This window comes from Methylocella sp., from assembly GCA_037200525.1.
Classification (GTDB): domain Bacteria; phylum Pseudomonadota; class Alphaproteobacteria; order Rhizobiales; family Beijerinckiaceae; genus Methylocapsa.
In genome coordinates this window covers 1,030,172-1,084,756 of record JBBCGG010000001.1, presented here as the reverse complement: position 1 = coordinate 1,084,756, position 54,585 = coordinate 1,030,172, and the positions used below count along the sequence as shown (strand labels likewise).

Genomic DNA, 54,585 nt, shown 5'->3' with positions numbered 1-54,585 from the left:
ACCCGCGCATAGGCCATCGCGGTTTCTAGCTCCTCCTGGGGCGCTTGACGCCCGGCGCGGAACAGCTTGAAAAACTCGATCATCGCCTTGGTGATCTCGCGTTCAGCGTTCCAAGAGGCCTGCGATTGAGGGTTGTCCATATTCGGCTTCCCGCCTGTCGAAAATTTCGTCTATGAGCTGTTTCTGCTTGTCCACGCCGAGGTAGACGTTCCGATTATTCTGCGGCGGGATCTTCGGTCCGGCGCGCGGAACCGCAGCCGGTCTATCTTTCCACCGCTCCTGATTGAGCCAGGTAGCTGGGTTGCACCACGGCCGATCATCGGTCTTGGCGAGGTAGGCGCCCAGGCCACCCAAGATCGTTTCGAGATCAGCGATCCGCCGAGCCTTAACCCACGACTTCAGGGCAACCGGCTTGCCGACCTTGTTCGGATAGACCAGCCAAAACTCGTGTTCGAACTCGAGCGACAATTCGCGCTCCGCGCTCGCGCTGGACGGAATTGGAGATGGGGTTTGGGGAGGTAAGGAGGGGGTTTGATTATTATCTTTGGGGGAACCATCGGAGGGGACAGGGGAAGAACCTTGTCCCGTGACATCCGCACCGTCACGCTCTGTCACGTGACTTCCTGTGACGTCACGTGACTTTCTTTTCCTAACCGCGTCCTTTTCCCTGCGATCCGCTATCGCAGCCTTAGCTTCTGCGGCACGGCCTTCCGCTTCACCTACACGGCGCTCAGCGTCAGCCAATGCAATTGCCACCTTCGCAATGAGATTGGGGTCAACGCCGGCAGTAGCAAGATCGGCGATCACACTCATTCCGCCGCCTCGAGCAACGGTGCCGAACGTAGTGGGCGCATCTTCGAAATCGGCAAGGTCGCGAAGTCCTGATAGTTCGCGGCGACCAGGGCGCGCGCAACATCAGGGCACACGCTATTGCCACACATGCGAACCTGCGCCGTTTTGGTCAAAGTGACAGGTTCGCCGGCGACGACGCCGCAATCAATGATATAGGAATCGGGAAACCCCTGCGCGCGAAATAGCTCGCGCGGCGCCAGCATCCGCGTGCCAATGTCGACGATCACATAGGGCTCGCCATTGATCGTAACGGTCACCAAGCCAAAGCGCGCCTTCGTGGTTGCTGTGTGCAACGGCTCGTCGAGGCGCGGATCCTGATCGCTGCCATAGTATTTGACCATGAAAGCGCGCACTTCAGCCGCGTGGGTGCCGCCGGCACAAATCGTGGCCGCGGGTTCCTCGACAGGCCGGTCGCGCCGGTCAGATCCCTTGAGGCTGATCATTCCGGCAGAAACGACGGCTTGCTGCGACCCCGCGGCGGTAATCGTCGATATCGGCTCGTGAGCATCCCGCCCAGGCGCACCCGGGCGCGGCCCCGCATTATGCTGAGCCAGGAAGGCGGCGACGAGCGCGGTTTTGCCGCCCCCGCCAGCCGTAATTGTTCCGACTGGCGCATTTGCCTCAGATCCGACCGACGCGCTAAACTGGCGGGACAGATGAACAGCCGCCAATCCTATCGGCGCGGCACCGCCAGGGCGCTTAATGAAGCTATTCGCTGTCACGGTCGCGAGAGGATCTTCAATCGCGTCGCCGACGGTGCCTTGTCTGAATTTGGTGACAAACGGCGTGACAAGCGCGTGCGAGTTGGAAGCGGCCTGCGTCCCGAGCGGATCCCCGAGAGGATAAGACCTGCGACCGCCGCTTTCGCCATGGCTATAGACGTCACAAATGGCGTCACGAGGGCATGCTCTCCTCGAGGAGACGTGGTAACCGTCCGAAGCGGCTCGTCTATTCCGTGAACCCTGGAATCGCCCGCGTGCGTCACCGGCACGATAAAGGGCGACGCGGCGTCTATGACATATCGACGGACGCCTTTGGCGATTCTCTCCATGGTATTCGGCGCGAGAGGGCGGTTGACGCCGACGGCGCGTCCTTGCTCACGGCTTAAGAAGATGGAGTGGCATGGCAGCGACCAATCAATAATGTCGGCCGCGGCACGCCACGGCAAAAGTTCACCGGACTTAACGGCGGGGTTATCCTTCACGCCGTGCGTCGGCTTTGGCCAAACTATTGGCAAACCGTCGCGCCTGGCGATGATGAACAGGCGCTTCCGGATGGTCGGCGCGCCGTAGTCGCAGGCGCGCAGCTCTCGGTGCTCGACCTTGTAGCCGAGGCGCCGCAGCTCAGCGAGCCAAGCGTCAAAGGTCTTTCCCTTACGATCAGGACACGGGCGGTCGTCGGCGCCGAGCGGGCCCCAATCGCGAAACTCCTCGACGTTCTCGACGAAGATGACGCGCGGCCGCACCTGTTTTGCCCAGCGGACCACGACCCACGCCAAGTCGCGTATCGAGCGTTTGACAGGCTTGCCGCCCTTGGCTTTGGAATGGTGCTTGCAGTCCGGCGACGCCCAAAGCAGACCGACCGGGCGGCGTTGGCAAACTTCGGAAGGATCGACCTTCCAGACATTATGCGGCAGGTGCAGGGTCGCCGGATGGTTGATGGCGTGCATCGCCAGCGCTTCCGCGTCGTGGTTTATGGCGATGTCCGGCGATCGGCCGCAGGCCATTTCGATACCCAGGCTCGCCCCGCCGCCGCCGCCAGCGAATGAATCTATGATCAACTCGCACCGCAATTCGATAAAGGGAGCATTCATGCCTCTGAACTCCCGCCCTTCCCCGCCGCAGCCACGCGAGCGTCCTGCCGCCGGCGAATTTCCGTCAGGAATTCCCGCATCTCGGCAAAGCGCTCGATCAGCAGTGTGTACTCGCTCTCGCGCATGCCGCAGCCTTTTGCGCCGGCATGCTTCAAGGCTCCCTCGCCGAGAACCAGCGTGCTTAGATGATAGCGGGCCTCTGTACGGGCGGGATCGGTCATGGCTTCTTCCTCAGCCAATCGACCGTTGGCGCGCTCGTGTGCCCGCGATCCCAAATGAACCAGGCAAAGTCGCTTTTGCCGAGCCGAGCGCGATCCCGGCCTCGATCACCGGGCCAGGCGGCATGCTGGGGCGTGGCGTCAGGATCAGCACCTTCGCTAGCGGCGTGCTCGCCAGCCAGCGAGAACGCTCATCTCCGTGCAGCCAAAGCGTGGGAAGGAGTAGCGCGACCTTGTTCGTCGCGACCTTCAGAGCCTTTTCAGCAAACTCTCTCGTGATCCCGAAAGGCGGGTTTGAGGCAACCGTCGATATGGGACCGGCCGGTTGCCAAGTGAGGAAATCGTGGACCTCGAGGCAGAAGTCGGAACGCTTGACCTTGTCGTGGCCGAAGGCCCCATAACCAGCGTCGATCGCCGATGACACGATGCGGCCTAGGCCGCAGGCTGGGTCAAGAATGAAGTCTTCGAACTCCTCAACCTGAAATAGGCGTTCAGAGCACCATCTAGGTTCGACGTAAAAATCATCAGGGTGACGATCCCAAATATGCGCCTTCAGCTCGCGCTGATTTGTTTCGATGTTCATTCGGCGCTCCGTAGATATTTAAGCGGCCATGTGCGGGGCTCGTCGCAGCCATCGAAAATGACCCAAGCGAAATCTTCAATGCTTGACAGAACGCGGCCGCGAGCTGGCAGGCACATGCCAATCGTGCGCACGAATGAGCCGTCATAAATCTCCTTAGTCGAATGGAGATTGGCCTCTAAGCTCCGATGCGCTTCAGCAAGCTGCTCCCGCAAAGATCTAATTTCGCCTGATAGAAGATCCCGATCCGAGCGGATTTTCTGCAACGACAGATCAAAACTATCGATTGGCCCGTTTAGAATGCCCAGCGCAGCCGAAGTTGGGACGAACGGACTCATGTTCGCTCCAGAAATTTAATCCTTGGTAGGCCGGGGACTCTGTAGGCGATGATCTCGTCCTGACACGGAGGGATCGCGCAGAGCGCCGATCTGTGCGGAAGCGGGTCGCCAAGCAATTCAGCGGTGAGATTTTGGCGCGCTCTCGGGCCGCGATTATGGAAATAGCGGTCGGCGATTTCATCCATCGTGGGGAGCGGCGGCTCGGACGCAAGCACCGTCGGCGCCAAGGCGACGCCGATCGAGGCGCCCACCATGAGGCCAATGCTTTCGACAAAAGAGGCGGATCGGCGAAACTCGCGCGCGCGTCCCGCAATGGTGCGCGGCGTTCCAAATTGAAGGAACGCACCCATATAAGAGTGCCCGATAAGGGGATATTTCTGCAAAAGGACAACCGCCGCATAGAGCTGCGCCCTATGTCTGATCGGCTCCAATTATCCGGCAATTCGCCATGAGGTTAGCGCGTCCTCTTCGAATTGAATGACCAATTCGTCGTTGACGATGGTCCCTGCCTTCCCTTTGTTCCCAGAAGCACTCACTTCAACACCTCCGTCACGCGTATGCCGAAATAGAGCTCAGCGGCGCGCTTGCGCAGCCGATACGCCGTATCCTTCGCCGTGCCCGTAGATTTGATGTCCTCTATGACCCGATCGACGACGCCGCGGCGGAAATAGCCAAAGTCTGCGGTTGCTCGGCAACCGGCGAGACGCCGAAGCGACCTCTCTTCGCCGGCGCGGCGAGCGCGCGATATTGCGCTGGCGAAATGGAGACGCTCACTCCGCGTCCCCGCGAACCGGCGGCCACGGGATAGAAGCCAAATGCGATATTGACTTGGGATCGGCCCAAAGCGCCGGGGGCGTGTAATCGGGGTGTGGCATGTTCTGCGCGATCACCGCGCGGAAGGTGTCAATCGGCGAGTCTGTCGGGACGCCGATCTTCGCACCGACGATCAAAAGACGTTTAACGCCTTCCATGATCTGCCGAAGCAGCGACGGGGCCGCGCCGTCGGTAAGGTCGGTCAGGATTTCAAAAGCGTCATCGCCGAAATCGAAAGGTGCGGCATATCGACGAAGGATTGCATAGCGCTCGTCGCCGCCAGGGAGCGCCACGTCGATTTGCATTCCGAACCGGCGCCACAGCGCGGGATCGAGACCGTCAGCGAAATTGGTCGCGCCAATCATCACGCCGCGGTATTCCTCGATCCGTCTCAAAAGCACGTTCAAGGTAGAGTTCATCGCAGTGCGGGCGCCGCCGCCCCCAGATCCTTCGGGGCTCCGCTTCGACCCAATGGCATCGATCTCATCAAGGAAGACAACGCATGGCGTGTCCGCCGCGGCCAAAGCATCGAATATGCGAGCGACAGCTTGCTCGGAGCCGCCCAACGAACTCTGAAAGACGTTTTCGCTGCCAATCAGGATCAGCGGAATGCCGAGCCGGGCGGAAAGATGATGCGCGAGCGTGGTTTTCCCGCAGCCGGGAGGCCCGAAGAGCAAAGCGGTCGAACGCGGCTTGATCCCGACCGACGCCAGCTCTTCAGCGTTATTCAGCTCGACGAGCCAACCGGCGATCGCCTTTCGGACCGGATAGGCGAGAATTGGCTCCTCGGCATCGGAAGGATCGCGCACTTCGCCAACCCCGCCAAGAGCCTGCCGGAGCTTGACGACCGCCGCATTTCCTTTAGACGCAGCCCGGCTCATTGCGCAGGCACTTTCTTATTGTCTGCCTTCTCCGCCTTGGGCTTGCGCCGAAGATGCGCCGGAATCTCCATTCCGTCAGAGCCCTTGCGCTCACACCAGCCTTCGTCCCATTTCGGACGTCGCGGATCGGTTGACAGGTAAGGGTTGCCAAGAATAGTTTTGCCGGCGTCGGCGTCATCACGGCCGCGTTGCTTCGCCTGCTCCAAATCCTCCGCGGGGAACTCGGGCTCCTTTTCCGACTCCTCGTCGGCGGCAACGCTTTCCGCAGGCGCCTCTTTTTTCTCATCCTCGGCGCCGGCAGGCTCCGCTGGCTTCGGCGGTTTCGCGATGCGCTTCCGCGCGGAGTCGCCTAGCGGGGTCCCGTCCAGCATTCCGAGGGACGCGCGATAGACCTCGCAGAGCTCCTCAAACTCGCGCTGCGTGGCCCGGGCGCTTTCATCCATCAAAGCTTCCCGCACCATTTGCGTGATAACCTTGACGTCGAAGCCTTCCGACTTGGCTTGCGCCTTCACCTCTTTGATGTCGGCGGCGATTTCCTTCTTCTCTTCTTCGAGACGGACGATCCGATCGACCAGCGAGCGCAATAATCCAGAGCTATTGCGACCTTCACTCATGGCAGAATTCCTCGATCAGCCACGGAGCAACAGCTCCGAGCAGAGTCATGAGAAAAACGACGCAGCAGGAGATCACCGCGCCGGAGACATTCCGGGCGTAATGAAATGGGGCGCTCGCGCGCAGACGCTCAGCATTCGGCATCACTGGCCTCCGTCTGGATAATCGTCTCGATCATCTCGGCTTGGTCGGCTCGCTGGCTGCCCTTCCTGATATGTGCCAGGGCCGACCGCTTCAGGCGTCGCATGATCAATCCGAGCGCCGATCGTCTCCACGCGCGCGGTAAGGGCGGTGAGCGCAGCACGTAATTCCAAAACTGTAGGTTCAAGGGTCGCTTCCTTAATCTGCTGAATGCGCGCGGCCTCCCGCGCATCTTCGTCATGTTTCAGTTTGGCGACCACGGCGCGAACTTTATCGACAGACTTGCTGTTCGGATTTTCGCTCTCCTTGTAGAAGAACGTTTTGGCCGTCCGATAGCTGACGCCTGCGATCCGACCCGCATTGGCGATCCATGATTCCTTCGTGTCGAACGCTGAGCGCTCGCCCGCAAGGAGCACGATGCCATCCTGCATCTCGGTACAAATATCGTTCACGACTCTTACTCCGTCGCCGGAAGAACTTTCCGTTTCGTTGGAAGACTTTTCCGCCACGTTGGAAACTCCTTGTGCTTCACTCCATGAAGCGAAAGGAGTTTCCTTTGGTTTACGTACGCACACAGGTGAACTCGGATCTGGCCGGCAAACCAGATTTCACGACCTTAGGCGCTGAAACGCTTACGGTCGTATCGAAGCTTCGCTCTCTCCTTTTTCCGAGGAGAGAAAACAATGAACTGGGCGCCTCTATTCAAAATCTCTCAGAGGCGCTGAAGGAAGCGAACCTCTCATTCGAAAGGGTGTCAGCCTCACTCGGAATGGACGTCGTCGTTGACGGAGCCGATGGGCGGAGACTGACGGGGCGGCCAGAGCACGATGGCGCAGAGCCCGACAAGCAGGAGAAATCCAATCAAACTGGAGATCATGTTCTGCAGCCTTTGCTTCGCGAGGGCGTTTGAAAGAAAGGGCCGGCGGCGTCGAAGCGCCAAGCCAGCGGGTGATCGGGGGAAAGACGCGGCTTCATGCGCGGAGCCTCGCTGCCCGCTTCGACCAGCGGTAGGCCGCGCGCAGCGGACACGCCGCAAGGATGATCCCGATGAAAAGCACGTTGAGCAGGATCTCGACGCTATCCTCGACCGGCATAAGGACGTGTCGCGGTAGGACGGATGCCCTATTGCGGATGTCGGCTATGGGTTGACGGAGATCGAGCGCGAGGGTCATGGCGCGCTCGCCAATTCAGACGGAGGGACAGTAGCGACTGGATGCGGTCGCAAGACGTCGCACGGCCATTCGGCCTTAGCCGGCCAGTTGGCAGAAAACCAGCGAACCACCGCGTCGTAGGTTTTGACAGTGAACCCCTTGCCATTCGCAAGACGGTCAAAGAACCGAGCGTCGCGCGCTACGCGCATCCCGATCGTCGATCTCGCGAGGCCGGTTTCCATGCAATATACTCGAACAAGTCCGAGCAGATTTTCGGTGAGTTCAGTTTCCATACGCTAAAATATTTGGAAATATCCCACGCTGTCAATGGGAAACTTCCAAATCGCGCGAAAGTCTTTTTTGTTGGATTATTCCAATATGACGATGGAAGCGCTTAGAACGGTTGTTGCCGCAAGGCTCAAGGAATTGAATCGTAATCCTTTCGAGGCAGCGAGGGCGGCAGAGCCGAAACCGTTGGAACGAGGCTTTATCAACGATCTTTTAATTCAAAAGAAAAAGTCGGTCGGGCTCGATAAATTGCCTCAATTGGCATCGGCCCTCGATTGGACAGCGGCTGATCTCCTAGATGCACTCGCCGCTGGCGAAAGGGGCGGAAAGGCAACCAACGGACGGTCGCCGGCTAGCACTAATGCAGGGCTGGATCGAGAAGCGATGGTTGCGGCGTTAGAGATATCGCTTCAATTTCTAATACCCCGAGAGGCGCGGCCGAATCTTTACTTGCTTTCAGAAACCGTTGCCGAAATCGCAATAAACCCGCCTTTTCGCACTGTAGAAACTGACATGAAACGCATAGATCGCAACACAATTGAGGATGCAGTTCGTTCAGTTTTGTCGTCATTACATTAATAAAATAATCGATGGAAAGATCTTTCATCGTAAACTCTCTCACGAACAGCGTATTCATAGATGTAGCCTGCTCGAAATGCAGACGAAAATTCAGGATGCACGACGTATACGTGATAATTGATATTCGATCTCATAAGATCTCCTATGGGTTGATTAACGAAGTGACTTTTAGGCCAAAATGTGACTAGGTCCGAAAACTAAACAATTGCGCCTACAAACTATTCATTACTGCGCATCAGGGTTACACACCAGTGCCTGTCGTTGCCTACGTGCACGGGCAGCAAACTAAAGGGTGCGCCATGCTAGGGCTCGAGACCAACGTGCGCAGGATCATCGCGCGCCTGGAACGGGAGGGCTGGATCAATATTGCGGTCGCCGGCCACTATCGATTCGTGAACGGGGATTTCCCCGGCGTGATGATCGTTGTCCCGCGGAGGAAAGAACTTACAATTGGCGCGGCGCAATCCATTGCCGAAGCAGCGGAGTGGATTTAGGAGACTTCCATGGCTCATTATGTTGGGATTCTGGACGGAAGCGGCAATAATTGGGGTGTCCGCATCCCAGACGTCCCCGGCTGCGTCGGCGCCGGCAATACCCCCGACGAAGCCATCGCCAGCGTCACCAGCGCGCTTCGCGACGTCATGGCGCATAAGGCGAACGGATCTTTCGAGATCCCTACGGCTAGGTCCGTTGGCGACGTCCTTACGTCAATCGGGCTCACGCAGGGCGGAATGCCCGTTCTAATTCCACTGCTTCTCGAGAGCGGACGCCTCGTGAAGGTCAATCTGATGATCGACGCGGGTTTGCTTGAGACGATCGACCAGGAAGCGGCGAGGCGGAAGCTCAGCCGGTCCAAATTTATGGCGAGCGCCGCCAGGGACAAGATTGAAGCGCAGCGGTAGCGATCGCGGCGTTGGCGAGATACCGACAAATTAAAGGAACGGGGATTGGGTAATTGACTAAGCCTGCTATCGGCAATTGCATCAAATTGGAACCAGTGGGTACGGAATTTGTGGCCGCTCCAGACGGCCAGGTCGCGATACGGTTTTTTTTCGCCGCCGAAGAATTTGGGCTCAAAGAAGGGCTGGCCATCGCCATCCACGTCGCGCCGGACGAAGCTCGGCGCATTGCTCGCGTCCTACTTGAACAGGCCGATTCCGCTGAAATAAACTCATCCCGCAAACATTGACCGCGGCTACACGAGCTGTCGGGGCCAGCGCGGCGGTGAGCGCGCCAGGCCACTCGCCCGTTAGGCGATCCCGTCCCTGGCTTTTGAAAAGGAACCCCCGCTCGCTGAGCCAACAGCGGCGGGGGCAGTTATCACTACCGGGACACGATCGTTGGGCCTTCTGCGGGTAGCAAGAAGGGGGTGGCGAAACGGCCCGGCTCCCGGGCGGGTGCAACCCCGCACTTTTTGACCCAGGTTAGAGCCCGATATTCCCTAACCCAGGCGTGAGTAGTATCGGAGCAGCAATGTTACCGTATGATCAAGCCGCGCATAAAGTGCGCTACAAATGCCAAGATGTCGGCACACGGTCCGAAAGCTGGACCCATCCCACATGGCCTGCACCGCGCGATAAGATGAGGCGCAGCGGTAGCACTGCAGCCAGCTCGAAAAAATGATTCCCGCCAAAGGCTTAGTAAGTGTTTGATTCGGCAAGAAAAGTACTTGATTCTGTTGTGACGATATCGTAGAAAGGAGATGGCGAGCAACGCCGGAGCGCCCTTGTCGCGGCAACGTGGCAGCTAGATGGATGTCTATCCAGGGGATGGACTATGCACCGCTAGCGCAAGGAGGGTCCGGGGGCTCGCCGCACTATTTGGACCGGTAGAAATCGATCAGGGATCTTTGCTCAGGGGGCAATTGGTCAAGCCATACCGACCAGACTTTTACACCAAATCCAAACACGCGACGTTGGTGGTTCCGACAAACTCTCGGGAGCAACTGTTTTGCGAATTCCGATCTTGTGGTTCCGTCCGGCGCGCGCTCAAGGCCAGCGAAGAAAGCACTCGCTGCAATATCTGCCAATTGAAGACCTGCACGCATTTTATTGGGATATGAATACAACTCGTCATGTTCGAAGACTGACCAATCGAGGTCGAACGCGCTATGGAAGAGGCTTCCAATCCGACTCTGTGAATGTAGATAGCGATAATAATCGCGGATGTCCTCAATTTTGACCCCGCCCCTGTCTGAAAATTCGAATTTCACGAACCTCGGCTGTCCGTAGTCTTTTTTTGATCTATTCCCGCAGTATACGGTAATACGCTCCAGCAATATTCTAGATAGCCAGCAGTAAAACCAGGTCGTCTTGTTGATTTTTGCCTGTTCTGCTCGAGCGTTCCTGTACCCGATCATATTTTGTTTGTGCGATATTACAGAAAAAATGCGAACATTAAGCTTTGCAAGCTCTTCACTTGCAATCATGCGCTTGTCGTCTTTGAGCTTCTGAAAATGAATATTTGTTATCTGGTGTTGATTGATTTTGGTAATTATATCCTTCACCCAACGGACCGTGTCCGTTTCGCGTTCTGCCTTGATTAGAACGGCAGAGAGCACCATCCATTCAGAGGCGCCATTGGGCGTCTTTGTCTTAAGTGTGCGAAGACCGTCATCGCCAGCTTCGTCGATATAGGCGATGTAACCGGCAGGAGGCATTGTGACTCGCGGTTCCAGAGGGGAGAAACGCGAATCATATCAGGGCAGAGCGAATAATTCCCTAAAGCTGCCCATAGCGATTTCGGAACCATGCGACGCGATCTGCGTTAACGCAGCACTTTCCTATCTTATATCGCAACCTAGCCCGGCCTCGCGCCGGGCTTTTTCATCGTCATCCGCGCAGCAAGGAAATTGCATAGCTTTTGCCTGCCGCAATTCCTGCGGCGCGGAGGTTTTCATGACTATTTACGTTGTCGGTTACGATCTTCATCCCAAAGAAGGCCAGACTTACACAAAGTTAGAAAATGCACTGAAGACATTTAACAACCCTTGGCATTGTCTCGATTCCACATGGCTCGTTAAAACTGATTTAACCGCCGTGGCTCTCCGCGATTTTCTTTGGCAGCACATGTATGTCGACGATCAGCTTCTGGTCGTTACCTACAGCAGAGAGGCCGCCTGGAAAGGCTTCTCTGGCGATTGTGCAACATGGTTGAACTCAAACTTGTGAGCATCCAAGCTTAATCGGATCTCTCATCTTGATCGGCACGTTGAGCAGTTTGGCCACGGCGAACACGAGCCGATGCTTCCAATTATTCCACATGAGATAAATCCTCTGGTCAAATGATGGACGGGAGTCGGGCAACCGGCTCCCGTTTGCATGCGTAGGATAGCAGCCTAGCCGAAACGCTTCAAAGAAAATTTGGATATATCCCACTTTCTGTCTTGACGGTTGGAAATATCCAATACATTATCGTCTCCATCAACCCGATGGAGCGCCGACATGCAATTCGAAATCAGAAATAGGTGGAGCGGAGACGTTCAGTTCACGGCCGAGATCGAATGCGCAGATGATGCGCTGATCTCAATTAAGGTCGGGCTGGCGGTAAAATGGGGCGTCTCTAACCGCGCGAACCTGGACGGCGCGAACCTGGACGGCGCGAGCCTGATCGGCGCGAACCTGGACGGCGCGAACCTGCGCGGCGCGAGCCTGGACGGCGCGAACCTGGACGGCGTGAACCTGCGCGACGCGAGCCTGGACGGCGCGAGCCTGCGCGGCGCGAACCTGGACGGCGCGAGCCTGGACGGCGTGAACCTGCGCGGCGCGAGCCTGATCGGCGCGAACCTGCGCTCCGTGCGGGCGGATCTGTACGATATTCTTCTGCGCGCTATCCCCGAGGTTCCGGCGCTCCTGACCGCTCTGCGCGAGGGTCGCGTCAACGGATCGACCTACGAAGGCGAATGCGCTTGCCTGGTCGGCACGATCGCGAACGTCCGGCAGGTTTATTACGACACTCTCGGACTGGCCGATAGCTCGAGGCCTGTCGAGCGCTGGTTCCTTGGCATCAATAAGGGCGACACCCCGGAGAATAGCCAAATCGCCAAAATCACCGAAGGCATGATCGTTGAGTTCATGGACCTCGTCGGCCTGAATTCTACGGTCGTCGCGGAAAGTGCGGTGCAATCATGAGCGCCGATCTCATCCACCACATTGTGACTTTCACTGACGGCCGTGTGGGGCATCCCGCCGCCGGCGCGTTTGAAACTGAATTCCCCCTCGCCCGCGCAACGATGCTCGAAGATATCGCCGAGGAGCAATATCCCGATCTGCTCGCGATCTACGAGATCAACCTCACCGCCGGCACGGCGCGGGATGTGACCGAAGATGTCGCGGCGGAACTCGCCAAGACCTACGATTATGACGAGCTACCGCAGGAGGCGCGGGATCTCTGCGCACGATTTCTCCTCAACCTAGATCGCGCGCCGATCGAGCACGCATACGCGATGCTGGCGCATTCCAAATCCCCCGAAAATTGGTCTCGGAGGGAACGGGCGTGACCCAGATCAGCCGAACCCCCATGGATCTGAAGCGCGAGCGCGCCTACGATCTTGCCAACGCGGACGCGGGCTATTTCTCCCACGCCGAATATGCCGCGAAGTGGTCTGATCACGGCCAGCACCGCGATCTTGATCGCGCACCGGAAATGCTGGCCAGCCTCTATTTCATCGACGAGTTTCTCATCTCGATGCTGCTCGTCGCTGGCGTGTGTCTCTTGATCGGGTGGATGTCGTGAGGTCGAGCACGAAAATCCACGCCGATAATGGCGTCAAGCTCAGCGCCGTGGAGTGCGGCAACCTCACATGGTTCGAGATCATAGATCTCGCTGAGCCGTATATGCCCTCGCAGTTTCAGTTCTGCTTGCATGGCGTCGAGCACAGTCAGCTCGAGCGCGCGGTCGCGGCCTTCAACGCCATCATGTCCGAGGGCGCCGCAGAGCCGGCGCAGATCGCGATGGCGGCCGAATGAAAACCCTATCAGCCTTCGGAGGCGACCATGATCCGAATTATTTTAATCGCGTCCTTAGCCACGACGAGCGCGCCCGCTTCACCCCCGAAGAGTTCGAGCTTTTTAGTTCCGGGCTCGACGAAGTTCGAGAAGTGGCGCCCGACGCCGCCAGCTCGGTGCGCGCGCAATTGCGTTGGGTGATGGTCGGGATTGGCGTGGTCAGCATCATCGGTGCGCTTTCTTCCTGCGTCCATGCGGAGAGTATCTTCGACACGGACGCTTCACGATCAGCCTGCGCGATAGCCGCGGATCCGCAAGACGCTGTCGGCGCCAGCACCATGGGAAACGACCCGCAGAAATATTGTCACGACCGCTACCAAGCTAAGCGGTTCGCGTCGCTCAAGCCCGAAGGCAGGCAGCGGCTCATCGATGTCTGTGCAATCGCGGAGGCGAGACGGCAATGAACGATGAGAGCAAGCGGAACCTGGCGAAGTGGGATCTCCTCATCGAAGAATGGCGTGCCGCCGTCGCACCCTTGGGCCTCACGGTAGAGCAAAGCACCGCCGATTACGAGATCGCCAAAGTCAAGGGCGAAGGCGTCTCTCTGGTGATCTACCCATTCGTGCGCCGCCCCTCCCGCTCGTCCACGCCCCGTATCCGTAACAATGGATCGAAGGACATGGACAAGGCCAGGGCCGCTCATAAGGCGCTTGGTCTTTGGTGTCGCAACATCGGGTTCGGAATGTACGAAGAAACGGGGATGGGACGACAATGAACGAGCAAGCGACCCAAACAAGGACAATAGTCGCCATCGATGATCGGCGTGGCGCCGTGGTTTCCGCGCCCGTGTCGGATGGAGATTCCCTTCTCGCCGTAATCGGCAAGGCCGCCCGCGATCCCTCCGTCAACGTCGATAAGATGGAGCGGCTCATGGCGATGTATGAGCGCGTCGAGGCCGGCCGGGCGAAGACCGCCTATTCCGCCGCTCTATCGGCCATGCAGCCTGACCTTCCGATTATCGAAGAGCGTGGCAAAATCACGATCCACAAAAAGGATAAGCCTGGCGAGATCCAGCAAGAAACGCCTTATGCGCGCTGGGACGACATCAATCAGGCAATCCGCCCGGTTCTCGGCAAGCACGGGTTTGCCATTTCTTTCCGCACGGGCCTCGCCAGCGACGGCAAGATCACCGTCACCGGCATTTTGAGTCACGCGGGAGGCCATCAGGAAGAGACCACGATGACGCTGCCGCACGATAGCACCGGCAGCAAGAACGCGGTTCAAGCCGTGGGGTCATCCACCAGCTATGGCAAACGATACGTCGCCATGGCGCTTTTGAACCTGAGCAGTACGCGCAGCGAGGACGATGACGGGCGCGCCGGTGGCGGCATGGTTTTCCTATCGAAAGATCAGATTACCGAAATCGACGCGCTGATAGATCGGGCCAAAATCGTGAACCGGGTGAAGCTTCTGAAATTCCTCAAGGCCGAAAGCTTTGAGCAGATTCCGGCCGGACGCTTCGATGAAATCATTCGCGTCATCAACGACACGTTGGCGGACGCCAACCGCAAAGCGAGGGGAGAATAATGAATCAGGAACTCGTCGCGATCCCGCCGCAGACCGTCTTCTCCGTTTTCACGACTGAGAACGCTATAGACCCTATCCTGGCGCGGGTCCGCAAGGAAATCGACGCTTTCGTCCCGGATATCAAGACGGCTCGGGGACGAAAGGATATCGCAGCCATCGCCTACAGCGTCGCGAGGTCGAAAACCTATCTGGACGATCTCGGCAAAAAACTCGCGGACGACCAAAAGGCCGTTCCGAAGAAGATCGATGCAGCGCGGAAGCATATCCGCGACACGTTGGATGCTTGGAAGGAGGAAGTCCGCAAGCCACTCACCGATTGGGAGACGGCAGAGGAGACGCGCGTAAAAAAACACACCGACGCGATCGCGGCTCTATCTTCGCCGTCACTCGAGGTCACGGCGGCCGAGTTGCGCCAGTTGATCCAAGCCTCAGACGCCGTCGAGATCACCCCGGCCAACTGCGAAGAATTTGAGCCGGAATATGCGCGCGCCAAGGACGCCAGTCTGCGCAGCTTACGCGCGGCGTTGGAGAAGCGTGAGAAATTTGAAGCCGAGCAGGCCGAACTTGCCGAGTTACGCAAGCTGGCGGCCGAGCGCGAGGCCAAAGATCGCGACGAAACGATCCGACGCGAGGCCGAAGCTAAGGCCGAGGAGCGAGCGACGGCTATCGCCAAGGCGGAACGAGAGAAGCTTGAAGCTGCGGCCAAGGCCGAGCGTGAAGCGGCCGAACGTCGGGAACTGCAATTAAAGCTGGACGCTGAGGCCGCCAACCGACGCGCCCTCGAAACCGAGCAGCGCTTGAAGCGGGAAGCCGCCGAGGCCGTCGATAGGGAGGCGAAAGAAGCTGCCCTTCGTGAAGCCAACCGAAACCATTGCGGACAAATAAACCGCGCCGCTGCGGCCGCCCTTGTCCAAGGCGGCCTCACTGAAGATCAGGCGCGTACTGTAATCGGGCTCATCGCTAAGAAGCTGATCCCCCACGTCACAATTTCCTACTGAGGCGACAAATGAAAATCATCGGAAACACTGCCGACGGCTACCTGATTGAGGCTACCGGGCGCGAGATCGCCAATGCCGCAGGGTACAGTTCTATGACGGCAATGCCTGGCCACAAGTTCAAGGATTCCTACGGGAGGGACGTGTATCTACCGATCGGATTGGTCGTCGAGCCTACGAAAGCTCACGCGTATATCCACAATCTTAAAATGGCCGAGGAGCGCGTCCGTCAATCCGAAGCGCACCTCCGCGCCCTTGCCGATCTCCTGAAGTCCGCTCTTCCGGCGACGGAAATCGCGACGGAGGAGATTTGACATGATGCAAATTTATGAGGACATCGAGCAGGGAACCGACGAATGGAGAAAAGTCCGTTCCGGCATCCCCACGGCCTCGGAATTCGCCTGCCTCATTATGAAAGGCAGGGACGGCGGCGAGAGCAAGACGCGCGCGAGCTACCTCCGGCGTCTGGCGGCCGAGGTCGTCACCGGGGAGCCGCTGGAGTCGTTCACCAACGGCGCTATGGAGCGCGGCAAGGTCATGGAGGCAGAGGCGCGTGACTATTACGCCATGCGCCGCGATTTAGACCCCAAGCGTGTCGGATTCATCCGTAGCGACAACAAAGGGTGCTCGCCGGATTCTTTGCTCGGCCGCGATGGAATGCTGGAAATCAAGACCCAGCGCGGCGATCTCTTGATCGATACAATCTTCAAGGGAGAGTTTCCCAGCGAGCATGTCGCGCAGACCCAGGGCTCGCTTTGGGTCGCCGAGCGCGAGTGGATCGACCTTCTGGTGTACTGGCCCCGCATGCCGGTCTTCATCAAGAGGGCCTATCGCGACGAGGCATATATCGCCCGGCTTCGCGCGGCCGTCGACGCCTTCAGCGCTGAACTGCACGAGACCGTCGAGAAAATCCGCGCCTGGGGAAAATGATGTCTGATATTGCGCTGCACTGGAAATGGGACGGCGAATCCATGTCGCCGATCGGCCCGCGCAACGCCGCCGAAGCAGACAAGCAATTCTGCATAGGCGAAACCTATAAGCTCGCCGTGGTCGAGAATGTCTCGCAGGCGTCGCGCGGCCATTATTTCGCCTCCCTCAAGGAAGTCTGGCGGAATTTGCCAGAGAACCGTGCTGAGCAATTTCCCACACCCGAGCATTTGCGCAAGTACGCCCTGATCAAATGCGGATACGCAGATTCTCGCCAATTTGTCGCCCGGACCGGCGCCGAGGCGCGCGAACTGCAGATGTTCGTACGCCCGAGCAATGACGAATACGCCCTGATCTTGGTGGATCGGTGCGTCGTGACGATCTGGACCGCCCAAAGCCAGAGCGAGCGCGCGATGGGCAAGAAAGCGTTCAACGAGTCCAAAAACGCGGTGCTCGATTATGCGCAATCCTTGATCGGCGTGACGCGCAAGGAGCTCGAAGAGAACGCCGGGCGAGCGGCATGATGCAGGATGTCGCCACCACAAAGCGCAAGCCGCTGACGAAAACCCAGCGCCGGACCATGTGGGAAACTCATGGCGGGATTTGCATAATCTGCAAATTACCGATCGACCCGCGAAAGGTTTGGATCGACGAGCACATTCGCGCGCTGGGTCTCGGTGGCACGAATGACCTATCGAACCGCGGCCCGGCCCATTTCGAATGTGCTGAAGTCAAGACCGCGATGCAGGACATGCCGGCGATCGTCAAAGCTAAACGCCAGAAGGATGCGCATCTCGGAATCAAAGATGAGACCCGCGCAAAGATCCCATCGCGCCGAGCCGAGCCAAAAGAGCGCCGTTTCGACCGTACCGCTCTGCCGCCGCGCGCCCTCTACCAAGACACGAAGGAAGCATCTTGATCTTCGCCAAATTGAATCTGGATCAAATTCACGCCTACGTCGAAAAGGGCTCGCTAGCGCTGCGCTATGATGGGGTGATTTTCGACTCCATTTCGCAGGCCTATCCGGCGCCAGTGCGACCGGAAGACCGGATCAAGGACGTGCTGTTCCCCGCGCGCGAGCCGGGGTGGCTGCTGCAAGAGATGGCGCGGCAATCCGCTTTGGTGCGCTCTGTTCTTCGTGGAGTCGTGTGATGGGCGCAGATGAGAAAGTCGATTGCGGATCGTGCTCGGCTTGCTGCCGCCGCGAACTGGTCGCCCTGGTCAAAGGTGATGATCCGTCCGCGTATCCCGAGGCCTACAGACTGGATAATCCTTTTCTGACCTAAACCCTTCCGAGCTACATCGGATGGGTTCTCCCGCATGGTGAAGACGGGGCCTGCGTCTATCTGAAAGACAGCAGGTGCTCGATTTACGCGCAACGGCCGGTCATGTGCCGAACATTTAGCTGCGTCGGATGGGTTGAGCGGATCCTCGCCACGACTACCCGAGCGGAGCGGCGGCGCGACAAAGCGCTAATCGACACGGATGTCTGGGCAGCCGGCCAGCAACGCAGGACCGCCTTTATCGCCGCCCGCCCTCTCGCGGCAAAGGAGAGCGCGTCGTGACCACCGCCCGAGACCAGGAGAAAACCAATTGAGCCAGAACCAGTTTTACGGATGGTATGACGACCCGTCGCAGGCTGTTGATCAACCCACCTACGATCCACCACACGTTGCTCCATGCCCTTTCTGCGGCTGTAAGCTGACCTCAGACGACATCCGAACGCACTCGATCATGTACATCGGCGGCTATGCCAACCGCAGCTATTACTACCGCACCCATCGGACGTGCGCCGAGAAGCACGGCAACCAGACCATGGACGGGTTCATCTTCGATATGATCAAGCGCAACGGGGATTGAGCCATGACCAATCACGCCCCCACCCCCACCAGCCCCATGCGCAGCGACTCGGCTTACGAAGCAGAGATCGCAGGGCTCAAGAATAGAGTGGATGTCCTTGATCAGGAAAACGCGCGTCTAAACGCACGTCTCGTCGCCGTGGAAAAGGAGCGTGACGTTTTAGCCAAGCGCTTCAATGGCCTCAATGCCATCATCTCAACCGCCTGCGCGGCTTCCGATGCGGTCGAAGCGGCGCGAGATAGGTTCACTAAGCGAGGCTATGCGTTTGCGTATGGGCGCTCTCCTCATCTTCGCCAAGACATAGCTGATGCCCTTACAGCGGCCAATCTTAAAGCGATCAGATCATCGAAGATGCGCAAGCGGCTCCGGACGCGGTGGAGGCGATGGAAAACGCGTTTTGGGAATGTGATGGAAATACTAGCGACAGCCTCAAGGCTGCGCTCACAGCAGCCAACATCAACATTGGAGCCGAGCGCGAGCGCGCCGAGAAGGCCGAGGCCGAGCGGGATACTGCAATTGAAGACGCTGCGAACTGGCGAGAGGCGCTTAGTGAAGCTGGCTGGGAACTCGCAGCCGCACAGACGCGCGCATGGATCGCGGGGCGCGATGCGGGCGTACAGTGGCATGATGCAATGGCCGAAACATCACCTAAGGGCGCCATCACGGGCATCGCCGACGCTCATATATTCGCGGCCGCAATGCTTCGGGGCTTACAGCCGCCCGCAGAGTTCGCCGCCGCGCCTAGCCCTGTGCCGCCACATAGTGGGCAGCCTCCGGTTGATGTGCGGAGGCTTGTGGCAACACCCGCTGTTTTGACCCTATGCGAGGGCTGCCCGCCTATTGGATATCAGACCGACGAAACGCGCTGCAAGCCGTGCCCGCGTCGGTCCGCAGAGTTTGCCGCAGCGTCCGAAAAACGTACACAAATTACTGACGGGCTTAAGCGCGGAGAAGTTCTGTCCTTCGTTGATGGCGTTCTTACGGTCAACATTTCCGGCTATGGCTCCAACAACGGAGACGGCTACCTTGGATTCCATGATGACAATCTATCTCACGAGGAAGACGGCATCCGAAGGGCAAAAATCCCAAATTCGGAACTTGTCGCCATCCGAGATTTTCTTAATCGTGTTCTTCCTCTCGCCGCGCCGGTTGACATAACACCGCCAATCGATCTCGGTTGGGGAGCCCCAACTACCGTCGCCATAAACTTCGGTTCCGACGGCGCGCAGGCTGAGCAGAAGGATTGAGCTATGCTTTTCAAAATAAGCCCTGATCTCGCCGTCAATTGTGCCCCATCTGGTAAATTCCATGGCTGGCTTTTCCGCAAACATCCTGACGGTCAATGGGTATCCGTGCAGGAATTGGAGGCGGTCAGCGACGCCGAAGCGTTCGGCCCAATGGCGGCGCTTCTCCCGCCGCGTGTCGGTAGCGCCAAGGCCGCGCCGGTCGAACAGAAGGATAGCGAATAATGCGCCCATATGACTGCGTCAGAAACGACGATATGCCCGCTCCAGACAAGATCGTTCTCTATTCCGATGGGATGTTTGGACCGGCGATGTTCCACTACGCGACGGAAGGCACTGATTGCGGCCTGATCGCGCGTGATCATGGTTTCGAAATCAAGGTCGTGCCGATGTACAGCGATCTTGGGGACGATCATCCTTTGATGAAGGCTTACTTCGAAGGGAGATCTTGAGCCTGTACTGAAAGCATGGCTTCCACAAATCAGGGAGGATAACGATTGGCGAGTGAAGGGTCTTCACGACACAGAGGACGGACCTGTAGCCGTATTCTTGCGAAAGATACCGAAGCTGATCGCTGCACTCGAAGCCGGCAAAGCCGCGCCGATCGAACCGGAGGATGCAAGGCCGTGAGCAACCCTTGGTTTTCAGTTTGCCTCCGGAATCCCGGTCATTGGGACATAGATGGCGAAGGCGGTCGCCACTTCCGTATCCGTGGCAGGCCTGGTGACGTGCTCGTCAACGATGAGCGGGATGGCGAGGAGTTTGGTGGTCGGAGTCGCCCTTGGCTCCACTTCCCTACGGTTGAAGCTGCGATGACGTGGATCGTCTTTCAATATTTGCGTCTCGATGCCGCGCCGGTCGATGGAGAGAGCAAGCCATGAGCGACGAATGGCGCGAAGGCTACGACGCGCACCTAGATGGTCTTGCCATAACCACAAACCCATATGACCGGGGAACGATAGCGCATGATGATTGGAGGTGTGGCTGGCTCACATCCAAAGACGAGGACAACCCCAATGGATGATTTACGCAAGCGCCTTGCGACAGCTCTTGGCAGGAGAATACCTTTCGTTCGTCCTGATTACGACCTTAATCTTAGACGCGATGTCGAGCTTGGACTTGCGGATGCGGCGCTTGCCATCATCGAACCCGAACTCGCCGCCATCCGCCAGAGCACGCTTGAGGCGGTGCGCGAGAAGGCTGCGGCGGTTTTGGAGAAGCGGAATCTGTTCGTTCTGGCCGAGGCCATGGGGAAATTGGAGCTGGGCGAATGAGCGCGCTAACAAGCGACGGACGAACTAGGCTCAGGACCTATTAAATTTGCCTGAGATGTGATTCCTGGTCTCCGCATGGGGAGGCTGGGATGAGTGATTTGTTTTTGTTGGGCGAGCGGCAGATGGCGCGGCTTGCGCCGCATTTTCCTCTGTCGCATGGCGTTCCGCGGGTTGACGACCGTCGGGTGGTCAGCGGAATCGTCTATGTGATCCGCAACGGCCTGCAATGGAAAGATGCGCCCAAGGATTACGGGCCGCACAAGACGCTTTACAATCGCTTCATCCGCTGGAGCCGGCTCGGCGTCTTCGACCGCATATTCGCCGCGCTCGCTGGCGAAGGTCCAAAGCCCGAGCGCATCATGATCGACGCCACGCATCTGAAGGCGCATCGCACAGCGGCGAGCCTGCTCAAAAAGGGGCTCTTCCCCGCCGTATCGGGCGCACGAAAGGCGGACTGAACTCGAAGCTCCACGTCGTTTGCGACGGCGCCGGCAAGCCCCTCGTCATGTTGCTCTCGGAGGGCCAGATGAGCGACCACAAGGGCGCGCGGCTGATGCTCAAGGCTTTACCGCCCGCTTCAATGTTGATCGCCGACAGGGGCTACGACAGCAACTGGTTCCGCGCCGCGCTGAAGGCCAGGGGCGTCGAGCCCTGCATCCCGCCAACCAGAAGCCGCAAGCTTCCCATTGCCTATGACAAGACGCTCTACCGCCAGCGTCACAAAATCGAGAACATGTTCGCCAAGCTCAAGGACTGGCGGCGCATCGCAACCCGCTATGATCGATGCGCCCACACCTTCTTCTCCGCCATCTGCATCGCAGCCGCCGTCCTCTTCTATCTCAATCAATGAGTCCTGAGCCTAGACGATCACCAAACGTTGCTGTTGGCAGTTGCGCGCGAGGTCGAGCCTGCGCGTCAGGCCCAAGTCGTCGCGACATCGACCAGCACGAGTCGTCTTTCCGCGTTACTTCGCGTAAACCGGCGCGCCCTGATCAGTTGGAACATGCGAGACTTGCTTGATGATCCGCAGGATTTCGCCTCGCGTGTCGATGCTAGCGAACTCCTTGGCCAGGGATGCCGCGCGCGAGCGGTAATTCGGTTTGTCCAAGACAGCGCGAATCGCCTCGCGGAGGACTGATGGCGTCGGCTCGTCGGTCTTAAGATCTATGCCAACTCCGGACCAGGCGACACGCGCGCTTACATCCGCTTTGACTTCGCTCAGCCCCGCGCTGACAATGGGAACGCCAAAGCCCAAAGCCTGATTGACGCTGCCATAACCGCCGTTGGTGACAAAGGCGTCGATTTTTGGCAGCACCCATTCGAACGGCAAATAGCTGGCTAGGCGCGCATTGCTGGGGATCGGACCGGGTATGGCCTCAAGCCGACGTCCGCCAGCGGTAACGACCACGAGCAAATCAGGCTCATTTGCGAGCGCGATCAGCGTCGGGATGACTAGCTGCCCGAAATCGAAATTCGAAAATGTTCCCTGGGTGACCAGGACAACCTTGCGCGGGTCGTCCAATTCATGCGTCCAAGGCGGGAGCGGGGCTTGGTTCGGGATTATTGGGAGAGCCCCCACGAAATGCACCGAGTCCGGCAAATCCTGACGAGGAAACTCGAAACTTGGAGTCGTCAACTGCAGATGGGCATCTGGAAGCTCGACGAGGGCATCAAGAATGTTCATGGACAAAGGCTCGATGTCCATGTCGGCCAAGCAATCATTCAAGTAGCGGCGCACTGGCTCAAAAAAAATGGATTCGTGCTCTTTGAAAATGCCGGCATATTCCTCGCGCTGCGCCTCGTTGCTTGCAGGCGCCAAACCGGCACCCCCGGGCGCTCCGTCGTCACGATGCCAAAGGAGAGGCGTAGTTCCGCAGAACACGATCGCTGGACGTACGGACCGCAGTCCGAGCAGCATCGGCAACGTACCGAGAAACAGACTGTCGGCGATGATGACGTCGGCCGGGAAGTCCTGCAGTACCTGTCGCAATCCTTCGTGTTGCGCGCGTAGGGTGTCTACGAACAGAAGCTTGAAGAGGAAGCGTGAGAATCGCGGTCCCGGGGGAATGGCCGCGATTTCGGGAAACAGCGAACGGATATCACGCAGATCGCGATCCGCTTCCGGCGGCAAGGCGCGGAATGATGCGCCGATGCCCTCAATTCGTTTGCGCATAGCGCTGCCCGACAAGCCTACGACCTCGTGGCCTTCGGCGATTAAAGTATGTCCGACCGCAAGCAGCGGATTGAGATGACCCGTCGCGGGGGTAGAAGCGATGAGAACGTTCATGCGGTCCTGTCACTCTGATCGTTGAAAAAGCGCAGTGATCACAGTGGCACGGCCCCGTGTCGGCATAATTTCGGCGCGACGCAAAGTTGTTGCCTCCGTAATCTCTGACACGCGGTCATCTGGTCAGGCCCCCACTGTGGTGCCGAGAGCGGCTGCTTTGACTTCGCGGCAGAAATATGCTAGCGATGACTGGTCGCTTCGTTATGAAGGACGGATTTCGATGACCGACGACATCGCTGCCTGGTAGGCGGAACAGACACACAGGATCATGACGTCGAGCGTTATCGTCGCGTCGATCCGGCTGAAAAAGAGGAACCGACCGTGACCGAACAACCGATGACCGATGCGGCTCGAATGTCTGATTTGATCAACCGCCGAACCGCGCAGCACGCCCGGGTCAATGGCGAGCAATTCGCTCATCAAGACCGAGTTGACGCGGAAATGAAGCGCCTCCCCCGGCCGCCTTTATGGGATAGCCAATCGTCGGCGACTCGCCTCACGTGGTTGCGCGGTCAAAAGCGCGAAATCAAAGCGCGCCTGGGCATTCGGTAATGACAGAGCCCCGTTGCGGCCAAAGGATCATTTCGAGGAAAACCTACCTCGCCTCGCACGGGCTTGATGATCAATGCAGGCCCTTGCCCGTGGCTGACGACGCCGTCGCCGACAAAGCCGAGCCCGCCGCGCTTGAATGGCAGCCGGGCGCTCGCGACGCAAGTCGGCGCTTGGCAGTTTCACACGAACCTGGGCGCTCGAACTCGCAGAGACTGGCATCACCGTGAACTCCGTGGCGCCAGGCCCGGTGGGGACGGAGTTGTTCCGCCGCAATACGCCTGTGGGCAGCGAGGCCGAACGAATCTTCTTGTCGAACATCCCTATGCGCCGTCTTGCGCAGCCCGACGAGATAGCTGCCGCCGTCGCGTTCCTACTCTCGGAGGAGGCGAGCTACATCACAGGACAGACCCTGTTTGTCGACGGTGGCGGGTCGATCGGAAAAGCCGCAGTATAAGCGGGGCATTCTCGCCGCTTTCCCTCTTTTTTGAAATTACTCAACTGCGGCCCCCCGTCGTGGAGCGGAGGGCCGCCCCGGGCACTTTACCCGCGAATGAACGCAAGGAGGTCTTGGTTGATGACATCGGCGTGTGTGGTGAGCATACCGTGCGGAAAGCCTATATAGATCTTCAGCGTACTGTTCTTCAGAATCTTTGCCGAGAGTGAGGCTGCATCTTTGTAGGGGACGATCTGGTCATCGTTACCGTGCATCACGAGCGTCGGCACTTCGATGCTTTTGAGGTCTTCGGTGAAATCGGTCTCCGAAAACGCCTTGATGCCATCGTAGTGGGCCTTGGCGCCACCCATCATGACCTGCGCCACCAGTTCTGAATCACGTCTTCGATCGGCTTCGCGCCAGGACGATTGAAACCATAAAACGGCCCCGCCGGAACGTCGCGATAGAATTGCGTTCGGTTGGCTTCCAGGCCGGCGCGCAGCCCGTCGATTACCTCGACGGGAAGCCCGTCCGGATTGCTCGGTGTCTTCAGCATGAGCGGAGCGACCGCGGACATCAGCACGGCCTTGGCGACGCGCCCCTTCCCGTGCCGCGCGACATGGCGCGCCACTTCACCGCCTCCCGTCGAATGGCCGATATGCACGGCGTTTCGAAGGTCCAGATGATCCACGACGGCCGCTGCGTCGGCCGCGTAATGATCCATATCGTGCCCATCTGAAACCTGGCTCGAGCGCCCATGTCCGCGGTGGTCGATGCCGATGACACGATAGCCGTGCTGGAGGAAGAACAGCATCTGCGTATCCCAGTCATCGGAGCTCAAAGGCCAGCCATGGCGGCGAGAAGTGCCAGCGGTGTAGCGTGGATCGGTTGTAGTCATTTTTGACTCCCGCCTACCGGTTGTGCGCGTTAGTAAAACCGCTCGTAATGTGAGCCGGTTGGCCGCACCAAATGGACCGTAAGGCGAGTTACTCTATGTAAGTGTTGTTACTCGTGCTGCCGCATCTCGCCGCCCGATGGCCGATAGCCCGCTTGTCCCGCTTTCAATCATGCCGCCTGGACGCCAAAGCTTGCCACCTATCGCGCAAAACAGCACCGCCGTCGTTCCCGCCGCGCTCATCATGCACGTCCGATCAGATCGGTTCGACCTGATCGCATCCGGCTCTAAAGGGACTTCAGCCTCTCCCTCATGCAGCCCATCGCAGAATCCAGGAAGACCCGCATCTTCAGGGGAAGCGTGCCCCGTGAGGAAGTCGAACGTGACGGTCGGCAATGCGGCCAGATCCTCCGGCTTTTCGGGCCGGCCGTGCCCGGCGATGAGCTTAGGGCTGGCGCACACCACCGTCCGCATCGCGCCGATGCGCGTGGCCACCAGGCTGCTATCCGGCAGGGGCCGGTTCGCACCGCGATATCGACATGGTGGTCGAGCAGCTGAAGATTCCGGTCCGATAGCAGCAGCCGGATGTCGATCTCCGGATAGGCCGCCAAAAAATCCGTGACGACGGGAAGGATGTGTAGGTGGCCGAAAAGGACCGGGGCGGTCAGAACCAGCTCGCCGCGGGGCATATGGAACTCGCCGACGGCCACCCGTTCGGTCTCGTCGATCTCTTGGCCTGCCCCAATCGGGTGATCCAGTTTGAATGTTAGTTCAGATTGGGTTGAAGCGCTTGGCTTTGGTGGTCCATTTCCAGAGTTAGTTTTCGACGGCTGCTACGTCCTTTGCTTCCACCAAAGTACTTGCCTGTAAACGATATTCCTGCGGCGTTTGATTTCCAAGGCCCATGTCAGGACGGCTCTCATTATAGTCCCGTCTCCAAGCCTCGATCTGGACCTTCGCTTCATCGATGCTCTCGAACCAATGCAGGTTCAGGCATTCATCCCTGAACGAGCCGTTGAACGTTTCGATAAAGGCGTTATCCGTCGGCTTGCCTGGCCTTGAGAAGTCAAGCCGCGTGCCGTGATGATAAGCCCACAGATCGACCAGATGACCGGTAAATTCAGCGCCATTGTCGGCAAAAAGATACTTGGGGGCTGCGTGCTGACGCACGAGACGGTTCAAACATTCAACCACGTGTTCGTCGCGCAGACGCTGCCCGACTTCGATCGCCAGACTCTCTCGACTGAACACGTCAACAACTGCCAGAGTTCGGAACCTCTGCCCATTGCTGAGCTGGTCATGCACGAAGTCGAGGCTCCAAGCTTCATTCGGCCGTTTCGGACAACAGCGTGCTTCTCGATGTACGACCATCTTGCGACGTCGCGGCCGCTTGCTGCGCAGGACGAGGCCTTCCTCGCGGTAGATCCGGTAGATGAGGTTGCGCCCGATCGACCAGCCTTCGCGCTTCAGCATGATGTGCAAGCGCCGGTAACCATAGCGGATGCGGGTCCGAACAACCTCGTGCATCCTTTGCCGAATTGCGGTGTGAGGGTTCGAGATCATCGGCTTCCTTTGAGTAGACCGATGCTGGCGCGTCAAAGCGCAGGCCTTACGCTCGAACTGTAGCCGTGACACGCCGTCCTGCCCGCCTCATGCTGCGATCGTGCAAAACGGGATCTGGCGCAATTTGTCCTCGAAGTCCCGCGCGGCGCCGTCCGCATGCTCATCGGCGCTGACGCCGCATTGCAAACCAACATCGCGCCGACCGATCCGCTGACCCGCTCCGTTCGCGGAGACCCCGCGGCAAGACGCCGCTCCGGCGAGTATGAAAATTGTGTGAAGATGCAGCCGGAATTGGCCTATTCCAGACAGACGGCCAATAAAGATCGCGAGGCCCAAAATACTATATGGTAATATCTTCGATATCGACAGCAGCATTCAAGGCCAGACGACAGGGATCCAATATGCCGTCGCACGCTTACATCAACACGATCGCGACCGCGGTTCCCGTCCATGATGTCCACGGCTTCTATCTCCGCTTCGCCGGATCTCAACTGGCGGAGGATCCCCGCTTGCGCGAGGTTTTCAACCGCATGGCGGAAAAAGGCGGCATCGAGCATCGCTTTTCCTGCGTCGCGCCCGCCGCCGATCCTGATGGCGCGAACCTCGATGCAGCCGGCGTATTCAGGCGCGGCACGTTTCCATCGACGGCCAGACGGATGCAGATGTTTTCCGCGCAGGCGCCCGCGCTCGCACAAAAATCAGTCGAACGGGTGCTACTCGGTGAAGACCGGGAGCGCATCACGCATCTGATCGTCGCCACCTGCACAGGCTATTCCGCCCCCGGCCTCGATCTAGACATCATTGCCCGCTGCGAGCTTCCGGGTTCGGTCGAACGCACAATTGTAGGATTCATGGGATGCTATGCGGCGATCACGGCGCTGAAGCTCGCGCGGCACATTGTGAGGTCTCAGTCCGAGGCGCGCGTGCTGGTCGTCAACGTCGAGCTCTGTACGCTGCATCTCAAGGAGAGCGCAAACCTCGAAGAACTGCTGTCGTTTTGCCTGTGGGGCGACGGCGCCGCAGCGGCGCTGGTGAGCGCGCGGCCCACCGGCATCGGTCTTGATGGCTTCCACGCCGTGGCCATTTCCGACACGCGCGCGCTGATGACGTGGGATATTGGCGACGATGGCTTCGATATGTCTCTATCGGGCAGTGTGCCTCGCGCCATCCATAACGCGCTTGGCTCCGCCATCGGCGGCATTCTTGACGGCGGCCGCGTCGCTGATATCGATCTCTGGGCGATCCACCCGGGCGGCCGCACCATCCTCGACGCGGTGGAGCGGGCGCTGGAACTGGCGCCCGACGACCTGTCGCACTCGCGCGACGTTCTGCGCGATTATGGCAACATGTCGTCGGCGACCATCATGTTCGTGCTCGAGCGGATGCTGCGCGAATTCAATGAAAATTGCGCGGGCTGCGCCATGGCCTTCGGCCCGGGCCTGACGGCGGAAACGATGCTGTTCCACACGGCCGGCGCGGCTTGATGGTGACCTCTCTCGCCACCCGCCGGATCGAGGCGGAGCTGCTCGATAGCCTGCCCGCCGCCGATCCGCGCGCGATCCGCTCGCGCCGCGACCTCGCGCTAATCAATAAGCTGATGTTTCAGGCGCCGATCATGGCCGGGTTTTTGCGCGCGCAGATGCCGGTACGACGCGCGCGGATCCTCGAAATCGGCTGCGGCGATGGTTCGTTCATGCTGTCGGTCGCGCGGCGTTTGCGCCAAAATGCGGGCGATGTCGACATAATCCTGCTTGACCAGGCCGATCTCGTCACTGCGGCGCGCGTTGCGGCTTTCGCCGCGCTGGGGTGGCGCGTCGAAACCGTGACGGCCGATGTCTGCGCCTTTGTCGATAAACCCGGCATTGGCGGTTTCGACATCATTTCGGCTAATCTGTTCCTGCACCATTTTCCAGACCTCTCCTTGCAGGCCCTCTTCAAATCGCTCCGTCGCCTGGCGCCGGTCGTCGTCGCCGCAGAGCCCCGCCGGACGCGGATTGCGGTTTGGGCGACGGGCCTTCTTCGCGCGATAGGCGCGAATGCGGTGAGCCGGCACGACGCCGCAGCCAGCGTGCGCGCTGGGTTTTTCGGTCGCGAGCTGTCTCGGCTTTGGCCGCAGGAGTGCGCCGACCAGATTGAGGAGCGCGGGATCGGCCCGTTCACCCATGTTTTCTGCGTCACGCGCGCCGAAGGGCGGGGACCATGAGCTACGACGCCATCATCATCGGCGCAGGTCCGGCCGGTTGCTCGGCGGCGCTGGCTTTGGCCGGCATGGGGCGGCGGGTGGCGATCATCGAACAGAGCCCCTTTCCGCGCAAAAAAGTCTGCGGCGAGTTCATGTCGGCAGTCAATTTCGATCTGCTCGACCGGCTTGGCGTCGGCGCGGCCGTGCGGGCGAGGGCGGGCCCAAACGTCTGCCGCGTCGCGCTTTTTGCGTCGGGGCCAGCGGTCGAGGCCGGCATGCCCCGCGCGCCGGGCGCAGCCTTCGGCCGCGCGCTTGGCCGCGACGTGCTGGACAGCGTGCTGCTGCAGGCGGCGGCTGACGCCGGCGCCGCGGTGTTTCAGCCGTGGCAGGCCATCGATGTCTGCACCGCCGGCGCTACAACCGGCGTGCGCGTCGAATGCGCCGGCGAGAGCCGCGTGCTGACCGCCGACGCGGTGATCGCCGCACATGGCTCATGGACGCGGGGGCCGTTGCCAAGCCAGCTCGAACGGCAAAACCGGCGGCAGGATTTCTTCGGCTTCAAAGCTCATTTCAAGGGAGCTTCGCTCGCCGCCGATCTGATGCCGTTACTCGTTTTCGAGGGCGGTTACGGCGGTATGGTGTGGGCCGATCAGGGCCGCCTGTCGCTCTCTTGCTGCATCCGCCGCGATGCACTGGCGCGGGTTCGGGATTTATACCGCGGCCCGGCGGCGCAGGCGGTCTTTGCGCATATCCTGAGCTCGTGTCCCGCGGCGCGGATGGCGCTCGGCGGCGCCGCGCTCGACGGCGCATGGCTGGCCGCTGGCCCGATCCGGCCGGGCATCCGGGCGAGTTACGCTGCAGACATCTTCCGCGTCGGCAATATCGCCGGCGAATGCCATCCGGTCATAGCCGAGGGCATCGCGATGGCGCTGCAATCGGGCTGGCTGCTCGCCTGCGCGCTGGCGCGACACGACGTCTGGGACGCGAGATCGCGCGTCGCCGCGGGGCGCGACTATTCGGTGGCCTGGCGGCGGCAGTTCTCGACCCGCATCGCTGCCGCCGCGGTGCTGGCGCGGCTCGCGATCCTGCCGCGGACGGCTGGCGCGATGCAGGCTGTCGTCCGCGCGCTTCCGTCGAGCCTCTCCTTCGGCGCGCGGCTAAGCGGTAAGACGAAGGCTGTGCCGGAATGCCTATGATCGGCGAAACGATCGACGCCACAATCGACAAGGCGCGCGCTGCATATGCGCACGGCGTTATCGCCCAGGGCGAAGCGCTTGACGTGCTGATACATTGCCCGCGGAAAAAGCCGGCGACATTGACGCTCGGATGAGCCTGGGCGCTCGTTCATGATTCCCTCGCGTTGCGAAGGGAGCGAAGGAATGCGCGGGTCGGACGAACAGGCGGGTGGGCTTTTCAGCTATGTCGATCTGGAGACAAAGGTGCGGCGGGATCATCCGTTGCGCGCGATCCGGGCGATTGTGAACGATGCGCTGTCGACCTTGGCGCCGGATTTCTCGGCGCTTTATTTGAAGACCGGCCGGCCGTCGATCGCGCCGGAGCGGCTGTTGCGCGCCATGCTGCTGCAAGCCTTCTATTCGGTGCGCTCCGAGCGGCAGTTGATGGAGCAGCTCGACACCGATCTTCTGTTTCGCTGGTTCGTCGGCCTTTCGGTCGACGATGCGGTGTGGAACGCTACCGTGTTCTCGAAGAACCGCGACCGCCTGCCTGAAGGCGCCATCGCGGCAAAATTTCTGGCGGCGGTTCTGGCTCGGCCCCGCGTGAGAGGCCTCTGTCAAACGAGCATTTCTCCGTTGACGGCACACTGATCGAGGCCTGGGCCGATGAAGAGCTCACGCCCAAGGACGGCTCGGGCAAGGAGCCGCCGCCCGGCTCCGGACGCAACACCGAGGTTGATTTCAAGGGCGAGAAGCGCTCGAACGAGTCGCATCGCACGCCTCGACCACCGATCCCAAGCTCTACCGCAAGGGCGCGGGCATGGAAGCCAAGCTCGCTTTTCTTGGCCACGCCTTGATGGAGAATCGCTCCGGCCTCATCGTCAACCCCTGCCTGACCCCAGCCGACGGCCAAGCCGAACGAACCGCCGCGCTCGATATGATCAAGCCGCTCGCCAATCGCCCGTCCGGCGTGACTCTTGGCGCCGACAAGGGCTATGACGCCCGCGTTTTCGTCAATGAGCTGCGCTCGATGAACGTGCGACCGCATGTGGCGCAAAACAACAATGGACGCCGCTTGGCCATCGACCGGCGCACGACGCGCCATCCCGGCTATCCGGTCAGCCAGCGCATAAGAAAACGTATTGAAGAAGCGTTCTGCTGGATGAAGACGGTCGCTGGTGAGCGCAAGACAAAATTTCGCGGCGTCGATCGGGTCGCCTGGTCCTTCGCCTTCGCAGCCGCCGCCTATAATCTCATCCGATTGCCGAAATTGATCGGCGAAAATCCCCGATCGGACGCCAAGTCCAGCCGGGCCGCCACAAGCCGCCTTCGTCGGCGTCGGTCGGGCGACCGACGCCGAGCAAGAATCACTCCCCAGACTATAAAATCGACGAAGGCGAAGCGTTTTTCAGCAGCCTGCTAGGCAGTAGTGACGAATTACCTGAGCATGATAGCAATAGCGGCGAGCAATACGAAGCCTCGGTAGTTTGCGAGGAGCTTGTCGTATCGGGTTGCGACGCGCCGGAACTGCTTCAGTTTATTGAAGAAACGCTCGACGAGATTGCGCTCCTTGTAGAGCGCCTTGTCGTAGGGGAGCGGCGCGCGGCGATTGGATTTTGATGGGATCACCGGCTCAGCCTCACGCATAAGAACAGCCTTGCGCAAGTGATTGGCGTCATAACCTTTATCGGCGATGATCGCATCGGCCGCAAAGCCTTCGATCAGGGCGTGCGCTTTTGTGATGTCGTTGCGCTGCCCAGGTCCGAGAAGGAGCCGAACGGGGTTGCCGAGTGCGTCTGTCGCGGCGTGGATTTTGGTGCTCAAACCACCGCGAGAGCGGCCCAGGCCTTGGGCATCCGCCCCCCTTTGGCGATCCTTGCGCCGGCCGCGTGCTGATGGGCGCGCACGATTGTTGAGTCGATCATCAGCCATTCGAGATCGGCCTCGGCGGTGAATGCCTCAAGAAATCCGTCCAAGGCGCCGCGCTCGATCCAGCGATAGTAGCGGCGTTTCACCGCCTGATGGTCGCCGAAGCGTTCGGGCAGATCGCGCCAGCGGCCGCCCGAGCGGGCCATCCATAACAGCGCGTCGACGAAGCGTCGATTGTCGCAGCGCGGCCCGCGCTGGCCGGCTCTTCCGCCTGGCACAAGATCACAAAGCCGCTCCCATTGATCGTCTCGCAGCGCATCGACATCCCGAATCATCAAGGCTGATCTCCAAAAATCAGCCTTGAATCATGGAAAGATCCTCGCGAGAATCCCCCAAACGCCGAATTCGTCACAACGGCCTAGGTCACGATCGCCATTTTTTTTGGCGTGGCGACAGGGTGGCGACTCGGGCTGAAAGCGGCAAAGCCGCCCCTAAGGGCGGCTTCATGAAAAGAGCTGCGTATTCATATAGTTGGTTTTGGTTGCGGGGACGCGAAGCCACCTATACCGAACTAGATTTTCTGCCCTTTCACGCCGAAAACATGGGTTCGATTCCCCGTAGGCGCGCCAATGAAATCACTCACTTATGATGAAAAACGCGCCAATATGGCCTTTCGTACGGAAAGTATACGGAAAAGCCGCTCCGAACGGCTTGGATTTTTCGCGACTGGCCGTCGCCCGCTATGCGCTCCGCGCATCGTCACGAAGGGTTCAAAGCACGCCCATTCCTCGTCGCTCATCAACCCGCGAATCAAGTCCGCCTCCTTGCGAAAGCAACCTTGAATCAGAAATACGCGTCGGAAGAAATCCTATTTGTCAACAGGACCTAGCCAGCGGAGAATCCGCTTTATCTTGCTTTGCGCCTGTCTTTCTGTCTTTCGGCACGACATCCAGCGCCGCCACGGTTGCTCATCGATCGCAAGGCCCCTACGAGAAAGTGATCGAGCCTCGTGTTATTCCAACCGTAACGCACATTGGTCCCGTCACGCGGCTAACAAATGCTAGCTCAGCGTTATGGCTATCATTTTCGGAAATTGGATCATATTTTGGTCCGCAACAGGATCATAATTTAACAGACAGACTTGGTACCGGCACGAGGAAGCCTTCGCTTCAAGGATTGTATAAGGGGCGGAATTCGGCCGTCGCCTAGAAATGCAAAGCCTTCCAAAGGTTGCCCCACTGACAGCTTACTCAACGAGAAATCACCGGTGCCAGACATGACGCAAGACACGGAAACAAGGCGTTTGGCGCCTCGAAGAAAGAATCCAAGCGCCCTGCCTGGAATTGGTCTGACCATAGCGATCGCGGTGATTTCCGGCGTCGTTTGTTGGTTTTGGCTGACGTCGGGCCGCGCAAATCCGCTTAAACCCACTGCACCGAATATCAGCGATCTGACGGAGGTAGACGAACGTGAGGTTGCGGGTGCATTGACCACAATGAGTCTGCCAAATGCTGCGCTTGCCCAATTCCGGGAGGGGAAGGACGGCGGTTGCCGGCGGCCGCTTGCCTGGGTCTCTTTGGCATCGGCGCCGGGGGAGCCGCCCAGCCGTATCCGTTTAATCTCCGGAACTTACTACTCGCCTGTTTTTGAGACGTCAGCTACGCCGATGCGAGTAGCCCTCCCGTTTCCCGCGCCTTATGAAACAGGACGCGGCGCGCTGACGGTGATTGATGTCGGAGGGAGCGCGACAATCTCCCTGCTTCCAACGTGGCGCGTTTCGGCACAGGACGGCAAGACGACCCGTGCAGTCACTTGGCATCCATTGAAAAACTGTAGCCGGCGCAATGGATAGGATTTTTCAATCTCTACGAGGCTTCCTCGGGCCGACCCCATTGATCAGCATTTCCATGCTGATAATGACCATCCTCTCAATCCTCGCTGCATTTAAGATCACCCCTTACCTACCGCCCGACCTCGGCTACCTTGTTCTCGCCTTGCTGGTCGCTTCAGCCAATCTGTATTGGATCAGGAGTGTTGTTCGGCTATGGCCGCGGGTGGTCGGCGCCGGCGGCGACTGGCAGGTGCGGCGTCGATCAAAGCTGCGCATCGTTAATGGAACAGCCACCGGCATCGCCGCACTCGACGAATTGGCCGAGATGACCGGTTTGGAAACGGTTAAAGCCGAGATCAATACGCTGATCCAGCGTCTGCGGATTGAAGCAGCCCGACGCGAGCAAGGTTTGGCGGTGGCGCCTATCTCGCTGCATATGGTTTTCTCAGGACCGCCTGGCGCCGGCAAAACGGCCGTGGCGCGCCTTTATGGCGCCGTCCTGCGCGATCTCGGCGTGCTGGAGAAAGGCCATTTGGTCGAGACGGACCGGGCTGGGCTGGTTGCCGGTTATGTCGGGCAGACGGCGCTGAAGACCCGGCAGAAGATTACCGATGCCCTAGACGGGGTACTCTTCATTGACGAGGCTTACGCGCTGGCCGAGCATGGCGGCGCGGGGAACGACTTCGGCCGGGAGGCCATCAACACCTTGCTAAAGGAAATGGAGGACAGGCGGGATCGATTGGTGGTCATTGTCGCCGGCTATCCCGACCCGATGCGCAAATTTTTGGCAAGCAACCCCGGCCTGCCTTCGCGCTTCACCAAGACAATTCAATTCGACAGCTATGGGGCCGTCGATCTAGTCGCCATCACCCACTCGATGGCGCGGCATGACGGTTTGCGCCTTTCCCAGGATGCCGATCCGGTCCTGAAGACCTTCTTTGAGCGGGTCCGCACGGCGCCGGATTTCGCCAATGCCCGGACGGCGCGGACGGTTCTCGAACGCGCGCGCGAAACGCAGGCCGCGCGGATCGCCCCGCTGATCGGGAGCCCCGGCGTTGACCTCGACGAACTGACCCTGGCCGACATCCGGTCGGCGATCGCCACAAAGACGAATGTCGCCGCCACCGGCGTCAGCGCGCTCAATGAATTAGGGCAAATGACGGGGTTGGCGACGGTTAAAGCCGAGATCAATACGCTGATCTCCCGGCTCCAGGTCGAAGCAGCCCGGCGCGAGCGAGGTTTGCCGGTGCCGCCCATCTCACTGCACATGGTTTTCACCGGACCGCCGGGTACTGGAAAGACGGCCGTGGCCCGCCTTTATGGCGCCGTCCTACGCGATCTCAGCGCGCTGGAGAAAGGCCATTTGGTCGAGACGGACCGGGCTGGGCTGGTTGCCGGCTATGTCGGGCAAACGGCGCTGAAGACAAGGGAAAAGATCGCCGACGCGCTGGACGGGATTCTCTTCATCGACGAAGCTTACACCCTCGCCGACCAAGCTGGGGCGGCGGCAGATTTTGGCCGGGAAGCCATCGACACCTTGCTGAAGGAAATGGAGGACAGGCGGGATCGATTGGTCGTCATCGTCGCCGGCTATCCGGACCAGATGAGCAGGTTTTTGGCAAGCAACCCCGGCCTGCCTTCGCGCTTCACCAAGACAATTCAATTCGACAGCTATGAGGCCGGAGATCTGGTCGCGATCACTCATTCGATGGCGCGGCGTAACGGTTTGCACCTTTCTCCAGACGCCGATCCGGTCCTGAAGACCTTCTTTGAGCGGGCGCGTACGGCGCCGGATTTCGCCAACGCCCGGACGGCGCGGACGGTTCTCGAACGCGCGCGAGAAGCGCAGGCCGCGCGGATCGCTCCGCTGATCGGGAGCCCCGGCGTCGAGCTCAACGAATTGACCCTGGCCGATATTCAATCGGCGACCACTGGAATTAACGAGAAGCCAATCGGGGTAGGAAAGGGGCTATCCAACGGAACTGGCTTTTTTGTTACCGCGGATGGTTACGTTGTTACAAATGCTCATGTTGTCGAGGGTTGCGCGGATCCAAAGGTGGTTTGCGGACTAGCGGAGCCTCTCCCCGCGCAAGTTTTGGCGCGGGACGCCTCCAATGATCTGGCCTTGCTGAAAGTGGACTTTGAAAGCAGTCATGTGGCGACCTTGCGCGCAGGCGTAAGGATTGGTGAGAAAATCGCCGCTTTCGGCTATCCGCTCCTGGACAAGTTATCCTCTGGGGGAAATTTCACAGTTGGCAATGTTTCAGCTCTCGCTGGAATTAAGAACGACAGCAAACACATCCAGATATCGGCGCCGATACAACCGGGCAACAGCGGCGGACCGGTCGTCGATCAGAGCGGCAACGTTATCGGCGTTGTCGTTTCGAAATTGGCCGATTTCACCCAACAGAACGTTAATTTTTCGATCAAGGTAGACGTATTAACCGTGTTTTTAGATTTGTACGGCGTCCCCTATTCAACGGAGGTAAGCGAGCATCCACTCCAAGGGTTTGAGCTTGCAGAGAAAGCGCAATCAATTTCTGTATTGATTCTCTGTGAAAAATGACAAAACTCTTATCGGAACGAGCCGAACCTTAATCAAGACGCATTGCGGGACTTGGGATTCGTAAAATCTTGTTAGGGCGGAGCGCGTTTAATGAGTCTATTCTTTAGTAAGCTCGGTTTTATTCACTGCCGTTTATGGGACGGCGACGGCTTCTATCGGGTCGCACTGCTCTTTGGACCAGCCCCTCTGATCGGCTGCGGCGTGGCAGCCGGGATTTGGTTCATGGTGCGGGCGCTCCCGGCGCCGATCGTGCAACCGCCTGATTGGGGTAAACCACCCCAATCCGCAGAAAACTGGAGCACCACGGGAGAAGCGCAGACTGTCGAGCCGGCTCGTCCGATCCCTCCGGTTGGCGCGAATGGCGGGTTGAGCGGCTATGAGGCCGGCTGGCGGGCGACGATCCACGCGATCGAGGTCAGCCCGACATTCAATACTGAGATAACGCCGACGCCTTTGAGCGCTTTCCTCGTCGACGGGTCGACAATTGATTTAGCGCCAATCATTGCGGCCGGCGCGAAGGACAAAAAATTTGTTGGGGCTGGATCTGGTTTCCTCGTCATCAGAACGCCGGGAACCTATGCGCTAGCTCTTCGCTTTGAGAGACCACCCGGCCTGGTTGCGGATTGTCTCATGCGTCTCAGTTTTGGCCCACACAAAATTGTTTCGAACTATGATTTGGCAAACCCAGGCAATGTTTCGAAGACATTTGACGCCGCCAGGTTTGATCTCAAGCCGGGGCTATATCCGATCGGCTGGGTCCTTGGTTGCTGGCGAGACCAGGAGATGATCGGGCCAGGCCGTACAACGATTGTCATGAGCCATCCGGGCGACCAGACCCTTCGACCTGTGGCTCCAGACGATATCGTCCGACCGGAGCGAATAAAATAAAGTCCGAGGTATGGTCTGCCCCCTGAAAAGTGATCCTCCGTGAAGTATAGCTTATGAGCCTGATGGAGGACTACGCAATGCCGAGGAAAAGACACAAGGCGGAAGAGATCGTCGCGAAGCTACGGCAAGTCGAAGTGCTTAGCGCGCAAGGGCGACCGGTCGCGGAGGCGATCCGCTCGATAGGGGTGACGGAAGTTACATACTATCGATGGCGGTCGGAATACGGCGGCCTGAAGGGCGATCAGGTGAAGCGGCTGAAGGAGCTGGAGGCGGAGAATACGCGGCTCCGTCGAGCGGTGTCCGATTTGACGCTTGAGAAGCTGATCCTGAAAGAGGCTGCCTCGGGAAACTTCTGAGCTCCGCGCGTCGTCGCGCCTGCGTGGAGCATGTGATCGCCGAACATGGCGTTTCCGAGCGGTTCGCTTGCCGGGTTCTCGGTCAGCATCGCTCCACGCAGCGCAAGGTTCCGACCAAGCCCGATGACGAAGCGGCATTGATCGCCGACATCACGGCGCTCGCCATCCAGTACGGCCGCTATGGCTACCGCCGCATCACGGCGATGTTGTGGGAGCGAGGCTGGAAGGTCAACGTCAAACGGGTCGAGCGGATCTGGCGACGCGAGGGGCTGAAAGTTCCGGCCAGACAACCCAAGCGCGGGCGTCTCTGGCTCAATGACGGCTCGTGCGTCCGGCTGCGCCCGCAATGCCCCAACCACGTCTGGTCCTATGACTTCGTCGAGGACCGCACTCATGATGGCAGGAAATATCGCATGCTGAATATCATCGACGAATTTACCCGCGAATGCATCGCGATCAGGATTAACCGGAAGCTGAAGGCAGCGGACGTCATCGACGTTCTCTCGGACCTCTTCATCTTGCGAGGGGTTCCGATCCACATTCGTTCCGACAACGGCCCGGAGTTCATCGCCAAGGCGTTGCGTGACTGGATTGCCGCCGTCGGCGCGAAGACCGCCTACATCATGCCGGGCAGTCCCTGGGAGAACGGCTATTGCGAGAGCTTCAACTCGAAGCTGCGCGACGAGCTTTTGAATGGTGAAATCTTCTACATCCTCAAGGAGGCGAAGGTCGTCATTGAGCGATGGCGACGCCACTACAACACCGTGCGCCCGCACTCATCGCTGGGCTACAAGCCGCCAGCCCCGGAGACCCTGAAATGGCCGGCTTCGCAATCCGGACCAGCTTCGCCGGCCACGCCAGCAATAGCGCCAGGGCCGACAATGCACTAACATTCAAACTGGATCACCCCATGGGGGCAGGCCAATCGGAAACGGCCTTATGATAAGTGAGGCTTTGGCGGTTCTCCGCGGCGGTCACGACTCCAAATGTGCAATCTCTACTCCATGACCCGCAATCAGGATGCGATCCTCCAGATGTTCAGGTTCCGGCGCGCGATTGTGCCTTCAGGATCAACCCTGAATGTCCTTCTGAAGATACGCGATGTTACGCCTGAAATATCATCGAATTGTTATTAGGGCATTCGGTTGATTTCCTTTATCTTCCGTTACTCTTGGAAGATGACTGAGGCGTTTCTCAGAGAATGTTATGATCGGGAAGGCCAATATATGGACGCGAATACTATAATTTTTGTTTTAAGATGCTTTATAGTTTTCACGTTTTTTATGCTAGTGCCTTATTATAATTGGTTTATTTGGCTAACGGCCATGTCGTGCTTTCAAACTCCGCTTCTTTAAATTTGCTCAAATTGACATGGCCTTACGGATGCCATCCATCCGTTTCGAATGCGGAAAAAGGACTAAAACTTTATGAGTGAAGAACTATCACGCCGAGGCGTGCTCGCGGGCGTTACGGCGGCCGGCGGCATCTTAACAGCGGCGTCCGCCGCAATTGCTCAGACGGCTGAGGAAGCGCTGAAACCAAGTCGCGCTCCGGGCGTCGGCGGTACGGATCCCGGTCCACACGACGAGATCCGCGAACGTCAAAATCCAGATATGCTAAATCCGCCCTCAACAGATTCCGGAACGACGCCCAATCTCCGCTTTTCTTTTGCGGATTCGCATGTGCGTCAGTCTAGCGGCGGCTGGACGCGGCAAATAACCGTGCGGGAGTTTGGCGTATCTAAAAGCATCGCCGGCGTCGACATGCGATTGAACGCCGGAGGCGTGCGCGAACTGCACTGGCACAAGCAAGCCGAATGGGCGTACATGCTCTACGGATCGGCGCGCATTACGGCGATTGACGCCCAGGGCCGCAATTTTGTCGACGATGTGGGCGTCGGCGATCTGTGGTATTTTCCGGGCGGCATTCCCCATTCGATCCAGGGTCTTGGTCCCGATGGATGTGAATTTTTGCTGGTCTTCGACGATGGCGAATTTGACGAGGACAGCACATTCCTGTTGAGCGATTGGTTTAAGCACGTACCCAATGAAGTGCTGGGCAAAAATTTCGGGGTGTCGGCGTCGCTTTTCGGCCATACGCCTGACCCGAGCGAACTCTACATCTTCAAGGCCCCGATACCTGCGGCTCTTGGTCCCGATAAGCTGCAGGGCGCTCAACCCGTCCCGCAGAGCTTCAGCCATCGCATGTTGGCGCAGGAACCGATCCGGACGAAAAGCGGAACGGTGCGGATCACCGATTCCAGCGTATTCCCCGCCTCAAAAAACATTGCGGCCGCCCTTGTGGAGGTCGCGCCGGGCGGAATGCGGGAACTGCACTGGCATCCCAACACCGACGAATGGCAGTATTACATTGAAGGTAAAGCCCGGATGGGCGTGTTCGCTGCGTCGGGTCAAGCGCGAACGTTCGATTTTCAGGCTGGGGACGTGGGCTACGTGCCGTTCGCCATGGGCCATTATGTTGAGAACACTGGCACTACGCCGATGCGCTTTCTCGAGATGTTCAAGAGCGACTATTACGCGGACGTCTCGTTGGATCAGTGGATGGCGCTGACGCCGCCCGAGCTCCTGAAGGTGCATCTGCGCTTGGATCAGCAAGTGACTGATGCTTTGAGAAAGGCAAAGGCGCCGATCGCGCCGGTTTAGCCATCGCTCGGCTTTCCATGAGACGGGACGCGCCGGCTGCCTAATCCCGCCTCGCGTCGGTTCCTTGTCTAGAGCGTGGGGCACAGGCTCTCAGTTCATAGCCGACTTAAGCCCAGCTCAGCGCTGGGCTTTTTCACGCTAACGTTACTCGGTCGCCACGATTTTGTAATTTCCCGCGACAACGCTCCTCGGCCGGGAGCTAAGCAATTTCGATTGGCTCCGGAAGCTTAAGAAAGACTGCAATGGCCCGTAAACCCCTCATCGAAAAGCCGCCCGTCGTGGAGATTATTCCCAGTGTTGCTCAAGGCATTTCGGCGACTGCAAGCGCAAACGCCCCATTTTTGTATTTTGAACGAGCTCCATTCTTTGGACACCTCGACGGCGTCGGCAAGGTAACGATTGAAACGAGTCGCCACATCGCGAAGGCGCAATCCAGCAATGAGGTGTACGTCGATCGGGTAATTGTCGCCCATCTCGTCGGAAGCCTCGACGCCATGAAATCGCTTCGCTCGGCGCTTGATGCCCTTATTCTTTTGGCTGGGCCGAACCCGGGAAACCCTTCGAATTAATCCAGCTTCCGCGCCCCTGCGCGCTATCCCTTCGTATCAAGACTTAGCCCGGCGATACGCCGGGCTTTTTTGTGCCACTCTTCCGTTACCGTTCGAATCGACACCCAGGAAAAACCCTGCACACTGAGAAGGTGGTCCCCCGCAGAGAGCTTGGAAGTTCCATCCTTGGAGAAGGTGATTTATGGGCGAGATTATTTTCGAAGGGATTCCTCCATTCGCATTACCACAATCGCAAACCGCGTCAGCGTGTCTTAGATGAAACCGTAGAAATGACTCTGACTGTAGTCGCCGACGGCAGGCCAAGACCGTGCGCCGTTCGGATTCGGTTAACTCCTGAGGTGCCCAGGATTCTGGCGGCTCCGCTTCTACCGGCTGCTGTGGCGGCCGAGGCGAACGCCCGGGTAAAAAATAGAAGACGCCATTTAACGTTTCCTCATTCGTTAACGGGAGTCGAGCAAACCGGCTCCCGTTTGCATGCGTAGGGCGGCGAGCTCCTCAGTCGGCAGCGCAAAGCAATACCTTGAACTTGACATTTCAATCTTGCCGTGCTAAAAATGGTGTGTTTAGCGTCTCAAAAGCATGGGATCAATTGAACTGCTCCCCGTTTCGACCGGACACCTGGCGTAAGCAGGAAGGCTCAAGGATATCCTTGAAGACAGGCTTATGTCGGATGATTATCGGCGCATTGAACTGATCACGGGGACGGCCCGTCGGCGGTATTGGTCGACGGAGCAAAAGCTGCGGATCATCGAGCAAAGTTTTGGGCCGGGAGAGACGGTCTCATCGGTCGCCCGCCGCCATGGCGCGGCGGCGAACCTTCTCTATCGTTGGAGGCGCCTGATGAGCGAGGGAGGCGCGACCGCCGTGGGATCGGACGAGCCCGTCGTCGGCAATTCGGAGGTCCGCAAGCTCGAGGATCGGGTGCGCGAGTTGGAGCGCTTGCTCGGCCGCAAGACCATGGAGAATGAGATCCTCCGCGAGGCGCTTGCCAAGGCGCACGCAAAAAAACCGACCTTGCGGCTGCTGTCGTCGCCCAAAGGCGGTTCCCGATGAAGCGCGTCGCCGAAGCGCTCGGGGTGTCGCGCTCCAACCTGGCCGAGAAAGCGCGCGGCAAGACGCCGTCGCGCGGGTCCCTACATGAAGACTGAGGACGACGCCTTGCTGCCGCTCATCTGCGGCTTCGTCGATGAGCGGCCGACCTATGGCTATCGCCGCATCGCCGCGCTGGTGAACCGGAAACGGGCGCAGCAAGGTCTGCCGCCGGCCAACAGGAAGCGGGTCCATCGGATCGTGCAGCGTCAAGGGTTGCTTCTGGAGCGCCATACGGCGCGCCGGCAAGGCCGCGCCCACGACGGCAAGATCATGGTCATGCGCTCCAATTTGGGCTGGTGTTCCGACGGCCTGGAGTTTTCCTGCTGGAACGGTGACGTCGTCCAGATGGCGTTCATCATCGACGCTTTCGACCGTGAGATCATCGCCTGGACCGCCGTCTGCGGCGCCGGGATCAGCGGCTCGGACGTCCGCAACATGATGCTGGACGCCGTCGAAAAGCGTTTCAGGACAGTGAGATCGCCCAACCCGGTCGAGCATCTCTCTGACAACGGCAGCCCTTACACGGCGAAGGAGACCCGAGACTTCGCGGCGGCCTTGAACCTCATCCCGTGCTTTACGCCCGTACGCAGTCCGGAATCGAACGGGATGTCGGAGGCGTTGGTCAAAACCTTCAAGCGCGATTATGTTCGCATCAACCCCTTGCCGGACGCCCAAACAGCGCTCCGGCAGATCGCCGGACGGATCGACGATTACAACGAAATCCATCCTCATTCAGCGCTCAGGATGCGCTGCCCACGGGAGTTCATCCGAACTCAGGCCCAGTAACCAGCGTGTCCGGTGAAATAACGGGGGCACTCCACCATTCGTGGCCAAGCCTGGGCAGGGCATAATGACTACGATTTTATGGAGACAAGGAAGGACGCAAGTCGCGGAAAAACGCTTCAAATGGCCCGGATCGGCGCCGCGCCGATAGCCAACTCCCTATTACAGAAGTTGCCCATAGGGCGAGATCAACGCCGATTCTGATAAACTCCTGCATGGACGGCCTTCCGGCTCTTGTGCAACTCCGGCGACCACGTCTTGGCACTTTGATTCCGTTGAGGCGGAGCTGTCCACAACCTCAGGGACGAGCGCGGGAGGCCGACTCGCCGCACGACAAAGCGAGCTTCTCCCGGTCCTCTATTTTCAATACGTTGCCGCCGGCGGCCGCCGAGAGACCGCTTTCCAGAACAAGGCACTCGTCTAGGCCATCCTGATGCGCGCCGCGGGCCGAGGCATTCATCACGCTTGGCAGCGACCCCAAGCATCTCGGCGCGCAGATCGGGTGCTCGCTGTCTTACATATGTGGCGCCAAACACTCACTCATCATCCGCATGTCCAGTGCCTCGCGGCGGACGGTGGCCTCTCGCCGGACGGAAAGCGTTGGATCGCATGCCCCACAGACGACGAACATGCTCCGCCGTCGGCGCGTATCGGGTCAGTTCGATCAATTTATTGAGCAACGCCACTTTGCGCGGCGTGACGGCGACGTCCTTACCAACAGTGAAACCCCTAATCTCATCGAGCGGCGGACCACTCGCTATCCGGAAAGGCCTTCCGCGTCGTTCGCGCAAACTTGGAATCAACCGCGCGACGCGCTTGGAAACATTGCATCCGTTTCATGCCGTGAGAACTGCGTTCTAAGGCTTATCCGACAGCGCGGCAGCGCCGACCGACGCGATCTCGATGTCCCAATCTGGCTGCGCGGAGCTGACGCCGACCGCGCCGACTATCTCACCGTTCACGGTCAACGGCTGGCCTCCATCCATTTCGACAAAGCCAGCCGTCACGGCGGCAACCCGCCCAGCATGGACCGCATCTTCAAGAGCCTTGGTGGGCTTTCCGAACAGCGCCGCCGTGCGCGCCTTCGCTGGCGCGAGTTCGGCCGAAGCGACCATGGGAGACCGGTCCATGCGGTCGAAAGCGATCAGATAGCCGCCATTGTCGACGATAGCGACGACGCAGGGCCAGCCCTTTCGCTGCGCCTCTGCTTCGGCCGCCGCTATCACCCGTCGCGCGGCATCGAGCGTCAAGACATGCCGCGTCGGCAGGTCGGCGGCAACCGCGCTCGCCGTCGTCGCCAGAGCCACGACGGCATAACTAGCGATTGAGATCTCTACCGCACGCCGTGTTGCGCGGCATATCTCAACCGCGAGCCTCCGCGCCGAGGCCATATTCGCCAACGTCGTTACGGCGCCGCGCGCGTCAATACCTTTGATTAACGTTCTACACGACATCTCTACCATAGGTATGAATTCCGCAGGAAATGTAGACTCTGAGTTACAGCGCCCTGTGCTCGCTGTAACCGAGGCTCTGTCTCGTTGCCAATAGAGCACGCAACAAATCATTTTCATACGACCGCTTTATGCCGCGTCGACGGCTTCGCGCCCGATCTGCGGGGCCGACGCCCTGCGGGTTCGATGCGTTCTTGCTGGGGTGATGGCGTTGGACGTTGAAGGTGTTGTGAGCTATTGTTTACATTGATAACTGGCTCACTCCACCAGCTTGGCTCCGAGTGCTCGCTCCGGCCTCCTTTCCTCAACATGACAAGGCCGGACCGACCGTGCGTGGCTAGACGTTCTTTGCGCTGTCCCCGCCGGTCACCTCGTATTCCGCACCTGTCACCATCGCGGCGGCGTCCGATGCGAGGAAAACCGCGGCCGGAGAGATGTCGTCCGGTTGCAACCAGCCGACCTCCAGCGGAATGGTGGGCGCCCGCGCGTCCCACGCTTGCAGCGGCGTCGGGTGGTCCGGAGGAGTTTGTCCCACTTGAGCCATGGCCGCTTGGAGTCGCGGGGTATTCAGCGTCAATGCAGTGCCCACGAGGCCAGGGACGAGTGCGTTGACAGTGATGTTGTATTGACCAAGTTCGAGCGCCGCGGACTTCATCAATCCCAGGATGCCCCATTTGGATGCTGAGTAGCTCGCGGCGCCCTTGGTGCCCTGCCTGCCCTGCATGGAGGAAAGCACAATGATCCGGCCATAGTTGCGGGCCACGAGCTTCGGTCCGAACGCCCGAATAGTATTCGCTGTACCGTTGAGATTGTTATCGATCGTATCGCGCCAGTCGCTGTCCTTCATTTCCATCAGCGGCGTCCAGCCCTGGATGGCGGCGTTGGCGACAATGATGTCGATTTTGCCGTAGTCGTGCTCTACTTGGTCAGCCGCCCTGCGCAACGCGTTGATGTCACGGATATCGGCGCGAATGGAATCCGACCGCCGGCCATAGGCCTGAATCTGCCGAACCGTTTCGGCAAGCTCGTCAGGGGTCGCGGGCACGGCGGCCGAGGTCGGACTGACCGGCCCCGCAATATCCAGCACGACTACGTCGGCCCCGTTCGCCGCAAACTCTACCGCGATGGACCGCCCGATGCCACGGGCAGCGCCCGTCACTACGGCGACTTTGCCCGCCAGAGAAGACCCACGGCCTGGACGGACGGGGCCGGCCGACTTGTTCGAAGGCGGTTCAGGCGCGGGCTGGCCGTCAAGTTCGAGTCCTCCGCCGTCGGTACGGCCTGATGGCATCGCAGCTACCGCAGGTTGCGCAGCGCCCGCGAGAACCACGCCGGCGGCGAGCCCGCCGCCGAGAACTAGTGACCGCCGCACCGGATCATGGTTCGTACGCTCAACCAACCGATCGCTATCTTGCCTCATGCAACACTCTCCCACGAATTACACCACGACTGGCCCTCTAAGCATAGTTGACGCGAGACCGCCGACATCGGCATTGGTCTTAATCAGCCTAGGTCATGATCCCATAAAGGGGATTCCCGAAGCTGCCTCGAAGGGCATCGTAAACCGGCAACACCGGCGAAACTTATGCCCTGAACTGTAGCTGACGGAGATCGCCATTGCGTAGGCTCGGAAACTACTCAGACCTATTTCCGTCGCGGCTGACCAGCACGCGGTCCGCGCCTGACGTCGAATTGATCCCACCCGCGTCTCGCCGCGATGTACAAACCGTGATAACATTACATCTCCGATTGGAGAGCAACGATCTGAGATAGCAGAATGCCAGAAAGCCGTCCGCAGCGGGCCAAAGCGGCCCGACCGCGACCGAGCCGGCCGCACGACTCTCCTCGCCGCTTCGCGGACTTCGCAGTCGTCGGAATAGGCGCCTCGGCGGGCGGCCTTGACGCCTTCAGCAAGCTGGTGGGCGGCCTGCCCGCCGCTAACGGCATGGCCTTCATTCTTGTCCAGCATCTCGATCCGACCCACGAAAGCATGATGGTCGAGCTGCTGGCCGGCCACACGTCGATGACCGTGCGTCAGGCAACGGATGGCATGTTGATTGAGCGCGAGCATGTCTATGTCATTCCGCCAGGAACCTACCTCTCTGTGGGCGGTGGCGCCCTGCACCTCTCGCAACCGCAAGCGCGTCACGGCGCGCGCCTGCCATTCGACTTCCTGCTGCACTCGTTGGCCAAGGAGTGCGGCGCCCGCGCCATCTGCGTGATCCTTTCGGGAACAGGGGCCGATGGCAGCCTCGGACTCAAAGCCGTCAAGGAGAAAGGCGGCCTCGTCATTGCGCAGGATCCCGACGAGGCGAGTTATGACGGCATGCCGCGGAGTGCAATCATGACAGGCGCGGTGGACCTTGTGCTTCCGGTGGCGAAGATTCCCGACGCGCTGGTCAAATACGGCCGCCGAATGGCGCTCGCACGCGTGCAGAGCAGTTCGGCGCCCCAGGGTAAAACAGAGGATTGGTTGCCGGAGATTATCGATCTGCTGCGCGCGACGACCCCGCACGATTTCGGGCTTTACAAGCAGGGTACGCTACGGCGCAGGATCGAGCGGCGCATGGCGATGGTGGCGATTGAAACCGATGACAGGGATCGCTATCTCGAAATTCTACGGAGTGACACAGGCGAACTCGACCTTCTCGCCAAGGACCTGCTCATCAACGTCACCAACTTCTTCCGTGATCCGAAGGTGTTCGATCTCTTAGCGGGGACGATCGTTCCCGATCTAGTTCGCAGCTGGACGTCCGATCAACCCCTTCGCATCTGGATCGCTGGCTGCAGCACGGGTGAGGAGACCTACTCCCTCGCCATGCTTTTCCGCGAGGAAATCGCGGCGGCGAAGCGCAACGTCAAGCTGCAGGTCTTTGCATCCGATGTCGACCCGAGTGCAGTAGCCAGCGCCAGAGATGGCTACTATCCGGAAGCGATCGAGGCGGACGTGTCGCAGGCGCGACTCGCCCGCTTTTTTTCGAAGGAGGATCACGGTTACCGAGTATTGCCCGAGCTGCGCGCGTCGGTGGTCTTCACGGTCCAGGATGTGCTGGCCGATCCGCCGTTCTCGCGCCTCAACCTGATTTCTTGTCGGAATCTTTTGATCTATTTGCGGCCCGAGGCGCAAGCGAAGGTCGTCTCGCTTTTCCATTTTGCGCTACGCGAGCGCGGCATTCTCCTGCTTGGCAACTCGGAGACGATCGGCAACGTCGACGGCCGCTTCGAAGTGATCTCCAAGTCGGAGCGGCTCTATCGGCACATCGGTCGCAGCCGGCCGGGCGAATTTGGCTTTTCGATGAGCTCCAGTGACGGCATGCGAGCCCCGGTGCGCCCGGGACTAGGCCAAGCGCCCTCGCATCAAGCCGCTCTCGCCGACCTTTGTAAACAGCTGGTGATAGAGACCTATGCGCCGGCAGCGGTGCTGATTAACCACAGGCATGAATGCCTCCATTTCTTGGGGCCGACGGACCGCTATCTTCTCGTCGCGCCGGGGCAGCCTACTCACGATTTGCTCGCCATGGCGCGTCAGGACGTGCGCGCCAAACTCAGGTCGGCAATCCAACAGACCCGTCAGACGAACGCGCGAACTGTTCTCGCCGGCGGCCGGATGAACCACAATGGCGCCCCAGTTTCGTTCAGCATTGACGTAAGGCCAGTTCTGAGCGCGGGCGAGAAGCTGCTGTTGATATGCTTCATCGACGAGCCGCCCCCGGAGCCTAGACGAGGTCGCCCGGCTACCGCGGGAGACGCTCCGCGCCTTGCCGAGGTTGAGCAGGAACTCGAAGCCGCGAGAATCGAGCTCCAGGATGCTATTCGCAGCCTCGAGATGTCGAGCGAAGAGCAGAAGGCGATCAACGAAGAAGCCTTGTCCGTCAATGAAGAATACCAAGCAACGAACGAGGAACTGCTAGCGTCGAAGGAGGAACTGCAGTCGCTCAACGAAGAGCTCACGGCCCTCAACAGCCAGCTCCAGGAAACTCTGGAGCGACAGCGCACGACTTCCAATGATCTGCAAAATGTCCTGTACAGCACCGATGTTGCAACACTCTTCCTCGACGCCAACCTGAACATTCGCTTCTTCACGCCGGCCACCAAGTCGCTCTTCAGCATCATTCCGAGCGACGTCGGGCGTCCTCTCGCGGACCTCAGCTCGCTGGCCGTGGACGGCGCTCTTCTGACCGAAGCCCAAATGGTGCTGCAAACCTTCGCGCCGCTCGAGCGGGAGGTCGAATCTCACAGCGGAGCCTGGTACATCCGTCGCATATTGCCCTACCGCACCCAAGACGGCGAGGTCGAGGGCGTCGTCATCACCTTTGCCGATATCACCGAGCGGAAACGTACGGCGGACGCGCTGGAGGAAGCTCAGCGACAAGCACAGTTGGCCAATGTCGCAAAATCGCGCTTTCTCGCCGCTGCGAGCCACGATCTTCGCCAGCCGTTACAAGCTCTCAGCCTGATGCGAGGCGTCTTGGCAAAGAAGATCAAGGAGAACAAGAACGAGGAGGCTTTGAAGCTGGTCGCCCGGCTCGACGAGACTGCGGCCGCCATGTCGGGCATGCTGAACGCGCTGCTCGACATTAATCAGCTCGAAGCCGGCACGGTTCACGCCGAATTGGTCAGTTTCCCGATCAATGGTCTACTTGATCGCTTGCGGGATGAGTTCACCTATCATGCTCAAGCGCAAGGACTTGCTTTGCGCGTGGTTTCATGCGGCCTTTTGATCTACAGCGATCCGCATCTGCTCGAGCAAATGATCCGCAACTTGCTGTCGAACGCATTGAAGTACACCAGGCGCGGCAAGGTGCTGCTCGGTTGCCGAAGGCGCGAAGGTAGGCTGAGCATAGAAATCTGGGATACCGGGCTCGGCATCCCCGATGAAGAACTTCAAGCGATCTTCGAAGAGTACCATCAGCTCGACAATGGCGCGCGGGAACACAGCCGAGGCCTTGGCCTCGGTCTCTCCATCGTCCGGCGGTTGGGGAACCTGCTAGGCCATGGAGTCCACGTCCGCTCAGATCTGGGCAATGGCTCGGTCTTCGCCATCGAGGTCATGCTCCCGCCGAGCGAAACGGCGCCACGGCTTGAACGCCACTGGTCCGGCTCGGATGACAGGATAGTTGAAGGCCTTCATCGCACTGGCGCGATCCTGGTCATCGAAGACGATCCCGAAGTGCGCGAACTCCTTGAGCTCCTTCTTAAGGACGAAGGCCATTACGCGGCAACAGCTCCGGACGGCATCGCAGCGCTAGAATTGACAGCGCGAGGGAGGATCACACCTGATCTCATCCTAGCAGACTACAATCTGCCAAACGGTATGGACGGACTGCAGGTCGCCACGAAGCTGCGGGAGAAGCTCCATCGTGAGATCCCGGTTATCATTCTGACTGGCGATATATCGACCGGCGCCTTGCGCGATATCGCGCTTCATGACTGTGTACAGCTCAACAAACCGGTAAAATTGACGGAACTGACGCGAGTCATCCAACATCTCCTCCCAATATCGCAATCCGCGGTCTGGCCTCCGCACGCTGACCGCCCTGCCGAAGCAGCCGGCAGTCCTGAGCCGCCTGTCATCTTCGTCGTCGACGATGACAGTCACGTCCGCGAGGGGATTCGCAGCGTGCTTGAGGAAGATGGTCGGACGGTCGAGGATTATGCGAATTGCGAGGCATTCCTCGAGGCTTATCATCCAGGGGGCGAAGCATGCCTCTTGATCGACGCTTATCTACCGGGAATGAACGGGCTCGAATTGCTACAACGGCTACGCGATGGGGGCCATCGGCTCCCGGCCATCATGATCACCGGCAATAGCGACGTGCCGATGGTGGTTCAAGCAATGAAGGCGGGCGCTTCGGATTTCATCGAGAAACCAATCGGGCGCAGCGAATTGCTCGCCAGCGTCGAGCGCGCTCTTGAACAAATGCGGGATTCGAGCAAGCTATTCACCTGGCGGGAGACCGCAGCTAAAGGCATCGCGGGTCTGACTCCGCGACAGCGCCAGATCATGGAGCTCGTCCTCGCCGGCCACCCGAGCAAGATTATCGCCGCGGATCTCGGCATCAGCCAACGTACTGTCGAAAACCATCGCGCCCTGATCATGAAGAAAACAGACTCGAAGTCTCTCCCGGCGTTGGCGCGATTGGCGCTCGCCGCTGCCTGGAATGGCGCCGATGAGCCACTCATTCAATTTGGATCTCCAGACACGGCCCGCGGCAAATAGCCCGTAGGTAATTTCCGAGCCTACCGTGGGTGTATCGCGCGTTGGTATTCTGCGACCGCGCCATAGCTGATGTAGCGGTAAGGCGAGTGCCTATCCGGCACGGCTCTTTCACGGGTGGGAGATTTCATTGCCAGCACGAGGAACAGCGCTTCTGCGCTATAGCAACGAGTCCGTGGCGTTCACACAACAGGAACTTTACGCCCGCTGGCTGACAGCGCAGTTACCACCGGGAGTCGAAACACTGGATTTGCAGGTTCAGCGATGCACTATGCAACTATGCAAGAAGCCAAATGATCTGGAACAATATATCTATCTCTCTCAGCTGGCGCACGACAATCTGACACTCTTTTTCAAGGTTCTTTCGACCGATCCGGCCCGTTTCATTCCAATCGTCTACGACCCCACAGCCGGTTTAGCATGCCTCGAGTTTGGGCACATTTATCACAGGCGCAATGGCATTTATCTTTCAATTGAGCAGCGCGGCAGGGTTAAGGAAATGCTCTCGCGCTGGCCGGCGAAGGACGTCCGCTTTATTTGCGTAAGCACCGGCGCACGTATCCTCGGCCTGGGCGATCTCGGCGCCGACGGCATGGGGATTCCCGTCGGCAAGCTGCAACTTTACACCGCATGCGCGGCTGTTCCGCCAGAAGGTCTACTGCCTCTGCTGCTGGACTGCGGCTCCGATAATGACAAGCTGCTTGCCGATCCACTCTATCTTGGCCTCAGACGCAATCGACCAACGTCAGACGATCTCGATAGCTTTGTCGATGAGTTCGTTCAGGCGGCGCAGGATCTTTATCCCAAGTGCTGCATCCATTTTGAAGGCTGGAAGGGTACGGACGCGCTGCGTCTGCTGGCGAAGTACGCCGACAAGATCTCCTGCTACAACGACGACATCCAGGGCGCCGGGAGCGTGACCGTCGCGGGCCTTTACAATGCCCTCAAAATCGTCAAGGGACGTCTCAAGGAGCAGCGCATATTGTTATTCGGCGCAGGTTCGGCTGCCATCGGCATTGCAAACATGGCCGTCTCCGCAATGAGACTAGACGCGGTGTCCGAAGAGGACGCTCGTAGTCGAATCTCTCTCTTTGACGTGAACGGTCTACTCGAGCCCTCGCGCACCCACCTCACCCCAGATCAAAAGCGATATGTGCATCCGCATGCGCCGACAAAGAGTCTCCTCGCGGCGATCAACGCCATTAAGCCCACGATCCTAATCGGAGTAAGCACCGCGGGCAAGACCTTCACGAAAGAAGTGGTAGAGGCGATGACGAGACTGAATCCGAGGCCGATCATTTTTGCACTCTCGAACCCGACCGAGCGTGCCGAATGTACTGCGGAGGAAGCTTACAGCTGGTCTGGAGGCAAAGCGGTTTATGCCGCCAGCGTACCATTCGATCCGGTGAAACTGCGCGGTAAAACGTATCTGCCAGGACAAGCCAATAACTTCTTCATCTTCCCGGCTGTGAGCCTTGCCGTGTACGCGACCGAAGCGAAACGCGTTCCGGACGAGCTGTTCATCCAAGCAGCAAAGGCGTTGGCGGATCAGGTGAGTCCACAGCAACTTCGCCACGGCATGCTCTTTCCGCCACAGAAGGATATCCTCAAGATCGAGGTTCAAACCGCAGTCGCCGTGGCGCGGAAAGTCTTCGCGCTCGGTTTAGCGCGCGTCGAAATGCCCGCTGATCTTTCGGCTTGGATGCAGTCGCTGCTCTACAAGCCGGAATACGTGCGCGAAATAGAGTAATTTCAACTTTTCCGATGCGCGCGACCGGGCGCGGTCGAGCTGACGCCATGGCTGGGGTGGCGCGATCACGAGAAGGCGCTCCCTGTTCATCCAACCATTCGTTTATCCGTCGGCGCGATCTTCGACGCTTGCCACCGTCCGATAGGCAAGCTCGACTTCGGGGGCCGCGTTAGCGCATAAACTGTGCAGCACCAAGGAAGAAGAAACTAGCCGTAATCGATCCAGGGCCGGCTCGCTGAGCGATCTGTCGCCGTTTGGTTCGATACGTTATGCGTGTAAGCGTCCGCGTATCCAGATAAGCTCCGACTTGCTCGTAGGGAGAGGACTCTCGATATAAAGCAACGGAGCCAAGCAGCCGAGGGCAGCTGAAATCAGGCTGACTTCTTTGCCGAGCACCATGCCAGCCGACCTTTCTGGAATCCGAACGAGCTTATGAGACCTGTGTGCGGGTAGGTCTTTGCTTTTGATTTCCTTAATTATTTCACGCGCAGGATATATTTTGACGTCGGCTTGCGCGGATGGATCCGCACCACCGCGGCGTCGGAGCGCGCGCAACGGGGCTTGGCCGTCAGACAACCTGCACGGTGATCTTCAGCGTACGCTTGAGATTATAGGCGATGGCGGTCAGACGAACTTGGACGGCAGCCTTGGCCAATCCTCTCCATCGCATCGGCGCAGGCCGTAGCTTCGCTTCCAGGTTCCGAAGATTTTCTCGATCCTGCCTCGCACCCGCTGGATGGGCTGGTTCCAGGCATCAAGGCGGGCAAGCATTTCGGCTTCGGCACGGCCCCACATACCGGTCGCCCCTATGCGTGGCGTACCGCCTTTAGCGCGCACCGCATCGCCGAAATGGCTACCGCGATAGGCGCTGTCGGCGAACACCTCGCCGGGATTGTCGGGCAAAGCGTCAGGGCCAGCCTTGCCGTCATTAATATTGGCTGGCGTGACGGCGATCTCCTCCGCCAGCGCCGTGTCGGCATCGGCGCCGACATGGGCCTTGAAGCCATGCACGGCCGGCTTGCCCTTGTGCTTGACGCAATGCGCGTCACCATCGCCTTCGCTGGCCGATGCAATGATCGCAGCCCAGCGATCGCCTCGAACAGCGATCGGTCCAGTCTATGCGTGATGAGGATCATGCGGAAACGAACGAAAGCTGTGCGTTCGGGCGTCGGCTCCGACGATGAAAAACCGCAGAACCGCCGGAACGAGGCGCGGTCGTCCAGCGCCTCGGCGAGCTTCCGAAAGATCGCACCAAACCGAAAGCGGCATCGCCTTGAACATCGAAAGCGGCGGCCAGGCTGCTTCGCCTTTCGCGCTCGCATGAACATCCCGAACCGTCGTGGCGACCGCGGCCCAGTCTATCAAGTCCAAAAGCTCATCAAGCGTCGAGGCCGCCTTTGGAGAAGCTGAAAAACCAAGCCGTTCCTGACCGATAGAGCGATGCGCCATCACCTGCTTCCTCCAATCCGTCAGCAAGTGAATTAGCCATTCCAGATCCTGTCCAGCCCGCGCACAGGTCTCTCTAGAGCGTTTTTCTTTCAGGTTGGATCATATCCAGCTGCGGCGAAGAAGTTTCCGCATTGCTGTGGCGTGAAGAGATCGATGAGGCGGCCGATGGCGCGCCAAAGGCCGCTGACGGTTCGCTCGGCGGCTTTTCGCAGATGCGCTTTGAGTTTCGAAAAGGCTTTTTCGATCGTGTTGAAGTCAGGACTATAAGGCAGCAGATAAAGCAGGCTCGCGCCAGCCGCCTCGATCATCGTGCCGACGGTGGCGCCCTCGCGGCTTGACAGATTGTCGAGCACGACGATATCGCCCGGCTTGAGCGTCGGGACCAGAACCTCGGCGACGTAGAGACGGAACAGCTCGCCCTTGATCCGCCCGTCAAACACTCACGGCGCGATCATTCCGCCGGTGGTGAGGCCAGTGAGGAAGGTCATGGTTTTCCAATGATGGGATGGGCGCCCCCGACGGCGTCACTGTGCGAGAGTGTCGGCGTTTAGAACCGCGAGGTAAGACGCCCATCATGGAAGTTAGCACGATCGGACTGGATCTGGCGAAAAACGTATTCCAGGACGCACGGCGCCGTCGCATTCCGCAAGAAGCTCCGGCGAGAACAGGCTCTCGTTTTTGCGGGCCAGCCCCGCTGCCTTGCGGCTATGGAGGCTTGCGCCGGAGCTCATCATTGGGCGCGGGCGATCGGCGAACTCGGTCACGAGGTGCGGTTGATCCCACCCGCCTAGGTGAAGCCGTTCGTCAAGCGCCAGAAGAACGACATGGCCGACGCCAAGGCGATCTTCGAGGCGGCGCGGAGGCCGACCATGCGCTTCGTCGCCGTCAAGAGCGAAGCGAAGCAGGCGTCGGCCG

The 54,585-nt window shown here is 59.3% G+C and carries 63 protein-coding genes and 11 pseudogenes (2 of these 74 only partly in view); 45 read left to right on the top strand and 29 right to left on the bottom strand.

Annotated features, from left to right (window positions below; all coding sequences use genetic code 11):
- The 12 genes from WDN46_05115 to WDN46_05060 all read right to left on the bottom strand — a co-directional run.
- A protein-coding gene (locus tag WDN46_05115) for a hypothetical protein (protein ID MEJ0092810.1) crosses the window boundary here: on the bottom strand, positions 1–140 show its beginning. Its footprint begins 445 nt before the window's first position; only the first 140 of its 585 coding nucleotides appear in the window; the start codon lies at positions 138–140; its stop codon lies off the left edge, out of view.
- Complete coding sequence (locus WDN46_05110) at positions 103–813, bottom strand: hypothetical protein (protein MEJ0092809.1); 711 nt, start codon at positions 811–813, stop codon at positions 103–105. Before WDN46_05110 ends, WDN46_05115 begins: the two co-directional genes overlap by 38 nt.
- Positions 810–1,574 (bottom strand): DNA cytosine methyltransferase, encoded by a 765-nt coding sequence (locus tag WDN46_05105; protein ID MEJ0092808.1) that lies wholly within the window; start codon positions 1,572–1,574, stop codon positions 810–812. Before WDN46_05105 ends, WDN46_05110 begins: the two co-directional genes overlap by 4 nt.
- Complete coding sequence (locus WDN46_05100) at positions 1,571–2,665, bottom strand: DNA cytosine methyltransferase (GenBank protein MEJ0092807.1); 1,095 nt, start codon at positions 2,663–2,665, stop codon at positions 1,571–1,573. Before WDN46_05100 ends, WDN46_05105 begins: the two co-directional genes overlap by 4 nt.
- Complete coding sequence (locus tag WDN46_05095; GenBank protein ID MEJ0092806.1) at positions 2,662–2,886, bottom strand: hypothetical protein; 225 nt, start codon at positions 2,884–2,886, stop codon at positions 2,662–2,664. Before WDN46_05095 ends, WDN46_05100 begins: the two co-directional genes overlap by 4 nt.
- 10 nt (positions 2,887–2,896) lie before the next feature.
- Entirely contained in the window at positions 2,897–3,466 is a 570-nt protein-coding gene (locus tag WDN46_05090) for a hypothetical protein (protein MEJ0092805.1), read from the bottom strand.
- Positions 3,463–3,801: a hypothetical protein gene (locus tag WDN46_05085; protein MEJ0092804.1), complete on the bottom strand. Its 339-nt coding sequence runs from the start codon at positions 3,799–3,801 to the stop codon at positions 3,463–3,465. Before WDN46_05085 ends, WDN46_05090 begins: the two co-directional genes overlap by 4 nt.
- Complete coding sequence (locus WDN46_05080) at positions 3,798–4,232, bottom strand: hypothetical protein (protein ID MEJ0092803.1); 435 nt, start codon at positions 4,230–4,232, stop codon at positions 3,798–3,800. Before WDN46_05080 ends, WDN46_05085 begins: the two co-directional genes overlap by 4 nt.
- 339 nt (positions 4,233–4,571) lie before the next feature.
- Positions 4,572–5,495 carry an ATP-binding protein gene (locus tag WDN46_05075; protein ID MEJ0092802.1) on the bottom strand — a complete coding sequence of 308 codons (924 nt, stop codon included), beginning with the start codon at positions 5,493–5,495 and terminating at the stop codon, positions 4,572–4,574.
- The gene (locus WDN46_05070; protein MEJ0092801.1) at positions 5,492–6,109 is read right to left on the bottom strand and encodes a DUF2312 domain-containing protein; all 618 of its coding nucleotides are present in this window, start codon (positions 6,107–6,109) and stop codon (positions 5,492–5,494) included. The genes WDN46_05075 and WDN46_05070 overlap by 4 nt, the downstream gene beginning before the upstream one ends.
- Entirely contained in the window at positions 6,102–6,251 is a 150-nt protein-coding gene (locus tag WDN46_05065) for a hypothetical protein (GenBank protein MEJ0092800.1), read from the bottom strand. The genes WDN46_05070 and WDN46_05065 overlap by 8 nt, the downstream gene beginning before the upstream one ends.
- Positions 6,251–6,700, bottom strand: a complete 450-nt coding sequence (locus WDN46_05060; GenBank protein MEJ0092799.1) for a hypothetical protein — start codon at positions 6,698–6,700, stop codon at positions 6,251–6,253. Before WDN46_05060 ends, WDN46_05065 begins: the two co-directional genes overlap by 1 nt.
- A gap of 317 nt (positions 6,701–7,017) precedes the next feature.
- On the opposite strand from WDN46_05060, the gene WDN46_05055 reads away from it, so the two are divergent.
- Complete coding sequence (locus tag WDN46_05055) at positions 7,018–7,158, top strand: hypothetical protein (protein MEJ0092798.1); 141 nt, start codon at positions 7,018–7,020, stop codon at positions 7,156–7,158.
- 61 nt (positions 7,159–7,219) lie between these two features.
- On the opposite strand, the gene WDN46_05050 is transcribed toward WDN46_05055, so the two are convergent.
- Positions 7,220–7,420 (bottom strand): hypothetical protein, encoded by a 201-nt coding sequence (locus tag WDN46_05050; GenBank protein ID MEJ0092797.1) that lies wholly within the window; start codon positions 7,418–7,420, stop codon positions 7,220–7,222.
- A gap of 357 nt (positions 7,421–7,777) precedes the next feature.
- Between WDN46_05050 and WDN46_05045 the strand changes: the two genes are divergently transcribed.
- The 4 genes from WDN46_05045 (at position 7,778) to WDN46_05030 (ending at position 9,455) form a co-directional block, all read left to right on the top strand.
- Positions 7,778–8,266: a hypothetical protein gene (locus WDN46_05045; protein MEJ0092796.1), complete on the top strand. Its 489-nt coding sequence runs from the start codon at positions 7,778–7,780 to the stop codon at positions 8,264–8,266.
- Positions 8,267–8,565: 299 nt separating this feature from the next.
- Positions 8,566–8,760 (top strand): type II toxin-antitoxin system HicA family toxin, encoded by a 195-nt coding sequence (locus tag WDN46_05040; GenBank protein ID MEJ0092795.1) that lies wholly within the window; start codon positions 8,566–8,568, stop codon positions 8,758–8,760.
- Between the two features lie 9 nt (positions 8,761–8,769).
- Positions 8,770–9,168 (top strand): type II toxin-antitoxin system HicB family antitoxin, encoded by a 399-nt coding sequence (locus WDN46_05035; protein MEJ0092794.1) that lies wholly within the window; start codon positions 8,770–8,772, stop codon positions 9,166–9,168.
- A gap of 53 nt (positions 9,169–9,221) precedes the next feature.
- Entirely contained in the window at positions 9,222–9,455 is a 234-nt protein-coding gene (locus WDN46_05030) for a hypothetical protein (GenBank protein ID MEJ0092793.1), read from the top strand.
- 627 nt (positions 9,456–10,082) lie between these two features.
- Here the strand turns inward: WDN46_05030 and WDN46_05025 are convergent.
- Complete coding sequence (locus WDN46_05025; GenBank protein MEJ0092792.1) at positions 10,083–10,925, bottom strand: DUF3800 domain-containing protein; 843 nt, start codon at positions 10,923–10,925, stop codon at positions 10,083–10,085.
- Between the two features lie 238 nt (positions 10,926–11,163).
- On the opposite strand from WDN46_05025, the gene WDN46_05020 reads away from it, so the two are divergent.
- The 18 genes from WDN46_05020 to WDN46_04935 all read left to right on the top strand — a co-directional run bounded on the left by WDN46_05020 (position 11,164) and on the right by WDN46_04935 (position 20,277).
- The gene (locus tag WDN46_05020) at positions 11,164–11,436 is read left to right on the top strand and encodes a hypothetical protein (protein ID MEJ0092791.1); all 273 of its coding nucleotides are present in this window, start codon (positions 11,164–11,166) and stop codon (positions 11,434–11,436) included.
- A 273-nt stretch (positions 11,437–11,709) separates the two neighbouring features.
- Positions 11,710–12,396: a pentapeptide repeat-containing protein gene (locus tag WDN46_05015; GenBank protein MEJ0092790.1), complete on the top strand. Its 687-nt coding sequence runs from the start codon at positions 11,710–11,712 to the stop codon at positions 12,394–12,396.
- Complete coding sequence (locus tag WDN46_05010; protein ID MEJ0092789.1) at positions 12,393–12,764, top strand: hypothetical protein; 372 nt, start codon at positions 12,393–12,395, stop codon at positions 12,762–12,764. Before WDN46_05015 ends, WDN46_05010 begins: the two co-directional genes overlap by 4 nt.
- Positions 12,761–13,000, top strand: coding sequence for a hypothetical protein (locus tag WDN46_05005; protein ID MEJ0092788.1), 240 nt, complete (start codon positions 12,761–12,763; stop codon positions 12,998–13,000). The genes WDN46_05010 and WDN46_05005 overlap by 4 nt, the downstream gene beginning before the upstream one ends.
- Positions 12,997–13,233, top strand: coding sequence for a hypothetical protein (locus WDN46_05000; protein MEJ0092787.1), 237 nt, complete (start codon positions 12,997–12,999; stop codon positions 13,231–13,233). Before WDN46_05005 ends, WDN46_05000 begins: the two co-directional genes overlap by 4 nt.
- On the top strand, positions 13,230–13,676 hold the full coding sequence (locus tag WDN46_04995) for a hypothetical protein (GenBank protein ID MEJ0092786.1): 447 nt from the start codon (positions 13,230–13,232) through the stop codon (positions 13,674–13,676). Before WDN46_05000 ends, WDN46_04995 begins: the two co-directional genes overlap by 4 nt.
- Positions 13,673–13,987 carry a hypothetical protein gene (locus WDN46_04990; protein ID MEJ0092785.1) on the top strand — a complete coding sequence of 105 codons (315 nt, stop codon included), beginning with the start codon at positions 13,673–13,675 and terminating at the stop codon, positions 13,985–13,987. The genes WDN46_04995 and WDN46_04990 overlap by 4 nt, the downstream gene beginning before the upstream one ends.
- On the top strand, positions 13,984–14,799 hold the full coding sequence (locus WDN46_04985; protein ID MEJ0092784.1) for an ERF family protein: 816 nt from the start codon (positions 13,984–13,986) through the stop codon (positions 14,797–14,799). Before WDN46_04990 ends, WDN46_04985 begins: the two co-directional genes overlap by 4 nt.
- The gene (locus tag WDN46_04980; GenBank protein ID MEJ0092783.1) at positions 14,799–15,797 is read left to right on the top strand and encodes a hypothetical protein; all 999 of its coding nucleotides are present in this window, start codon (positions 14,799–14,801) and stop codon (positions 15,795–15,797) included. The genes WDN46_04985 and WDN46_04980 overlap by 1 nt, the downstream gene beginning before the upstream one ends.
- An 8-nt stretch (positions 15,798–15,805) precedes the next feature.
- Complete coding sequence (locus tag WDN46_04975) at positions 15,806–16,108, top strand: hypothetical protein (GenBank protein ID MEJ0092782.1); 303 nt, start codon at positions 15,806–15,808, stop codon at positions 16,106–16,108.
- A 1-nt stretch (position 16,109) separates the two neighbouring features.
- Positions 16,110–16,724, top strand: a complete 615-nt coding sequence (locus WDN46_04970; protein MEJ0092781.1) for a lambda exonuclease family protein — start codon at positions 16,110–16,112, stop codon at positions 16,722–16,724.
- Positions 16,721–17,245 (top strand): hypothetical protein, encoded by a 525-nt coding sequence (locus WDN46_04965; GenBank protein MEJ0092780.1) that lies wholly within the window; start codon positions 16,721–16,723, stop codon positions 17,243–17,245. The genes WDN46_04970 and WDN46_04965 overlap by 4 nt, the downstream gene beginning before the upstream one ends.
- The gene (locus WDN46_04960; protein MEJ0092779.1) at positions 17,242–17,640 is read left to right on the top strand and encodes an HNH endonuclease signature motif containing protein; all 399 of its coding nucleotides are present in this window, start codon (positions 17,242–17,244) and stop codon (positions 17,638–17,640) included. Before WDN46_04965 ends, WDN46_04960 begins: the two co-directional genes overlap by 4 nt.
- Before the next feature lie 11 nt (positions 17,641–17,651).
- A complete protein-coding gene (locus WDN46_04955; GenBank protein ID MEJ0092778.1) occupies positions 17,652–17,873 on the top strand; it encodes a hypothetical protein in 222 nt (73 codons plus the stop codon).
- A 441-nt stretch (positions 17,874–18,314) separates the two neighbouring features.
- Positions 18,315–18,581 (top strand): hypothetical protein, encoded by a 267-nt coding sequence (locus tag WDN46_04950; GenBank protein MEJ0092777.1) that lies wholly within the window; start codon positions 18,315–18,317, stop codon positions 18,579–18,581.
- Positions 18,582–18,964: 383 nt separating this feature from the next.
- Entirely contained in the window at positions 18,965–19,828 is an 864-nt protein-coding gene (locus WDN46_04945) for a hypothetical protein (GenBank protein ID MEJ0092776.1), read from the top strand.
- A gap of 3 nt (positions 19,829–19,831) precedes the next feature.
- On the top strand, positions 19,832–20,050 hold the full coding sequence (locus WDN46_04940) for a hypothetical protein (GenBank protein MEJ0092775.1): 219 nt from the start codon (positions 19,832–19,834) through the stop codon (positions 20,048–20,050).
- Positions 20,050–20,277, top strand: a complete 228-nt coding sequence (locus tag WDN46_04935) for a hypothetical protein (protein MEJ0092774.1) — start codon at positions 20,050–20,052, stop codon at positions 20,275–20,277. The genes WDN46_04940 and WDN46_04935 overlap by 1 nt, the downstream gene beginning before the upstream one ends.
- A gap of 192 nt (positions 20,278–20,469) precedes the next feature.
- Here WDN46_04935 and WDN46_04930 read toward each other — a convergent pair whose 3' ends face one another.
- Complete coding sequence (locus WDN46_04930; GenBank protein ID MEJ0092773.1) at positions 20,470–20,658, bottom strand: hypothetical protein; 189 nt, start codon at positions 20,656–20,658, stop codon at positions 20,470–20,472.
- Between the two features lie 183 nt (positions 20,659–20,841).
- Between WDN46_04930 and WDN46_04925 the strand changes: the two genes are divergently transcribed.
- The 3 genes and pseudogenes from WDN46_04925 (at position 20,842) to WDN46_04915 (ending at position 21,949) form a co-directional block, all read left to right on the top strand.
- Positions 20,842–21,099 (top strand): hypothetical protein, encoded by a 258-nt coding sequence (locus WDN46_04925; GenBank protein ID MEJ0092772.1) that lies wholly within the window; start codon positions 20,842–20,844, stop codon positions 21,097–21,099.
- Between the two features lie 89 nt (positions 21,100–21,188).
- Positions 21,189–21,359 (top strand): annotated as a pseudogene (locus tag WDN46_04920) (transposase).
- Positions 21,326–21,949, top strand: a complete 624-nt coding sequence (locus WDN46_04915; GenBank protein MEJ0092771.1) for an IS5 family transposase — start codon at positions 21,326–21,328, stop codon at positions 21,947–21,949. Before WDN46_04920 ends, WDN46_04915 begins: the two are co-directional and overlap by 34 nt.
- Before the next feature lie 114 nt (positions 21,950–22,063).
- Here WDN46_04915 and WDN46_04910 read toward each other — a convergent pair whose 3' ends face one another.
- The gene (locus tag WDN46_04910; GenBank protein MEJ0092770.1) at positions 22,064–23,386 is read right to left on the bottom strand and encodes a nucleotide disphospho-sugar-binding domain-containing protein; all 1,323 of its coding nucleotides are present in this window, start codon (positions 23,384–23,386) and stop codon (positions 22,064–22,066) included.
- Between the two features lie 201 nt (positions 23,387–23,587).
- Positions 23,588–23,806, bottom strand: a complete 219-nt coding sequence (locus tag WDN46_04905; GenBank protein ID MEJ0092769.1) for a hypothetical protein — start codon at positions 23,804–23,806, stop codon at positions 23,588–23,590.
- A 268-nt stretch (positions 23,807–24,074) separates the two neighbouring features.
- Here WDN46_04905 and WDN46_04900 point away from each other — a divergent pair, with 268 nt between their 5' ends.
- Entirely contained in the window at positions 24,075–24,392 is a 318-nt protein-coding gene (locus WDN46_04900) for an SDR family oxidoreductase (GenBank protein ID MEJ0092768.1), read from the top strand.
- An 86-nt stretch (positions 24,393–24,478) separates the two neighbouring features.
- Here WDN46_04900 and WDN46_04895 read toward each other — a convergent pair.
- The 3 genes and pseudogenes from WDN46_04895 to WDN46_04885 all read right to left on the bottom strand — a co-directional run bounded on the left by WDN46_04895 (position 24,479) and on the right by WDN46_04885 (position 25,955).
- Positions 24,479–25,224, bottom strand: a pseudogene (locus tag WDN46_04895) (alpha/beta hydrolase).
- Positions 25,225–25,362: 138 nt separating this feature from the next.
- On the bottom strand, positions 25,363–25,761 hold the full coding sequence (locus WDN46_04890) for a hypothetical protein (GenBank protein MEJ0092767.1): 399 nt from the start codon (positions 25,759–25,761) through the stop codon (positions 25,363–25,365).
- A gap of 71 nt (positions 25,762–25,832) precedes the next feature.
- A pseudogene (locus tag WDN46_04885) lies at positions 25,833–25,955 on the bottom strand (LysR family transcriptional regulator).
- Between WDN46_04885 and WDN46_04880 the strand changes: the two are divergent.
- On the top strand, positions 25,908–26,036 hold the full coding sequence (locus WDN46_04880; GenBank protein ID MEJ0092766.1) for a hypothetical protein: 129 nt from the start codon (positions 25,908–25,910) through the stop codon (positions 26,034–26,036). The pseudogene WDN46_04885 and the gene WDN46_04880 sit on opposite strands and share 48 nt — an antisense overlap.
- 46 nt (positions 26,037–26,082) lie before the next feature.
- On the opposite strand, the pseudogene WDN46_04875 reads toward WDN46_04880, so the two are convergent.
- Positions 26,083–26,880 (bottom strand): annotated as a pseudogene (locus tag WDN46_04875) (IS3 family transposase).
- Between the two features lie 105 nt (positions 26,881–26,985).
- On the opposite strand from WDN46_04875, the gene WDN46_04870 reads away from it, so the two are divergent.
- From WDN46_04870 to WDN46_04845, 6 genes and pseudogenes are all read left to right on the top strand, one after another.
- Positions 26,986–27,180, top strand: coding sequence for a hypothetical protein (locus WDN46_04870; GenBank protein ID MEJ0092765.1), 195 nt, complete (start codon positions 26,986–26,988; stop codon positions 27,178–27,180).
- 50 nt (positions 27,181–27,230) lie between these two features.
- The gene (locus WDN46_04865; GenBank protein MEJ0092764.1) at positions 27,231–28,313 is read left to right on the top strand and encodes a type III polyketide synthase; all 1,083 of its coding nucleotides are present in this window, start codon (positions 27,231–27,233) and stop codon (positions 28,311–28,313) included.
- Positions 28,313–29,032, top strand: a complete 720-nt coding sequence (locus tag WDN46_04860; protein ID MEJ0092763.1) for a methyltransferase domain-containing protein — start codon at positions 28,313–28,315, stop codon at positions 29,030–29,032. Before WDN46_04865 ends, WDN46_04860 begins: the two co-directional genes overlap by 1 nt.
- Entirely contained in the window at positions 29,029–30,207 is a 1,179-nt protein-coding gene (locus tag WDN46_04855; protein ID MEJ0092762.1) for an FAD-dependent monooxygenase, read from the top strand. Before WDN46_04860 ends, WDN46_04855 begins: the two co-directional genes overlap by 4 nt.
- Positions 30,204–30,341 (top strand): hypothetical protein, encoded by a 138-nt coding sequence (locus WDN46_04850; GenBank protein MEJ0092761.1) that lies wholly within the window; start codon positions 30,204–30,206, stop codon positions 30,339–30,341. Before WDN46_04855 ends, WDN46_04850 begins: the two co-directional genes overlap by 4 nt.
- Before the next feature lie 49 nt (positions 30,342–30,390).
- A pseudogene (locus WDN46_04845) lies at positions 30,391–31,462 on the top strand (IS5 family transposase).
- A gap of 161 nt (positions 31,463–31,623) precedes the next feature.
- Here the strand turns inward: WDN46_04845 and WDN46_04840 are convergent.
- Positions 31,624–32,390 (bottom strand): annotated as a pseudogene (locus WDN46_04840) (IS5 family transposase).
- A gap of 941 nt (positions 32,391–33,331) precedes the next feature.
- On the opposite strand from WDN46_04840, the gene WDN46_04835 reads away from it, so the two are divergent.
- The 7 genes and pseudogenes from WDN46_04835 to WDN46_04805 all read left to right on the top strand — a co-directional run bounded on the left by WDN46_04835 (position 33,332) and on the right by WDN46_04805 (position 42,806).
- Positions 33,332–33,907: a hypothetical protein gene (locus WDN46_04835; protein ID MEJ0092760.1), complete on the top strand. Its 576-nt coding sequence runs from the start codon at positions 33,332–33,334 to the stop codon at positions 33,905–33,907.
- Positions 33,900–36,452, top strand: a complete 2,553-nt coding sequence (locus WDN46_04830; GenBank protein ID MEJ0092759.1) for an AAA family ATPase — start codon at positions 33,900–33,902, stop codon at positions 36,450–36,452. The genes WDN46_04835 and WDN46_04830 overlap by 8 nt, the downstream gene beginning before the upstream one ends.
- Positions 36,453–36,542: 90 nt before the next feature.
- A complete protein-coding gene (locus WDN46_04825; GenBank protein ID MEJ0092758.1) occupies positions 36,543–37,340 on the top strand; it encodes a hypothetical protein in 798 nt (265 codons plus the stop codon).
- A 77-nt stretch (positions 37,341–37,417) separates the two neighbouring features.
- Positions 37,418–38,586, top strand: a protein-coding gene (locus WDN46_04820; protein ID MEJ0092757.1) for an IS3 family transposase whose coding sequence is annotated in 2 segments (ribosomal slippage) — positions 37,418–37,682 and positions 37,682–38,586 — 1,170 coding nt in all. Because the reading frame shifts where the segments join, the coding sequence is not laid out codon by codon here.
- A gap of 537 nt (positions 38,587–39,123) precedes the next feature.
- Positions 39,124–40,359, top strand: a complete 1,236-nt coding sequence (locus tag WDN46_04815) for a cupin domain-containing protein (protein ID MEJ0092756.1) — start codon at positions 39,124–39,126, stop codon at positions 40,357–40,359.
- A 242-nt stretch (positions 40,360–40,601) separates the two neighbouring features.
- A complete protein-coding gene (locus tag WDN46_04810; protein ID MEJ0092755.1) occupies positions 40,602–40,928 on the top strand; it encodes a hypothetical protein in 327 nt (108 codons plus the stop codon).
- 663 nt (positions 40,929–41,591) lie between these two features.
- Positions 41,592–42,806 (top strand): annotated as a pseudogene (locus tag WDN46_04805) (IS3 family transposase).
- 295 nt (positions 42,807–43,101) lie between these two features.
- Here WDN46_04805 and WDN46_04800 read toward each other — a convergent pair.
- The gene (locus WDN46_04800) at positions 43,102–43,263 is read right to left on the bottom strand and encodes a hypothetical protein (GenBank protein ID MEJ0092754.1); all 162 of its coding nucleotides are present in this window, start codon (positions 43,261–43,263) and stop codon (positions 43,102–43,104) included.
- Here WDN46_04800 and WDN46_04795 point away from each other — a divergent pair.
- A pseudogene (locus tag WDN46_04795) lies at positions 43,237–43,410 on the top strand (transposase). The gene WDN46_04800 and the pseudogene WDN46_04795 overlap by 27 nt on opposite strands.
- Here WDN46_04795 and WDN46_04790 read toward each other — a convergent pair.
- From WDN46_04790 to WDN46_04780, 3 genes are all read right to left on the bottom strand, one after another.
- Entirely contained in the window at positions 43,340–43,594 is a 255-nt protein-coding gene (locus tag WDN46_04790; GenBank protein ID MEJ0092753.1) for a hypothetical protein, read from the bottom strand. The pseudogene WDN46_04795 and the gene WDN46_04790 sit on opposite strands and share 71 nt — an antisense overlap.
- A 66-nt stretch (positions 43,595–43,660) precedes the next feature.
- Positions 43,661–44,110, bottom strand: a complete 450-nt coding sequence (locus WDN46_04785; GenBank protein ID MEJ0092752.1) for a heme-binding protein — start codon at positions 44,108–44,110, stop codon at positions 43,661–43,663.
- A 481-nt stretch (positions 44,111–44,591) separates the two neighbouring features.
- Positions 44,592–45,674, bottom strand: coding sequence for an SDR family NAD(P)-dependent oxidoreductase (locus WDN46_04780; GenBank protein ID MEJ0092751.1), 1,083 nt, complete (start codon positions 45,672–45,674; stop codon positions 44,592–44,594).
- A 357-nt stretch (positions 45,675–46,031) separates the two neighbouring features.
- On the opposite strand from WDN46_04780, the gene WDN46_04775 reads away from it, so the two are divergent.
- Together WDN46_04775 and WDN46_04770 are read left to right on the top strand one after the other, a co-directional pair.
- Positions 46,032–50,474 (top strand): chemotaxis protein CheB, encoded by a 4,443-nt coding sequence (locus WDN46_04775; GenBank protein ID MEJ0092750.1) that lies wholly within the window; start codon positions 46,032–46,034, stop codon positions 50,472–50,474.
- 127 nt (positions 50,475–50,601) lie between these two features.
- Positions 50,602–52,221 (top strand): NAD-dependent malic enzyme, encoded by a 1,620-nt coding sequence (locus WDN46_04770; protein ID MEJ0092749.1) that lies wholly within the window; start codon positions 50,602–50,604, stop codon positions 52,219–52,221.
- A gap of 624 nt (positions 52,222–52,845) precedes the next feature.
- Here WDN46_04770 and WDN46_04765 read toward each other — a convergent pair.
- From WDN46_04765 to WDN46_04755, 3 genes and pseudogenes are all read right to left on the bottom strand, one after another.
- On the bottom strand, positions 52,846–53,232 hold the full coding sequence (locus WDN46_04765; protein ID MEJ0092748.1) for a transposase: 387 nt from the start codon (positions 53,230–53,232) through the stop codon (positions 52,846–52,848).
- A 140-nt stretch (positions 53,233–53,372) separates the two neighbouring features.
- A pseudogene (locus WDN46_04760) lies at positions 53,373–53,543 on the bottom strand (transposase).
- Positions 53,544–53,759: 216 nt separating this feature from the next.
- Positions 53,760–54,170: pseudogene (locus tag WDN46_04755) on the bottom strand (transposase).
- Positions 54,171–54,241: 71 nt separating this feature from the next.
- Here WDN46_04755 and WDN46_04750 point away from each other — a divergent pair.
- Positions 54,242–54,585: pseudogene (locus tag WDN46_04750) on the top strand (IS110 family transposase); it runs 320 nt beyond the window's last position.

Bases quoted from the DNA above. Each gene is read 5' to 3' on its own strand.
- WDN46_05110 (MEJ0092809.1), bottom strand. From the start codon at position 813: ATGAGTGTGATCGCCGATCTTGCTACTGCCGGCGTTGACCCCAATCTC.
- WDN46_05100 (MEJ0092807.1), bottom strand. From the start codon at position 2,665: ATGAATGCTCCCTTTATCGAATTGCGGTGCGAGTTGATCATAGATTCA.
- WDN46_05095 (MEJ0092806.1), bottom strand. From the start codon at position 2,886: ATGACCGATCCCGCCCGTACAGAGGCCCGCTATCATCTAAGCACGCTG.
- WDN46_05090 (MEJ0092805.1), bottom strand. From the start codon at position 3,466: ATGAACATCGAAACAAATCAGCGCGAGCTGAAGGCGCATATTTGGGAT.
- WDN46_05085 (MEJ0092804.1), bottom strand. From the start codon at position 3,801: ATGAGTCCGTTCGTCCCAACTTCGGCTGCGCTGGGCATTCTAAACGGG.
- WDN46_05075 (MEJ0092802.1), bottom strand. From the start codon at position 5,495: ATGAGCCGGGCTGCGTCTAAAGGAAATGCGGCGGTCGTCAAGCTCCGG.
- WDN46_05070 (MEJ0092801.1), bottom strand. From the start codon at position 6,109: ATGAGTGAAGGTCGCAATAGCTCTGGATTATTGCGCTCGCTGGTCGAT.
- WDN46_05065 (MEJ0092800.1), bottom strand. From the start codon at position 6,251: ATGCCGAATGCTGAGCGTCTGCGCGCGAGCGCCCCATTTCATTACGCC.
- WDN46_05055 (MEJ0092798.1), top strand. From the start codon at position 7,018: ATGGACGTCGTCGTTGACGGAGCCGATGGGCGGAGACTGACGGGGCGG.
- WDN46_05050 (MEJ0092797.1), bottom strand. From the start codon at position 7,420: ATGACCCTCGCGCTCGATCTCCGTCAACCCATAGCCGACATCCGCAAT.
- WDN46_05045 (MEJ0092796.1), top strand. From the start codon at position 7,778: ATGACGATGGAAGCGCTTAGAACGGTTGTTGCCGCAAGGCTCAAGGAA.
- WDN46_05040 (MEJ0092795.1), top strand. From the start codon at position 8,566: ATGCTAGGGCTCGAGACCAACGTGCGCAGGATCATCGCGCGCCTGGAA.
- WDN46_05035 (MEJ0092794.1), top strand. From the start codon at position 8,770: ATGGCTCATTATGTTGGGATTCTGGACGGAAGCGGCAATAATTGGGGT.
- WDN46_05025 (MEJ0092792.1), bottom strand. From the start codon at position 10,925: ATGCCTCCTGCCGGTTACATCGCCTATATCGACGAAGCTGGCGATGAC.
- WDN46_05020 (MEJ0092791.1), top strand. From the start codon at position 11,164: ATGACTATTTACGTTGTCGGTTACGATCTTCATCCCAAAGAAGGCCAG.
- WDN46_05015 (MEJ0092790.1), top strand. From the start codon at position 11,710: ATGCAATTCGAAATCAGAAATAGGTGGAGCGGAGACGTTCAGTTCACG.
- WDN46_05010 (MEJ0092789.1), top strand. From the start codon at position 12,393: ATGAGCGCCGATCTCATCCACCACATTGTGACTTTCACTGACGGCCGT.
- WDN46_04995 (MEJ0092786.1), top strand. From the start codon at position 13,230: ATGAAAACCCTATCAGCCTTCGGAGGCGACCATGATCCGAATTATTTT.
- WDN46_04990 (MEJ0092785.1), top strand. From the start codon at position 13,673: ATGAACGATGAGAGCAAGCGGAACCTGGCGAAGTGGGATCTCCTCATC.
- WDN46_04985 (MEJ0092784.1), top strand. From the start codon at position 13,984: ATGAACGAGCAAGCGACCCAAACAAGGACAATAGTCGCCATCGATGAT.
- WDN46_04980 (MEJ0092783.1), top strand. From the start codon at position 14,799: ATGAATCAGGAACTCGTCGCGATCCCGCCGCAGACCGTCTTCTCCGTT.
- WDN46_04975 (MEJ0092782.1), top strand. From the start codon at position 15,806: ATGAAAATCATCGGAAACACTGCCGACGGCTACCTGATTGAGGCTACC.
- WDN46_04970 (MEJ0092781.1), top strand. From the start codon at position 16,110: ATGATGCAAATTTATGAGGACATCGAGCAGGGAACCGACGAATGGAGA.
- WDN46_04965 (MEJ0092780.1), top strand. From the start codon at position 16,721: ATGATGTCTGATATTGCGCTGCACTGGAAATGGGACGGCGAATCCATG.
- WDN46_04960 (MEJ0092779.1), top strand. From the start codon at position 17,242: ATGATGCAGGATGTCGCCACCACAAAGCGCAAGCCGCTGACGAAAACC.
- WDN46_04945 (MEJ0092776.1), top strand. From the start codon at position 18,965: ATGGAAAACGCGTTTTGGGAATGTGATGGAAATACTAGCGACAGCCTC.
- WDN46_04940 (MEJ0092775.1), top strand. From the start codon at position 19,832: ATGCTTTTCAAAATAAGCCCTGATCTCGCCGTCAATTGTGCCCCATCT.
- WDN46_04935 (MEJ0092774.1), top strand. From the start codon at position 20,050: ATGCGCCCATATGACTGCGTCAGAAACGACGATATGCCCGCTCCAGAC.
- WDN46_04925 (MEJ0092772.1), top strand. From the start codon at position 20,842: ATGGATGATTTACGCAAGCGCCTTGCGACAGCTCTTGGCAGGAGAATA.
- WDN46_04915 (MEJ0092771.1), top strand. From the start codon at position 21,326: ATGGAAAGATGCGCCCAAGGATTACGGGCCGCACAAGACGCTTTACAA.
- WDN46_04910 (MEJ0092770.1), bottom strand. From the start codon at position 23,386: ATGAACGTTCTCATCGCTTCTACCCCCGCGACGGGTCATCTCAATCCG.
- WDN46_04905 (MEJ0092769.1), bottom strand. From the start codon at position 23,806: ATGAGCGAATTGCTCGCCATTGACCCGGGCGTGCTGCGCGGTTCGGCG.
- WDN46_04900 (MEJ0092768.1), top strand. From the start codon at position 24,075: ATGGCAGCCGGGCGCTCGCGACGCAAGTCGGCGCTTGGCAGTTTCACA.
- WDN46_04870 (MEJ0092765.1), top strand. From the start codon at position 26,986: ATGCTCATCGGCGCTGACGCCGCATTGCAAACCAACATCGCGCCGACC.
- WDN46_04865 (MEJ0092764.1), top strand. From the start codon at position 27,231: ATGCCGTCGCACGCTTACATCAACACGATCGCGACCGCGGTTCCCGTC.
- WDN46_04860 (MEJ0092763.1), top strand. From the start codon at position 28,313: ATGGTGACCTCTCTCGCCACCCGCCGGATCGAGGCGGAGCTGCTCGAT.
- WDN46_04855 (MEJ0092762.1), top strand. From the start codon at position 29,029: ATGAGCTACGACGCCATCATCATCGGCGCAGGTCCGGCCGGTTGCTCG.
- WDN46_04850 (MEJ0092761.1), top strand. From the start codon at position 30,204: ATGATCGGCGAAACGATCGACGCCACAATCGACAAGGCGCGCGCTGCA.
- WDN46_04835 (MEJ0092760.1), top strand. From the start codon at position 33,332: ATGACGCAAGACACGGAAACAAGGCGTTTGGCGCCTCGAAGAAAGAAT.
- WDN46_04830 (MEJ0092759.1), top strand. From the start codon at position 33,900: ATGGATAGGATTTTTCAATCTCTACGAGGCTTCCTCGGGCCGACCCCA.
- WDN46_04825 (MEJ0092758.1), top strand. From the start codon at position 36,543: ATGAGTCTATTCTTTAGTAAGCTCGGTTTTATTCACTGCCGTTTATGG.
- WDN46_04815 (MEJ0092756.1), top strand. From the start codon at position 39,124: ATGAGTGAAGAACTATCACGCCGAGGCGTGCTCGCGGGCGTTACGGCG.
- WDN46_04810 (MEJ0092755.1), top strand. From the start codon at position 40,602: ATGGCCCGTAAACCCCTCATCGAAAAGCCGCCCGTCGTGGAGATTATT.
- WDN46_04800 (MEJ0092754.1), bottom strand. From the start codon at position 43,263: ATGAATGCCTCGGCCCGCGGCGCGCATCAGGATGGCCTAGACGAGTGC.
- WDN46_04780 (MEJ0092751.1), bottom strand. From the start codon at position 45,674: ATGAGGCAAGATAGCGATCGGTTGGTTGAGCGTACGAACCATGATCCG.
- WDN46_04775 (MEJ0092750.1), top strand. From the start codon at position 46,032: ATGCCAGAAAGCCGTCCGCAGCGGGCCAAAGCGGCCCGACCGCGACCG.